A 57671-nucleotide genomic window follows, 5' to 3' on the forward strand; every position below is an offset into this window, starting at 1 on the left:
GAAGATAATCATATTGATATTCTAGACAGATATGCTGATGAAAATTTAGAAAAATCTTTAAGTGAGTATCGAAGCATTTTTGATGATTACCAAAGTAAAAAAGCTAGATTACGTGCAATTCAAAAGAATTCACAGAATCTAGCTCAAAGAATCGATATGTTAAAATTCCAAATCGAGGAAATTGATAGTGCCCAACTGAAAAAAGGTGAAGATGATGTACTTGAAGAAGAGAAAAATCATTTGTCTAATTTTGAAAAAATAAGTACAGCTTTGCAGGAAAGTTATCAAATATTATCAGAGAGTGGTATAGGTGTTGTAGACACATTAGGAAATGTGCGTGAGCAACTTGATGATATTAGTGAATACGACAAGGTTTATAAAGAACTTTATGATTCTATTAGTGGAGCCTACTATCAAGTTCAAGATGATATGTCGACTATTTCTGATCAACTTGATGGATTGGATTACGATGAGCAAAGGCTTGATGAAATTCAAAAAAGACTAGTCACGTTGGATAATTTAAAGAAGAAATATGGTCCATCACTGGATGAAGTTATTAAATTTGGGATTGACGCACATGATGAACTATCAAAGATAGATATAGATGATTCGACGGAAGATAAATTAGAACAAGATATCCAAAATGACTTAAGTAAATTAATGAGTCTAGGTAAGCAATTGTCTGAACAACGTCATCAAGTGGCCACAACATTGGAGAAATCTATTAATTCTCAACTTAAAGAATTGTATATGAAAAATGCGCGTTTTGATGTTGGTTTCAAGATATTGAGTGAAGATGCGATTACTAATAAGGGAATTGACCAAATTAGATTTAATTTAAAAACTAACGTTGGTGAAGATTTCAAACCATTGGCAAAAGTTGCATCTGGTGGTGAATTATCTCGTGTTATTTTAGCTTTTGAAGCAATAATAGCTGAGAAAATGAATGTGGAAACTATAATTTTTGATGAAATAGACACTGGGGTGAGTGGCCGCGTGGCTCAAGCCATTGGTGATAAGATATATAAAGTGGCTCAAGCGGTTCAAGTTTTGTGCATTACACATCTACCACAGGTAGCTGCGATGAGTGATCGACAATTTCAGATAGAAAAAAAGACCATCAGTAATAAAACTCAAACTTCAGTTTCATTACTTGATGATCATGAACGAATCGATGCTATTTCATTGATGTTAGCCGGTACAAAGGTCACGGATTTAACAAAGGAACATGCGCAAGAACTTCTTGAACTTGCTCAAGGAGAACAGAAGAGATTAGACTAAATTGATCGATCTAATTTGGTTTAATTCGACTATTTTATAGAAGGAAGAATTGATTTTAAGGACGTATTTATTTTCGTTAATGCATCTAATCAACTTGCCTTCAAACTGTTCATCGTTTACCATAGTAACAATAATAAAATATTGTTTTTGAAAACTTTGTTTAGCAAAAATATTAAGTTGCTTATGAGGCATTTGTTTTAAAGTATTGCTATAGACATTGTTGGTAATGTTACCTAGTTTGAAATCAAAGTTATTGTCGATAAAGGTTGCCGTGTTACTGATAATTGTTTGTGCCAGTGTGTTGTTGAGATGTGATTGTTTTACTTGCATTTTTAAGAGCCCCCGAACGCTTGTTTGTGTCTTCATTATACGAACCCCTGTTCGTTTTAGCAACCATATTTTAATTTTTCTTAACTATTTTTTTGTTGAACAAGCTCAAAGCCTTGAAAACACAATGAATTTATTGCATGATAGATAACATAATAATTAGATAAGTAGGGATAGTTAAATGTCAACTAGGGGAATGTTAATCGTATTATCAGGTCCATCCGGAGTGGGAAAAGGAACTGTTAGAAAAGCAATGCTAAAGAAATCATCAATTAGATTTGATTACTCGGTTTCGATGACCACTCGAAATATGCGACCTGGTGAAGAAGACGGGGTTGATTATTATTTCCGAACAAATGAAGAATTTGAGGATGAGATTGCTAATGGTGGTATGCTTGAGTATGCCAAATACGTTGACCATTATTATGGAACACCATTAAAGTATGTTAATGAAAAGTTAGACAAGGGTATTGATGTCTTACTTGAAATAGAAGTTAATGGAGCAATGCAAGTGCGTGATAAGATGCCTGATGGGGTGTTTATTTTCTTAACACCACCAGATCTTCCTAGTTTACGTCGTCGAATTACTCACCGCGGAACAGATGATGTTAAAACAATTGATAAACGTATGGAGCAGGCAAAAAAAGAAATAGAAATGATGTCAAACTATGACTACGCCGTAGTTAATGATAAAATACCTAATGCAGTCAAAAAAATTGAAGGTATAATTAGAAGTGAACACTTAAGAGTGCCACGTGTAATTGACAAATACAAAAAAATAATAGGAGAATGATAATATGATTATTTATCCATCAATCGATAAGTTATTAGACAGAGTAGATTCACGTTACTCACTTGCCGTTCTAGCAGCTAAAAGAGCTCATGAATTGGAAAATGGAGACATTGAATTATTGAGCAAGTATGAATCACCAAGAACCATCGGTAAAGCATTCGAAGAAATTGCTGATGATAAAATTGAAATCGATCCTAAATCAATCCTTCTTGAAAAAGAAGCTGAAAAGATTGAAGAAGAAAAAAAAGAAGAAGACTAGGTCAAATATTTCCTTCACTGATTGTCGAAAGATGATGGTGGAGGTTTTTTTATTATTAAAAGGTGGTGTGAGAAACTATGTCAGTTGCTGAAGTTGTGGTAGATGTACCAACAATGCAAACAAATCGACCGTTTGAATATGCAATTCCTAATAGCTTAGAAGATGTTGTTGTACCAGGTATGCGTGTAGAGGTCTTTTTTGGACGAGGTAAGAGAAAAGTTCAAGGATTTGTAATGAAAATTAATGAAACAAGTAGTTTTTCCGGTAAATTAAAACCAATTAATCGTGTAATTGATTTGCGTCCGGTTTTAACACCAGAAATGTTGAAGTTATCTTCTTGGTTGGCAGATGAGACATATTCATTTGAGATTTCTTGTTTACAAACTATGCTTCCTAGCGTGATGAGAGCTAAATATAAGCAATTTATCGAACCAGTTGAAGAATTTGTTGATGATCAAGAAGTTATATCGTTACTTGATGGGAATCCATCTTTGGAAATAACTCCACAAATGTCAGATGAAAAATTACAATTGATAAATCATCTTAGACGTCAAAATAAAATTAAGATTGAGTACGTAGTTGAGAATCAAGCTAGGCAGTTGAAACGTCAGGCTATTACAACTGAACTTAATACGATTCAATTACATGAACAAAAGAATAATCTTCGTAGTAATGCAAAAGCACAATTTAAACTTATTAACTTCTTAATTGATAACTTGGACAAGTTACCTATTGAAATGGGAGAAGTTGAAGGTATTTCTAGAGCTACAATCAAAACGGCTGAGAAAAATGGTCTTTTAAAGATTGTAGAGGTCACGAAGCGAAGAAAACCAATTGAAATCACGCCTGAACAAACGACCAAACTAAATTTAACTGAAGAACAAAAAAGTGCTGTTGATCAGATAAATGATTCAATTGATAATTCAAAATCAGATACATTTTTAATCGAGGGTGTAACTGGTAGTGGTAAAACCGAAGTTTATTTACAGTCAATTGAACGTGCTCTCAAGCAAGGGCACTCGGCATTGATGTTAGTTCCAGAAATATCATTAACTCCACAAATGGTTAATAGAGTTACAGGGAGATTTGGAGATAAGGTTGCGGTATTACATAGCGGATTATCAAATGGAGAGCGTTATGATGAATGGACCAGAATTGAAAATGGCGAGGCACAAGTAGTAGTCGGCGCCAGAAGTGCAGTGTTTGCTCCACTAAAGGATATTGGCTTGATTATCATAGATGAGGAACATGAAGCTAGTTATAAACAAGATGATAATCCACGCTATCATGCTAGAAACGTTGCTTTATGGAGAGCCAAACAACATAAATGCCCTGTAGTACTAGGTAGTGCTACGCCTAGTCTTGAGTCACGTGCGCGTGCACAAAAAGGTGTGTATCATCTTATTTATATGAAAAAAAGAGTTAACGAACATCCACTGCCACATGTACAGATCATTGATATGCGGGATGCAGAAAATTCTGCAGTAAAGGGTGATATATCACCTCTATTACAAGACAATTTGTATCGTGCAATTAAGCGTGGGGAACAGGCAATTGTTCTGCTCAATCGTAGAGGATACTCGTCTTTTATGATGTGTCGTGAATGTGGATTCACGTTGAAGTGTCCAAATTGTGATGTTTCGTTGACTTATCATAAAGATTTGGCGAAGATGAAATGTCATTATTGCGGACATGACGAACCAGTTCCTAGTATCTGTCCAAATTGTAAAAGTAAAAAAATTGGCTTTTATGGAACTGGTACACAAAATATTGAGCATCAATTAAATGAAATTTTGCCTCAAGCTAGAGTTTTAAGAATGGATGTAGATACAACACATAAAAAAGGAAGTCATGCTAAAATTATTAAAGCGTTTGGTGATCATAAAGCTGATATTTTGTTAGGTACTCAGATGATTGCTAAGGGTTTGGATTTTCCAAATGTTACACTAGTTGGTGTAATTAATGCAGATACGACATTGAGTATCGCCGACTATCGTGCAAGTGAGCGAACTTTTCAACTACTAACACAAGTAAGTGGGCGTGCAGGACGTGCGGATAAAGAGGGTCATGTTATTATTCAGACCTTTAATCCGGATCATTATGCAATTAAAGATGCTTCTAAACAAGATTATGAAAACTTTTATAAACAAGAAATGTATTTACGTCATCAATCCAATTACACACCATATTATTTCACCACTCTAATTAGTGTGGCACATAAGGATGAGGGGCAGGCTTTAAAACAAGGTTATTGGTTGAAACGTCAATTACAAGAGGCGTTATCTGATCATGCAATTCTTTTAGGACCAACTCCTACGATGATTTCTCGTAAACAAAACAAATATTATTACCAAGTTATTGTAAAATATAAACATGAGCCAAAACTTCACCAAAAATTATTGGATATTTTGAATGATACGCAGGCGGATACTAAAAAGGGATTTACTATTGCAATTGATAATGAACCACAACATATTGACTAAGTGAGGGAAAATAATAAATGACAAATGTTATATTTTTGGGGACACCCGAATTTGCAGCAACAGTTCTAAAAGGATTATTAAAAGAACAATACAACGTTGTTGCTGTTGTTACACAACCTGATAAACCAGTTGGAAGAAAGCAAAAGCTTCAAAAGAGCCCAGTAAAGTTAATTGCTGAAGATGAGAATATCAAGTTGTTTCAACCAGTGAAGCTTTCTGGCAGTGAAGAGTTAGAACAGTTGAAGAATATTCATGCTGATTTAATTATTACGGCAGCATATGGACAATTTTTGCCAACTGTATTTTTGAAGTCAGCAAAAGTAGCTGCAATCAATGTACATGGTTCATTATTGCCTAAGTACCGTGGTGGTGCTCCTATTCAATATTCACTATTAAATGGGGATAAAGAAACCGGTGTATCCATTATGTATATGGTCAAGGCAATGGACGCAGGGGATATTATCAGTCAAGAGAAATTACCTATTGAAGATAGTGATGATAATGGATCATTGTTTGAAAAACTTGCAATAGTCGGTAGAGAATTATTATTGGATACAATTCCAAATATTTTGTCTGGTGATATCAATCCAATTAAACAAGACGAAAGCAAAGTGGTTTTTTCACCAACTATTTCTAAAGAACAAGAAGAGTTGGATTTTAGTCAAAGTGCTAAACAAATTTTTGATCAGATTCGTGCTTTGAGTCCTGATCCAGGTGCCTTTGCAATTTTTAATGAACAAAGAACTAAGTTTTATGGTAGTGAGGTCGTTGATATTGTGACTGATCAAGCTGCTGGTACTGTTTTTGAAGTGGGTAAGAAGAAGTTAGTAATAGTAACTGGAGACAAAAAGGGTTTATCAATCAAAAAAATTCAACCAGCTGGTAAAAAAGTAATGGACATTGCCAGTTACATGAACGGACTCGGAAATAATTTAGAAAAAGGACAAAGAGTGGTTAAAATAAATGAATAATAATTTGCGTGCACTTGCAGTAGAGGCTTTAACTAGAGTTTTAAAAAATAAAGCTTATTCCAATATTGAGATAAATAATATTTTGAAGAATTCAGACTTATCAGATGCTGATTCTAGACTAATGACAAACATTGTTTATGGAGTTCTTCAACATAAACTTACTTTGGAATATCAATTACAGCCATATACTACAGGTAAGAACTTGGATTACTGGGTAAAAGCGTTATTAATGTCAGCTATATATCAGATGCAATATTTGGATAAGATACCTGATCATGCTGTTTTAAATGAATCTGTTGAAATTGCTAAGTATAATGGTAATCAAGGCTTGGGTAATTTGGTAACTGCTGTATTGAGAAATTATCAACGACACGGTGCCCGTCCAATACCTAAGGATGATTCTGTTAAATCATTAAGTATTAAATTTAGTACACCAGAATGGTTAGTAGATTTGTTAATTGAACAACAAGGTTTAAAGAAGACTAAAACAGTACTTGAAACAATAAATCAACCATCACATATTTCTATTCGTGTAAATACAAAAAAAATTACTCCTGAAGAATTAATTGAGAAATTATCCGACAAGGGATTTGAGATGAAGAACAGTCTGATCTCTCCAGTTGGTTTAACTTGTCACAGTGGTAATTTAGTTGATACTGAAGAATTTAGAGATGGATTGTTTACAATTCAAGATGAAAGTTCAATGCTAGTTGCTCCAGCAATGGATATAAAACCAGATAGTTCAGTGCTTGATACTTGTGCCGCACCTGGTGGTAAAACAACACATATTGCTAGTTATTTAACAACTGGTTCTGTTATGGCATTAGATATTCATAAGCCAAAGACAAGATTAATTCGTGAAAATGGGCAAAGATTGGGTTACGGAGATATAATACAAACAAGAGCTTTAGATGCTAGAAAAGCTCAAGATGAATTTGAATCTGAATTTGATCGTATTTTAGTTGATGCACCATGTTCTGGATTAGGATTGATGCGTCGTAAACCAGAATTAAAGTATTTCAGGGAACCAGAAGATTTGATGAATCTTCAAAGAATCCAACTCCAAATTTTGGATAGTATTACAGGTTTATTAAAGATTGGTGGACAACTTGTATTTAGTGCATGTACATTTGATGCAGAAGAAAATGAAGATGTTGTTATGAAATTTTTGAATGCACACGATAATTATGAGTTAGTTCCTGTTAAACATGAAAAATCTCTAGATAAAAACGTGAATGACGGTGTCTTGAAGTTGTTGCCAAGCGATTACTTTACAGATGGATTTTTTGTAGCCGCATTTAGACGAAAAAAATAATGAGGTAAGGTTTAGGAATATGGACTATGCGCTATTAACTGATGTAGGAAAATTACGAGAGAATAATCAAGATTATGTGAATGTTTTCAAGAATAAAAAAGGAATCGTTTTTGGTATTGTTGCTGATGGTATGGGTGGACATCGTGGTGGTGATGTCGCTTCTGATATGGCAGTTTCTCATTTAGGGCATAACTTTGAAGAATCAGAAATTGATGATTTGGATAGTTTGCGTGAATGGACGATCAAAGAAATCAGTAAAGAAAACGATAGAATTGTTTCTGTTTCAAATCAATTTGATGACTTAAATGGGATGGGAACAACCATGGTTGGTGTTTTCTTCGTTGAAGAAACAATGATGGTTGTCAACGTTGGTGATTCTAGATGTTATGTATTTCATGATGATGAGTTTGATCAACTTAGCGTTGACCACTCGCTGGTTCATGAATTACTCGAAACTGGACAGATCAGTCCTGAAGAGGCCAAAAATCATCCTCAGAAGAATATTATTACGCAAACACTAGGTGTCTCCCAGACTGTACAACCCAGAATAAAGAATTTTGATGTGATTGATGATTCTATTATTTTGTTATGTACGGATGGATTAACTAACATGGTTTCAGACGAAGAAATAAAAGAAGTTCTTTCTCAAAAAATTGGTCTTGAGTCTAAGTGTCGTGTTTTGATTGACAAGGCTAATAAGGCCGGTGGTAGAGATAATATCACGGCTCTACTTTTTGCCTCCAAGAATGGGGGTCAAAAGTAGATGGACAAAGGTTACCTAGTTGGTGGTCGATATGAGATTCTAGGTACTCTTGGTGAAGGTGGCATGGCTAATGTTTATTTAGCTAATGACACAAAACTGAATCGTAAAGTTGCAGTAAAAGCTTTAAGATATGATCTTCAAGATGATGAATCTGTCAAAAGGAGATTTGGACGTGAAGCCAAGGCTACTAGCGGTCTCTCTAATCCGAATATTGTTAACGTTTTAGACGTTGGCACTGATAATGGGATTCAATATATTGTAATTGAGTATGTTGATGGCCCTAACTTAAAAAAATATATTAAGACACATTTTCCGATTGCATATCATGAAGTAGTCGACATAATGGAACAGATTTGTTTGGCTGTGGCTGATGCACATGACCATGGAATAATTCACCGTGATTTGAAACCAGAGAATATTTTGGTTGATACTTCAAAACAGCCTATACAAGTCAAAGTTTCTGACTTTGGTATTGCGTTGGCGTTAAGTGATAGATCGATTACGAGAACTAATTCTTTATTGGGTTCTGTTCACTATATGTCACCAGAACAAATTAGAGGTAAATCTGCCACAGTTTTATCTGATATTTATGCACTTGGAATTATCTTGTTTGAATTATTGACTCAGCATGTACCCTTTACCGGAGATACGGCTGTGTCAGTCGCTTTAAAGCATTCTAAAGAAGATATACCAGACCTTAAGACAATTGACCCAAATATTCCACAGCCTCTTGAGAACGCTGTTTTGAGGGCCACAGCTAAGGATCCGGATCAGAGATATCAATCTGTTCGTGAAATGTGCGAAGACTTGGATACTTGTTTATTGCCAGAACGTGCTAATGAACCAAAGTTTATTCCTATACCACTAGATGATTTAGGAGAAACCAAAGTTATTGGTGAGGCTCCACTGGTTGATGATGAGGATAAGGAAGCACCAACGAAAAAGAGAAATAAGAAAAAAAGAAAAATCATTTTACTATCATTGATTCCAATAGCTTTAGTTTTGCTATTAATTTTTATGATTGTTAAGGGTAACGAAGAAACAAGTGTGCCAGATCTTCGAAATTTAACGATCAAACAAGCAGACGTCATGTTAAAGGGCTCAAACCTAAACGTTGGTAATATTTCTAAGGAAAATAATGACGATGTAGAAGCCGGTCATGTTATTAAATCAATTCCTGCTAAAAGTTTGAAACTCAAGAATGGTGCTAAGGTTAGCTTGGTCGTTAGTCTGGGTGCTACTTACTACAAGATGCCAAATGTTGTTGGTAAGGATTATGATGATGTTTCTGACAATTTAAGGAAGCGTGGTTTTAAGGTAAAAGTTAAATATAAATCAAGCAGTAAATATGAGTCTGGGGTCATTATTTCTCAAAGTATTAAAGCCGGTAAAAAAGTAGTAACCAAAAATAAATCTTTAACATTAACACTAGCGAAGACACCAACAGTCAAACAAAAAGTCGTTAAGGTTAGAGATTTATCAGGATATAATTTAAAGAGTATCCAAGATTATGCAAGTGAGATAGGTGCAACTTTGCGTGTTACATATGATTATTCTGATACTATTGAAGATGGAGTAATGATAAGTCAAAGTCCTGAACCAGACAGCGTAATCAATAAGGGGGATACTTTGTCGGTTGTTATTTCTAAGGGAAAAGAAACTGAAACTAGTGATGACGATACTGATAAATCAGATAGCGATAATGATTCAGATTCTTCGGCATCAACTGCCACTAAGACAGTGTCTAAAGACGTTACAATTCCCTTTGATTCTAGCGACAGTAGCAATACGATAACTATTTATCTTGGAGATGCTACACACAGTATAAACACCGTTTATAAGTCAATGAGCATTTCACAAGACACAGCACAAACTTTGGTATTTAATTTAAAGAGTGGGCAAAACGGAAGTTATAACATCGAACGTGATGGTAAAACAGTATTGTCTGGCTCAGTAAGTGGGTAAAATGGAAAGTAAAGGCAGAATCATAAAATCAATTAGTGGATTCTATGATGTATTAGATGAAAAGAGTCATGAATTAGTACGTACTAGGGCTCGTGGCAATTTTCGAAAACGCGGTATTAAACCGATCGTTGGTGACTTTGCTGAATATGATGCTAGTGGAGATTTAGGATATCTATTGGAGATATTACCTAGAGAAAATAGTTTGGTTCGTCCACCAATAGCCAATGTTGATCAGGCAATCGTCGTAACTTCCGCAGTTGAACCTAAATTTTCTAGTAATTTGTTAGATAAGATATTGGTCAACATTGAACATAATGGTATAAAGCCACTAATCTATTTAACAAAAACTGATTTACTTTCAGATGATAGTTATCGGGAATTAAAAAATACTTTGTCAGGATACAATGAAGCAGGATATGTAGTATTTGATGAAGTTGATAGTTATAGTACAAGCCAAATTGATAGATTAGAAAGTCACTTTGCTGATAAAGTTACAGTATTTACAGGTCAATCAGGTGCTGGTAAATCTACATTGTTAAACCATATTAATCCTGATCTAAAATTAGCCACGGCAGCCATTTCTCAAACTTTGAATCGTGGTAAACATACTACAAGACAAGTTTCACTGTTCGAGATCGCAGATGGATTAGTCGCTGATACACCTGGTTTTTCTTCTTTGGAATTAATTGATATCGATAAGGAAGAATTACCTACCTTATTTCCAGAATTTGTTAAATATAGTCCAGAATGCCAATTTCGAGGATGTCATCATGTAAATGAACCTGGTTGCAAGGTCAAAGAAATGCTTGCTTCTGGCAAAATAATGCAAAGTCGATACGATAATTACCTTTATTTTTTAAATGAAATTAATTCGTACAAAAAAAGATATTAGGAGAGTGGTTATATGACAACGAAAAAAATTGCACCATCAATTCTTTCAGCTGACATCATGAATTTGGAACGTGATGTAAAAATTGCAGAGCAAGGTGGAGCTGATTTATTCCATATTGATATTATGGATGGTCACTTTGTTCCCAATATGTCTTTTAGTCCAAGTGTTGTTGCAGGGATGAGACGTGTCACTGATAAGCCATTGGACATTCATTTGATGATGGATAATCCTGATGATTATATTAAGGCATTTGTTGAAGCTGGAGCTGACACGATTTTAGTCCATGCTGAAAGCACAAAGCATATTTATCGCTCAATAGACCTTGTTAAGAGTTTGGGTGCTAGAGCTGGTGTTGTTGTTAACCCTGGTACTCCTCTTGAAGAAGTTAAGGAATTATTCCCAGTTATTGATCAAATATTGGTTATGACTGTTAATCCAGGATTTGGTGGTCAAAAGTTTATTCCAGGAATGACAAAAAAGATCCAAAGATTGGATCAATTACGTCAAACATCTGCAGATGATGATTTTGAAATTGAAGTAGATGGTGGAATCAACGATGAAACTATCGTTCAATGTGCTAAGGCTGGTGCAGATATTTTTGTTGCCGGATCATACTTGTATAACGGACAAGATGGATTTAAGGATCGTGTCGATACACTTAAAAAGCTCGTGGAAGACTAAATATGAAGCGAGTGAATATTTTGTTAGGTGGGCCAAAGAGCGAATATCCTGATGAACTTTCAAAAAGTATTAAGGGTATTCCAGGACCTTGGATCGGTGCCGATCGTGGCAGTCTTTATTTAATTGCTCATGGTATATTGCCCGAACTTGCAATTGGTGATTTTGATTCAATTAACAAGAAAGAACAAAAACTTCTTAGAGACAACGTGCATGACTTCCAGAAATTTCCACCAGAAAAAGATGATACAGATTCTCAGCTTTGTATTTTGGCAGCAAAAGAAAAATTTGAAGCTGAGGAATATTATATTTATGGTGCAACTGGGGGAAGAATAGATCACTTCTTGGTCAATCTATTTTTGCCATATGATCAAAGGTTCCTGAGTTTTTACGATAAATTATATTTCAAGTCATCGACTAATACGATTAGATTTTTTAGGCCTGGTAGATATACTATTTACCATGAAGAAAGTATGAAATATGTTGGATTTGTTAATTTAGGACCTGTAACACATTTGAATATTTTGGATGCTAAGTATAAACTTAACGATTTCACAGCTATGCGACCTGTTAGTTTCGCTAGCAATGAATTTGTTAAGGATACAATTAATTTTGGATTTGAAAGTGGGATCGTTGCAGTTATTCAGTCTAAGGATTCAAAGTAGAGTTACCTTAAAAAACGGTATTTACATAAGTAAATATCGCTTTTTTAGATTTATAAAAAGAAAATTGTGCTTTGACACATTTTGCTAATACCGTGATGACTGAAACAGATAATTTTTAGAAAAGAGTGAAAATATGAAACCAATTGATAATACTATAACTGATCTGCTGTTTAAGCATGTCTCTGTACGTTCTTTTACAAATGAAGTATTGCCAGATGAAGTTGTAAAAAAGCTTGTGACGGTTGCACAGGCTGCTTCAACGGCTAGTTTTCAGCAATCATATTCCATAATTGATGTGGTTGATGAAAATTTACGAGAAAAAGTTACACAAGCTTCTAGGAATCAGCGCTTTATGAATCAAGGTGGCAGATTATTTATATTCTGTGCTGACCTAAATAGAAATAACCAAATGGCCAAAGATTTAGGATTAGATGTTACTCAAACTATTGAAGGACTAGATGCAACTTTGGCAGGTACAATTGATGCCACTTTAGCAGCTCAAAATATGGTTATTGCGGCAGAATCAATGGGATTAGGCGTTTGTTTTATTGGTGGAGTACGGGATAATATCGAAGAAGTATCAGAGCTTTTGAATATTCCTGATCATGTATTCCCAGTTTATGGTTTAGTTATCGGTCATCCAAAAGACAAATTAAATGATATCAAACCACGTTTACCATTCGAAGCTGTTTATCATAAGAACCAGTATGCAGATAAGATTGATATTGTTAGATCCTATAATATTAAGACAAATGAATATTATAATAAACGATACGGAAAAAAGACGGATCGAAACTGGGCAAGAACTGCAGTTAACAGTTTAATTAAATTACCTAGGTCATTTATGAAATCATATTTGAATAGTCACAATTTGAGTAAGCATTAAAACTTTTATAGACACAAAAAAACTAGCAAATTACTTTGCTAGTTTTTTTAGTTAATTATATGATAATTATACTCTAGTAACTTTTCCTGACTTCAAAGCTCTAGCTGAAACCCAAACGCGCTTAGGTTTACCATCAACCATAATACGAACTTTTTGCAAGTTTGGCTTCCAAGAACGTTTTGATTGATTAAGAGCGTGAGAACGTTTGTTACCAAACACTGTCTTACGGCCTGTAATAATATCTTTTGCCATGGGACCGACCTCCTTTGGCTACATGTTTTCTTTAAAATATCACCTGACTAATTTACCATAAACTAAAAATAAAAACAATAGTTGAATAATAATGTATCAAAAATCTTTAATTCAAAATCTTGCTATGATAGAATTTTAGTGTTTATGATAGTTAGATCCAAGATAGGAGGATCCCAAATGGCAGTTACAATAAAAACAAAACATGGTGAAATTGATGTGTCAACAAATACCGTTTCAACGATCGTTGGTGGGGCTGCGTTAGATATCTACGGAATAGTAGGTATGGCAAGCAAGAATCAACTTAGAGATGGAATGAACACAATTTTAAATCGTGAAGATTTCTCACGCGGAGTAGTTATTCATCAAGAAGATGAAAAAATTGCCGTTGATGTTTATATAATCGTAGGATATGGTATTAAAATATCTGAAGTTGCTAGAAATTTAAAAGAAAAAGTAAAATATAACCTAGAAACAATGCTTGGAACACCAGCTGGCACTGTTAATGTGTACGTCCAAGGAATAAAAGTTTTAGATGACATTAAATAGGTATTACGCTAGTTGGAGGGGAAACTTTTGAGCAAAGAACTTATTACTAAAAATGAATTTTCCGATATGATACGTGTGGCTTCACACCGTCTTGAGAAGAATGCAAAGTTTGTTAATTCACTAAACGTATTTCCAGTACCTGATGGTGATACAGGGACAAATATGAGTCTAACCGTTCAGAGCGGTTTTAAGGCAGTTAATGAGTCAGAAAGTAACAATGTAGGAATATTAGGTAAGGCACTTGCTAAGGGCCTTTTAATGGGTGCTCGTGGTAACTCAGGTGTTATTACATCACAATTATTCAGAGGATTCTCAAAGAGTATTGAAAGTAAAGATACTTTAACGTCAGATGATTTGGCCAAGGCTTTTGATGACGGTGTTAAAACGGCATATAAGGCAGTTATGAAACCTGTTGAAGGTACTATTCTTACTGTTGCACGTTTTGGATCTGAGGCCGGAGTTAAGAAGGCTAAGGAAACTAAAGATATTGTTGAAGTTATGAGAGCTGTCGTTAAAGGATCAAAAGAAGGACTAGAAAAAACTCCTTCGTTGTTGCCAGTTCTTAAAGAAGTCGGCGTGGTTGATTCTGGTGGTCAAGGTTTAGTATTTATTTATGAAGGATTCCTAGAAGGAATTTCTGGAGAAGCAAGTGATGAATCATACACTCCTGATGAAACTGAAATGGCTGAAATGGTCAATGCAACGCACCATCAATCAGCACTTGGACAGTTTAATACGGATGAAATTGTGAATGGTTATTGTACTGAAATGATGATTCAATTGGGTGAAGATCCTACTTCGGATGAGAAATTTGATTATGACAAATTCAGAAATTATTTGAGTGAGATTGGCGATTCATTGCTAGTTGTTTCTGATGATGAAGTCGTAAAGGTCCACGTTCACACTAATTTCCCAAGAAAAGTTTGGGCTGCTGGTAAAAAATTTGGTGCCTTAACAAAAATCAAAATTGATAATATGAAGATTCAACATGAAACAATCGTTGACGATGAAGCAACTGAAACAGTAAGCAATAAGCCAGTAGATTATGCTGTTATTACAGTTTCATCTGGCGATGGTTTGTCTAAATTGTTTAGAAGTTTGGGTGTTACTAACGTTATTAGTGGTGGACAAACAATGAATCCATCAACTAATGATATTGTCGATGCAATCAATAAAGCTAATGCAAAACGTGCACTTATTTTGCCAAATAATGGAAATATCATTATGGCAGCCAAACAAGCTGCGCAATTAGCTGATATTCCAGTTGAAATTGTGGCATCAAAAACTATTTCTCAGGGAATGACAGCTATGCTTTCATTTAATCCAGAGGCTGATTTAGATGAAAACAAAGAAAACATGGAAGACTCATTGGATACAGTTAAAAGTGGTCAAGTAACTCAAGCAATTAGAGATACAGAGATTGATGGGTTAAAGATTACTAAGGGTCATTATATGGGAATTGTTGATGGTAATATCTTAGTTGATAATTCAGACATCATTTCAGTAACTGAACAGATGTTAGATAAAATGATCGATGATGATAGTGAAGTTATCACAATTCTTGTAGGTGAAGATGGAAATACTAAAGATGCTCAAAAGTTTGCAGACTACTTAGATGATAAGTATGCAGACTTAGAGACAGAGATTCATCAAGGTGATCAACCGGTGTATCCATATTTAGTTGCTGTTGAATAAGTATTACTTTAAAGATCAAAATGAGACTGGATTATTTCTGGTCTTTTTTTTGTATAAGGAGTGAAAGATGAGTTTAAGAGATGTTTCAGTGGCACAGCTTCCAGGAGTAGGCCCAAAGCGTTTGGAAGCAGTTAAATCTCTTGGGATCAATAGTATCTATGATTTATTGTTTTATTTTCCTTTTCGGTATGAGGATATGGAGGTTAAATCATTAGATGATGCAATTGACCAAGAGAAGATTTTACTTAAAGGCGTGGTTGCTAGTGAACCAGTTGTAGTCAGATTTGGATATAAGAAAAATAGACTCAATGTCCGAGTTTTGGTTGAAAATGAGTCAATAATGATTACTTTTTTTAATCAACCATGGTTAAAGGATAAGTTTGAAACAGGTGAAGATGTTGCTGTTTATGGAAAATGGAATGAGTCTCGTCGTTCAATAACTGGGATGAAAGTTATTGGTAGTAACGAAGAGGGTTCAATTGATTCTGTATATTCCGTTAATAAAAGTATTCATCAAAAAACATTGGTCAATCTTATAAAACTCGCTTTTGACAAGTATCATGAACAAATTGATTCTGTTATTCCACAGTATATTGTTGAAAAATATCAATTGATGGATGATGAATCAATTGTTAAAGGGATGCATTTTCCTAGTAATGAAATTGAGAATGAATCTGCTCGTAGAAGTGCTAAATTCCGTGAATTCTTTTTATTTGAATGTGGGATTCAAAGTGTTAAAGCCAATGATGAGCAGCAAAATGTCGGATTAGTTGAAGCTTACGATGAAAAATATATTGCCAAATTTAATGAGTCTTTACCGTTTAAATTAACAAATTCACAGTCAAAAGTTGTTAATGAAATATTGGCCGATATGAAGTCAAGTCATCATATGAATAGATTATTGCAAGGTGACGTTGGTTCTGGTAAGACTATTGTTGCGGTCATTGCCATGTTGGCCTCTGTAACTGCTGGATTTCAAACTGCAATTATGGCGCCAACTGAAATATTGGCCCAACAACATTTTGAGAAAATAAGTAGTCTGTTAGAAAAGTTACAAATTAGAACTGCGATTCTGACTGGATCACAAACAAAAAGAGAACACGATACAATTGTTGAGAATATTCGTGAAGGAAAAACAAACGTTATTGTTGGGACACATGCCTTGATTCAAGATAGTGTTGATTTTAAAAATCTTGGGTTAATAGTTATTGACGAACAACATAGATTTGGGGTCAACCAGCGTAAGGCTTTACGAGAAAAAGGGAATAATCCAGATGTTCTTGCTATGACTGCTACTCCTATTCCTAGAACTTTAGCAATCACTGCTTATGGTGATATGGAGGTCTCAAGAATTGATGAGCTTCCGGCTGGGCGTAAAAAAATTGAGACGTATTGGATCAGAAGTCAAAAGGTTGAGCAAATGTACAAATTTGTTTCTAAGCAATTGGCAAATAAAGCTCAAGTTTATGTCGTTACACCGCTTATTTCCGAGTCAGAAAAAATAGATTTAAAAAACGCAGAACTTATTTATGATAAATTTAATGAACTTTATGCTCCGAAGTACAACATTGGAATATTGCATGGTAAAATGGCTAATGATGAAAAAGAGGACATAATGAATAAGTTCAGTCATCAAAAAATTGATGTCTTAGTTTCAACGACTGTGATCGAGGTCGGTGTTGATGTTCCAAATGCTACAGTGATGGTAATTTATGATGCAAACAGATTTGGGTTATCTCAACTTCATCAATTGCGTGGTCGTGTTGGTCGTGGTGAAAAGCAATCGTATTGTATCTTAATTGCAGATCCTAAAAACGATGTAGCACTTGAGAGAATGAAAATATTAACTTCGACAAATGATGGATTTGTTTTAGCTGAAGAAGATTTGAAGATGCGTGGTTCTGGTGATTTATTGGGTAGCAAACAGTCTGGCCTTCCAGATTTCAAAGTTGGTAATCCGATTGCTGATTTTAATATTTTACAAACAGCACAAATAGAAGCTGAACAAATTTTTAAGGATCCACAGGTTATGAATAAACCGGAAAATAAAGTGTTAAAATTATTTTTAAATGATGAATTTGAACAGCTAAATAATTTTGATTAAAAATAAGATTGATGAGGGAATTAGTTAATGAAAATTGCAGTTGATGCCATGGGTGGCGACAATGCGCCTCAAGTTGTTGTAGAGGGAATTGAAAAGGCACGTGATCAATGGACTGATTTAGAGTTTCTTCTTTATGGTGATGAAGATAAAATTAAGAAATATTTGAAGAATAATGATCGAATTAAAATTATTCACACTACTGAGGAAATTTTAGGTACAGATGAGCCTGTTAAGGCAATTAGAACTAAAAAGAATTCCTCGATGGTTCTTGCAGCTAAGGCAGTCAAAAATAAAGAGGCAGATGCTTTGTTTTCTTTAGGTAATACTGGAGCCTTATTAGCATCAGGAATTTTTGTTGTTGGACGTATTAAGCAAGTTGATAGACCGGCTTTAATGCCAACATTACCAGTTGTAAATTCGGCACTTGGTGTTAATATGCTTGATGTAGGTGCTAATGCTGAGGCAAAACCAGCATATTTACAACAGTGGGCTGTTATGGGATCGATTTATGCTCGTGATGTTAAAAAAATCAAGAATCCTCGTATTGCACTATTGAATAATGGTACAGAAGAAGACAAGGGGGATTCAACTCATAAGGAAGCTTATAAATTACTAGAAAATACTGAAGAGATTAATTTCATTGGTAATATCGAATCAAATAATATTTTGTCAGGTGATGCTGATGTTATTGTTACAGATGGATTTACAGGTAATGCAGCTTTAAAGGCTATTGAAGGAACTGCAACAACATTGTTGACGCAGATGAAGCATTCTTTAATGGATAATGGTATTTTTACTAAGATGGGCGCAGCAATCGTTGCACCTTCGTTACGTGGACTTAAAGATATGTTTGATACATCTAAATCTGGTGGAGCTGTGTTATTGGGATTGAAATCACCAGTCATTAAGGCTCATGGTGCAGCAAATAGTGAAACAGTTTTCTATACAGTTAAACAAATTTATGATATGTTGCTTAACGATACAGTTAACAAGGCAAATAAATATTTTGAACAAATGTCAAAGGATTAGGGAGAGAACTATTAATGTCAGAACAGGAAATCTATGATAAAATCGTCGCTTTGATTGTTGATAAATTTGAGGTCGAAGCAGATTCAATTAGTAAAGAAACGTCATTTACAGATGATTTAGATGCAGATTCAATCGATTTGGTTGAATTTGTCTTGGAACTTGAAGAAGAATTTGATGCTGAAATTCCAGATGAGGATGCAGAAAAAATCACAACTGTTGGTGAAGCAGTTGATTATATTAAAAACAATCAAAAATAAGACCAATCGGTCTTATTTTTTTAGCCATTTAATTATTTGATGCGAAAGTTTAGTATAATTAAAGTTATTAGAAAGGGGACGCGTTATGCTAGATCAGAAATTCTTAGATTATTTACAACAAAATTACGAAATTACTTTTAATAATAGAAAATTGGTTGAACGAGCTATGACTCATTCTTCTTTTGACAATGAACACAAGGAATTAGGAATAGGTAACTATGAAAGATTGGAGTTTCTTGGAGATGCTGTTTTGGAAATTAACATTTCAAGATACTTATTTGAAAAATATCCTCAATTACCAGAGGGTAAATTAACTCGTTTAAGATCAGATATAGTAAGAACTGATAGCTTTGCTAGATTTGCTAAGGAGATTCAAATTGACAAGTATTTGTTAATTGGTAAAGGCGAGGAGAAACAAGGTGCACGTCAGCGTCATACGTTACTTGAGGATATATTCGAGGCTTTTAATGGAGCTTTATACTTGGATCAAGGAAATACAAAGGTCGAAGAATTTCTTGAAAGTGTAGTATATCCACATATTGACTCAGGTGAGTTTTCTGAAGATACAGATTTCAAGACACATCTACAGGAACGTTTACAACAATCAGGTGAAGTTGAAATTGATTACAAGGTAATTGATGAAGAGGGTCCTGATCATGATAAGAAATTTGAAATTGAATTAATTGTTAATGATAAGATCTTGTCAAAAGGATTTGGTTTTAGTAAAAAGCATGCTGAACAAATGGCTGCTAAAGAAGCATTGGAACAATTGAAGTAGAAGAATTATAGGAGTTTTTATTTTATGCCATTAAAATCATTAACAATCAATGGGTTTAAATCTTTTGCTGATAAAACAAAGATTGATTTTACAAGCGGAATTACCGGTATTGTAGGACCCAATGGAAGTGGAAAATCAAATATCACCGAAGCAATTCGTTGGGTTATGGGAGAACAGTCAGCTAAGAGTCTCCGTGGTGACAAGATGGTAGATATTATTTTTGCCGGAAGTGCAACTAGACCACAAATGAATCACGCTGAAGTTATATTAGAGTTTGATAATTCTAATAAGGAACTTAAATCTGACCAAAATAATATCACCATCAAACGTAAGCTTTTTAGAAATGGTGATGCAGAATTTTCAATCAATAATAAATCTTGCCGTCTCAGGGATATCACAGAATTATTTATGGACTCAGGGATGGGTAAACAATCGTTTTCAATCATATCTCAAGGTCGTGTTGAGGAAATATTTAATAGCAAACCGATTGAGAGACGATCAATTATCGAAGAATCTGCAGGAATAGCTTTATTTAAGCAGAAAAAAACTCAGGCAGAAAGTAGGTTATCTGAAACAACTGATAACCTGCATAGAGTCTCTGATATTGTTTCTGAACTTTCAAAACAAGTGGAGCCATTAAAGGAACAGGCAAGTATTGCTAGAGATTATAAAGAACAAAAAAATAAGTATGATAATATTTATCAACAAATATTAACTATTGAAATTAAAGATTTATCAAAGGCAAAACGTGAAACAGAATCGAAATTACGTGAGGTTAAACTTAGTCTTCAAAATATTGAAAAACAAGTTAAGAATTCTAATGAACATGTAACTCGTAATCGTAATGAAACTAGTGAAATAGTTAAAAAAATTGATTTTAGTCAAGATGAATTAGTTAGGAAGACACAATCCTTAGAAATTTTGAATGGTAAGGTTGCTGTCTCTGACGAGCGTAATGGGTTTAATACGACTAATCAAACCTCTTTGAATGAACAGTTACAAAATATTACAAAAAGTAAAATTCAACATGAAAAGAAATTATCTGATTGTAATATTAAAATTGAACAATATAAAGAAGAAATTAGTAGTTATAGTAAAAGACTCAAAGAAATTGAGCAACTTCAAAAGAAAACGCCAGAAGAAATTCAAAATAATATTTCAAATTTACGTGATAGTTATGTTAATACGCTTCAAGAACAAGTTTCTACTGGTAATGAGCAAAAATTTACCCAAAGACAACTTGATCGAATTAAATTAAGCGATGAAGATATTAATAATCAGTTGGAAGATATCAAAAAGAACTTGAAAGAAACTAACATTTCTGCCAACGAAGTGAGTGAAAAGTTGCAACACTTTATTGATGATAATCAAGATTTAATTAAGAAAAATGATGAGCTTGATCGAGACATTAAAAATGTAACTGAGACTGGTCAGTCTGAAAATCAAGAATATTTGAAATCTTTGGAGAATCTTCAAGAAACTAAAGCAAGAAAAACTGTATTAGACAATATGCAGCAAGAACATGTGGGCTTTTTTGAAGGTGCTAAAAATGTTTTAAATAATCAGGATAAAATTGGTGGGATTATTGGCGCGGTTGCTGAATTAATTAAGGTGCCACAAGAATATCAATTAGCAATTGAAACAGTAGTAAGTAATCAATTACAGGCAATTGTAACTAAAGATGAACCCTCTGCAAAAGAAGCAATAAGCTTTTTACGTAAGAGAAATGGTGGTCGTGCAACGTTTTTGCCAATAAATATTATTCGCGGCAGATCAGTTAATAGTAGTGATCTAAATGCTTTAAGCCAAGTCCAAGGATATATTGGTGTAGCAAGTGAGTTGGTTAAGTTTGATTCTAAGGTTGAAAATATAGTTAAAAATATTTTGGGAAACCTTTTGATCGTTAAAGATATTAATGCAGCTACAAGAGCATCATCAGTCTCTGGTCGTAAGTATCGTGTTGTAACACTTGATGGAAACGTGGTTAATGCTGGTGGTTCAATGACTGGTGGCCAACAGCGTCGTGTAAATTCTAGTATTTTAACTAGAAAAGATGAACTTGTAAAATTGAATTCGCAATTGTCAAAACAAGAAATGGCACTTGATCAAAAACAACAAACAGTCGTAGATTTACGTGAGAAATTAGTAAATTTAAGAAATGAAAAGAAACAAATCGAAAGTAAGTTGTCTAATTTTAATCAAGAACGTAATCAATTGAGTAATCAGTTATCTAGTTATCAAAGTGAACTTAAGCATTTACAGGAACAAAAAAAAGCCGTTGAGTATAATGGCAATAAAAATGACGAAGAACGCAAACAGTTAAAAAAGAATTTGGATGGACAACTTCAAGGATCCAAAGAGCTTCAGAAAAAAGTTACTGATCTACAGTCTGATATTGAGGCCAACCAAAAGCTTTTAAAGGACTTTGATTCAGAATTAACTCAAATAACTAGCGAAATACAGCAAACACAAACTAAATTAGCAGTTGTTAAGAGCAACCAAGATAATGAACTTAAACAAAAGAAACAATTTGACCAAGAAATTTTGGATGATAATGATAAAATTAAAGAATTGAAAATACGCTTGGATCAACTTAATTCTGAACGTGATCAGTTAACTTTGAGTAATTCAGAAGTTAAAACCAAAATAACAGAACTGAATGGAACTATTAAATCTTTAAAACTTACTTTGAGCGATCTACAAAAACAAAGAAGTGAAAAAGAACAAGTGGCTGTGAAGCTAAACGATGAAGCACAGCGTAGTTTTGATTTACAAAAATCTGCTTCTGATGAACAAGAGAATTTAGCTATTTCTGTTACTAAAATAACCAATAAGATAGATACTCGTTTGGATGTATTGTCTGAAGAATATCAACTAACTTATGAAGCAGCAATGAAAAATCTAAAAGCTCAAGACTTAGACCCAGATGATTTAAAACGTGAAGCAAAGTTACTCAAAATGGGGATTGATGAATTAGGTACAGTTAATTTGTCTTCTATTGATGAATATGACAAAGTGAAAGATAGATATGAATTCTTGACCACGCAACAAAATGACTTGCTTAAAGCCAGACAACAATTACTTGATACAATGTCTGAGATGGATCATGAAGTTTCCACTAGATTTAAAAAGACCTTTGACAATGTTTCTGCTGCCTTTGAAATGATTTTCCCTGAAATGTTTGCTGGTGGTCGAGCCAAGCTTGTGTTGACTGATCCAACCAATCTACTAGAAACAGGAATTGAGATCATTGCTCAGCCACCTGGGAAAAAATTTCAGAGATTAAGCTTATTATCAGGTGGAGAAAAGGCCTTGACTGCAATAACATTGCTGTTTGCCATTATCAAGGTTCACCCGGTTCCGTTTTGTATTTTGGATGAAGTTGAGGCTTCACTAGATGATGCCAATGTAGATCGTTTTGCAAGTTATCTAAATCGTTATGATGATAATACTGAATTTATTGTTATTACTCACCGTAAGGGTACAATGATGAATGTAAATCGTTTATATGGTGTAACTATGGAAGAATCAGGTGTTTCCCGAATGCTATCAGTTGAAGTTCAAAATCTACATAATAACTTAGCTTCGTTTAACAATTAAAAAGGAGATTAAAGTATGGGACTTTTTGATCGAATTAAGAAGGCTTTCACCGGTAAAGATGATGATGAAGAAAAGAAATCTACCGAGGAAAGTATAGAGAAACAAGAATCAACTGAAGATACAAAAGAAGATGATACTCAAACCCTTGAGAACGTCGATAATAATGAAGTAGAAAAACCAGTGGAACCTACTGAGAAATCTACAGATGAACCTGGCGAAAAATCTATTGAAACCACAGATTCTGAAGATGTTTCCAAAAAATTGGATACTACTAATACGGATGAAGTTACAAAAGTTAAAGAAGAGGTTAAACCGCATACCTCTGAGCCAGTCAAAGAAGTAGAGTCTAATACTAGTGTTCAAGAAGAACCTGAGGATATAGAATCCGAAAGTGACTCTTCAGAAACAATTACGGATACTACAACTACATCAGAGAGTCCAGCGGAATCAGATGAATCTACAGATGAAGACGAAAAGGAAAAATCTGAAGAAAAAGATGTAAAAGAATATGATGAGGGCTTAAAGAAGAGCCGGAATTCATTTAGTACTAGATTTAATCATTTTTTGGCTAACTTTAGAAGTGTCGATGAGGATTTCTTTGATGATCTAGAGGAGCTTCTTATCGAATCAGATGTTGGATATGAAACAGCTATGCGTATATCTGATGAGTTACGTGAAGAAGTTAAGTTGGAGAATGTTAAAAAAAGATCAGATGTTTCGGACGTTATTGTACGTAAATTGGTTGATATGTACGATGAAGAGGGAAAAGAAGAAGATAACTCTTTAAAATTTAGTACAGATAAAGTTCCAACAGTATTTTTGTTTGTTGGAGTTAATGGTGCTGGCAAGACTACGACAATTGGTAAGTTAGCCCACAGATATCAACAAGAAGGTAAGAAAGTTCTTTTGGCTGCTGGAGATACATTTAGAGCCGGAGCAATTGAACAACTTCAAGAATGGGGTCGTCGTGTTGATGTACCTGTTGAAGCAAGCAAACCTCAAACTGATCCAGCATCAGTAGTTTTTGATGCTGTTAAGCGTGCAATTAATGAAAACTTTGATATATTATTGGTAGATACTGCAGGTAGATTACAGAACAAAGAGGGCTTGATGCGTGAACTTGAAAAAATCAAGCGTGTGATCACTCGTGAATTACCTGAGGCGCCTCAAGAAGTATTGTTAGTTCTAGACGGTTCAACTGGCCAAAATGCCTTAAGTCAAGCCAAACAATTTAATGAGACCACTGAAGTTTCAGGAATTGTTTTAACAAAGATTGACGGAAGTTCACAAGGTGGTATTGTATTAGCAATCAGAAATGAATTGCATATTCCAGTTAAGCTAGTTGGACTTGGAGAACAGATGGATGATTTACGTGATTTTGATCCAGAGAAGTTCATCTATGGATTATTTAAGGAACTCATTGTTGGTTCTGGTAAATAATTATGGATATTGATGAGAATACTAAAATTAATTTGTTATATAATTTTTATCATGCATTACTTACAAAGAAACAAGATCAATATGTAGATTTGTATTATGTTGAGGATTTTTCTCTAGGTGAAATTGCAGAGCAACTTAAGGTTTCTCGTCAGGCAGTTATGGATAACTTGCATAGATCAGTTAGTCTATTAGAATCATTTGAAGTTGAGCTTGGACTAATTAAGAAGACGCAGGAAATAGATGATATTTCTGGAAAACTTGAAAAAGTCGTTTTGGCAAGATATCCAAACGATAAAGAATTGTCCAAATTAGTTAAACGTATTTCAAAAATAAATGAAAAATAATGGGAGCAAAAAATGGCTTTTGAAGGATTAAGTGAACGACTACAAAAAGTTTTTTCTTCACTAAAGGGTAAAGGAAAACTTTCTGAAGACGATGTTCGTACTGTAATGCGTGAGGTTCGTATGGCTTTACTTGAAGCCGATGTTAACTTTGACGTTGTAAAGAGTTTTGTTAAACAAGTTAGAGAACGTGCTTTAGGTTCTGAAGTTATGGATAGTTTGACACCTTCTCAACAAGTTATCAAAATTGTTGACGATGAGTTGACCAAATTAATGGGGGACGAAGCAGTTCCTTTAAATAAGTCTCCACACATACCTACGATTATTATGATGGTTGGTCTGCAAGGTGCCGGAAAAACTACAACAGCTGGTAAATTGGCTAAGTACTTAATGGCCAATGATAATGCCAGACCGATGTTTATTGCTGGGGATGTTTACCGTCCTGCTGCTATTGAGCAATTGAAAGTGGTTGGAGAGCAAGTCGGAGCACCAGTCTATGATGAAGGTACTGATAAGGACCCTGTTGACATTGTTCGTAATGGATTAAAGCAGGCTGATGAAAATAAAAATGATTATGTAATTATCGATACTGCAGGACGTTTGGAAATTGATGATAAATTGATGGATGAACTATTGCACATAAAAGAATTGGCACATCCAGATGAGATCCTTTTCGTTGCTGATTCAATGACTGGTCAAGTGGCAGCTAAGGTTGCACATGGTTTTGATGAACAATTAGATATCACTGGTGTAGTATTAACTAAATTAGATGGTGATACTCGTGGTGGTGCTGCACTTTCAATTCGTTCCGTGACTGGAAAGCCAATTAAGTTTATTGGACAAGGTGAAAAATTAGATCAATTGGATGTATTCCATCCTGATCGTATGGCTGATCGTATCTTGGGTATGGGTGACATGCTTACTTTGATCGAAAAGGCTCAGACAGATTATGACGCTAAACAAGCAGAAGATATGGCTGAGAAGATCAGAGAAAATAGTTTTGATTTCAATGATTTTATTGATCAAATGGATCAAGTCCAAAAGATGGGTCCTCTTGATGAAATAATGAAGATGATTCCAGGTATGGCTAATAATCCACAACTTGCTAATGTTAATATTGGTGAAAAGGATATTGATCACTTAAAAGCAATTGTTTATTCAATGACACCAAAGGAACGTGAAAATCCAGATTTATTGAATCCGTCGAGAAGACGTAGAATAGCCAGTGGTTCTGGTCGAAATATTCAAGAAGTCAATCGTATGATCAAGCAATTTAAACAATCCCGTGACATGATGAAACAAATGAGTAAGGGAAATATGTCAGGTATGGATCAGATGATGGGCGGTGGAATGCAAGGTAAATTAGGTAAGATGGCAATGCATTCTATGGTTAAAAAACAAAAGAAGAATAAGAAGAAGCGTTTGAAGAAAATCAAGCGTTTTAAATCAAAATAAAAAAACACAGGGTGTAAAGAAAAAAACTTTACACCCTGTGTTTTTTTGTGTATACTAACAAAGTTAAGTATTTAGGAGGAAATCAAATGTCAGTTAAAATCAGAATGAAACGTATGGGTAGTAAGTTAAGACCATTTTATAGAATCGTTGTTGCAGATTCACGTGCACCACGTGATGGCCGCTTTATCGAACAAGTTGGTTACTACAACCCAATTTCACAACCAGAAGAAATTAAATTAGATGATGATAAGATTATGGACTGGTTACAAAAAGGTGCACAACCTTCAGATACAGTTCGTAACTTACTTAAGACACATGGTATTATGCAAAAGTATCATGAAAGTAAATATTCAAAATAATGAATAAGTAAATTGGGATCAGATAAAACTTTGTTTTATCAGGTCCTATTTATTTATCATGGAGGATTCAATGACTGAAGAACTTTACAGAGTGGGTACAATTGTTAATACTCACGGTATTAAAGGTGAATTAAGAATTATTCCGATTACAGATTTTCCAGAGGAAAGATTCAAAAAAGGTGCTAATCTTTTTTTGCGTCAATCTGGTAAAAAAGATAAAAAACTTATTGTTGAATCATCTAGGAAACATAAGAATTTTATTTTAATTAAGTTTGAAGGCTATGATAATATCAATGACGTCGAACAATATGTTAAATCGGAATTATTCTCTGGTAATGAAACAAAACCTAAACTTAATGATGGCGAATTTTTCTACAGTCAAATAATTGGATTAACCGTTGTTGATCCTAATTTGGGTGAAATTGGTAAAATAAAAGAGATAATTGAACTTGGTCCTAATGATGTTTGGGTTGTTAAAGGTCCAAAATACAAGGAAGTTTTAATACCTTATATTGCAGATGTTGTTAAAAAAGTGGATCTCGATGCCAAAAAGGTGGATGTCGAAATTCCGGATGGATTGATAGATTAATGGATATTACAATTTTAAGTATCTTCCCTAGAATGTTTCAATCTTTGGATGAATCATTGATAGGTAAGGCTCAAGAAAAAGAATTAGTTAACATTGATGTTGTAGACTTTAGGGATTTTACGACTAACAAACAAAATCACGTTGATGATGCTCCATATGGTGGTGGAGCAGGGATGTTACTTCAAGCTCAGCCGATTTATGATGCTATGGATTATGTTGAAACTAAGAAACCCGGTAAAAAAAGAGTTATTTTGCTAGATCCAGCAGGTAAAACATTTAATACCAATATGGCTAGAGATTTTGCTAAAGAAGATCAGTTGGTATTTATCTGTGGCCATTATGAAGGTTTTGATGAGCGTGTAAAGGATTTGGTTACTGATGAGGTGTCAATCGGTGATTATATTTTGACCGGTGGTGAGTTACCAACGATGAGTATGATTGATGCTACATTACGTTTTGTACCAGGTGTTTTGGGCAATTCTGTTTCTGCAGAGGATGAATCATTTTCAAATGGTTTATTAGAGTATCCTCAATATTCTCGACCTGCTGATTTCAGAGGCAAGAAAGTACCTGAAGTATTAACAAGTGGTAATCATGAGAAAATTCGTTTATGGCGTTTGGAGCAATCTTTGAAGAAAACTTTGAATAGACGTCCAGATTTATTGGAAGATGTTGAATTCAGTAAAGAAGAACGAAAAATATTAAATGATATAAAATCAAAATAATAGTTTACAGTTAAAATCAAATAATGTATTATTGTAAGAGTGTTTGAACACATATTAACGATATTCCGCTGTATATTCTTTAAGATATATAAGAGTGTCGAATGAGGAGAAGCTTTAAATGAAGAAATTAATTCAAGATATTACATCAGAACAATTACGTTCAGATATTCCTGACTTCCGTCCTGGAGACACAGTTCGTGTCCATGCTAAGGTTGTTGAAGGTTCACGTGAACGTATCCAATTATTCGAAGGTGTTGTAATTAAGAGACATGGTTCTGGCGTTAGTGCTACATATACTGTTCGTAAGATCAGTAGTGGTGTTGGTGTTGAAAGAACATTCCCATTAAACACACCACGTGTTGAAAAGATTGATGTTGTAAGACATGGTCGTGTACGTCGCGCTAAACTTTACTATCTACGTGATCGTAAAGGTAAGGCAGCTCGTATCAAAGAACGTCGTCGCGATATCTAATGACTTTAAAAAAGATGCCTTAGGTATCTTTTTTTTTGTAAATAAAAAAGAATGCCAAAGGCATTCTCAAATTAAAATATTTCTGGACGATATAGTCCAACAACTTTTCCTAAAATTTCGATATTATCCAAAATGATTGGATCCATCGTATCGTTTTCAGGTTGTAGTCTGAAGTGTCCATCTTCACTGTAAAATCTTTTACAAGTGGCTTCAATGTCTTCAGTCATTGCGATTACTATTTCGCCATTATTAGCAGTATGTTGTTCATGAACGATTACTTGGTCACCATCCAAAATACCGATATTTATCATACTTTCACCGTGAATTTCTAGCATATATAATTCACCGGAATCGCGGTTTAAGTCAGGTGGTAAAGGGAAGTAGCCCTCTGGGTTACGTTCTGCTGTAATAGGTTGGCCTGCAGCAACTGCACCTAGAATTGGAATTTGTTTTGATTTTATACCAATTGAATTAAGACCAGCAACTGTTAATTCGATAGCTCTAGGTTTTGTTGGATCACGCTGGAGATATCCCTTTTTCTCTAGTCTTGATAAGTGACCGTGAACCGTTGATGTTGATGAAAGGTCAACTGCTTCACATATTTCTCTAACTGTTGGCGGATATCCATGTTCGTCTAAATAATCATGGATACATTGTAAAATTTGGGATTGTTTAGATCCTTCTGCTTTTGACATTAGAACACCTCATTGTTAATATCTTAGTTAGATTGTATCAGAATAATGATATAAATTCAAACAAGTGTTCGGTATAATAAAGAGAGATCAAAAAAATATTAATTTGATTCTCTAGTATTGTTTTAGGAGATAATGTTTATGAAAGAACAAGAAAAGCTTATTGCTGAAATTAATGAATTGGCACATAAGGCAAAAGCTGGAACAATTACGCACGAAGAAGAGCATCAGCAAGAAGTTCTAAGGAAAAAATATTTAGCAAATTTCCGAGCTGGTTTCAGACAACAAATCGAGACTATGCGCGTGTTTGATAAAGAAGGAAAAGAAGTTACACCAAATAAAGTTAAAGAAATTCAACGTAAAAAAGGATTACGTGACGATTAGTCCTTTTAATTACATTAAATTTTTTGTATCATTATAAGATGTATGGAAAGGGTGAACAATAGATATGGGAATAACAATCGCAGTTGGTATTATAGCTTTATTAGTTGGTGCAGTCGGTGGTTTCTTTGCAGCAAGATATTACATGAAGAAATACTTCGAAGATAATCCACCAATTAATTCTGATATGATTAAGCAAATGATGGCTCAAATGGGACAAAAGCCTTCACAAAAGAAATTAAATCAATTGATGAGTTCAATGAAAACTCAACAAAAGAAAAGCAATAAAAAATAGTTTATAGATTATAGGTCACACGAGATTATTAAATTAATCTTGTGTGACCTATTTTTTTATATAAGGAAAACAAATTACAGCTAAATACGAACTAATATAATTATTTACTATTAAAATTTTCTTTTTTAAAGCGTATCCACGAATAATAATTAACTGTATCAATATAAATGTACGTATTTTGGTTGAAAGATCAAAAAAAAACTGATATTATTTGTTTACTAATAAAGAAAGGGTAAACAAATAATGAAAGACGTTGCAATAATTATGGGATCTATCTCTGATTTAAAGACAATGAATAAGACTGTCGAGACGCTAGAGAAATTAGAAGTTAGTTATGAACTTAAAGTGATATCTGCGCATAGAATGCCACAAGAAATGCTTTATTTTGCCTCTCAAGCTTCTCAAAGACATTTTAAAGTAATTATCGCCGGTGCGGGTGGAGCAGCACACCTACCCGGTATGGTGGCTTCCTCGACGATACTTCCAGTTATAGGTGTACCCGTTCAAACTAAAGCACTTAATGGTATGGATTCATTATTATCGATTGTACAAATGCCTAGTGGTGTTCCTGTGGCTACTGTAGCAATTGGAGAGTCAGGAGCTATAAATGCTGCAATTTTAGCAACTAAAATTTGTGCTCTTGAAAATAAAGAATACGAATCAAATCTTATTAAGTATCAAAAGCAAATGCATGATAATTCTGTTGAAAGTGGGAAGAATCTTGAATAATCAAATTTTATCTGGTTCGACTATCGGAATTATTGGTGGTGGTCAATTAGGACAAATGATGTCTTTATCTGCCAAAGAGAAAGGGTACAAAGTAATTATCTTAGATCCTCAACCTAATTGTTCAGCAGCACAGGTTTCGGATGAACAAATAATCGCTGAATATAGCGATTTAAATGCATTGATTGAATTAGCTAAAAAAGTGGATGTTTTAACATATGAATTTGAAAATGTTGATGCAACGACAATAAAAGAAGTTTCCAAATATACTTATATCCCACAAGGCACTAAGGCCTTGGAAGTAACTCAAAATAGAATTTTTGAAAAAGATTTTTTAGAGAAAAACGATTTTCCAGTAGTTCCACATGAAGTCGTCAGTAGTATTGAAGATTTTACAAAGGCTATCGATGAAATAGGCGCACCTTCAATAATTAAAACCATTCGTGGTGGATATGATGGAAAAGGACAAATTAGAATTAGTTCTACCAATATAAGCGGTATTGAAGATCTCATTTCTTCTGGGGAGTGCATTCTAGAAAAAACAATTATTTTAGAAAAAGAAGTATCGGTTGTTGTTTCTAGAAATGTTGATGGGCAGACTTCTCTTTTTCCTGTGATCGAAAATATCCATCGTGAGAATATACTTCATTTGAGTATATGCCCAGCACGAATTAGCAGTGTTATGGCTGAAAAAATTCAGTTTATTGCTGAAGATATTGCAAATAAGTTAGAACTTGTAGGTACTATGTGTGTTGAATTTTTTATTTCGAATACGGATGAATTGTTTGTTAACGAAATTGCACCTAGGCCACATAACTCAGGACATTTAACGATTGAAGCATGTAATATTTCACAGTTTGATGCACATATTTTGGGTATTTGCAATTTACCTATGCCTAAAATCAAGCAATTTAGTCCAGCCATAATGGTTAATGTATTAGGTCAACATCTTGAAGAATCTAGAAAAAGTGTTTTTAACCATGTTGAGTGGAATTTACATGATTATGGAAAATCTGAAATAAAACACAATAGAAAAATGGGACATATTACGATTTTGACAAAGAATTTAGATGAATCTATAAATAAAATTGAAAAAAATTCAATTTGGGATAAATAGGGAGAAATTATGAATAACGATTTGATTTATTCAGGCAAAGCTAAGGACTTGTTTAAAACCAATAATGAAAATGAATTGTTAGTGGTATATAAAGATCAGGCTACAGCATTAAATGGTAAACGTAAGGAAATAATTCCTGGTAAGGGTGTTTTAAACTGCAAGATTTCCACATTGGTATTTAATTATTTGATTAAAAATGGAATTGAAACACACGTGATTAAGAATATTTCTGATCATGAGCAATTAATAAAGAAGACTGAAGTAATTCCACTCGAAGTTGTTTTGAGGAATCGAGTTTCTGGAAGTTTGGCTAAAAAGTTCGATTTAATGGACGGAGAAATGCTTGAAGAGCCAATTATTGAATTTTATTTCAAGAGTGATGAATTAGGAGATCCATTTATCAATGATTCACAAGTATTATCACTACATATTGCGAAGCAAAAAGAGATTGATTTTGTTAAAGATCAGATATTGAAGATCAACCAATTATTAATTCCATTTTTCAGTAAAGCAAATTTAGATTTAATTGATTTTAAATTAGAATTTGGACGTATCGATGGAAAAATTATTTTGGTTGATGAATTCTCACCTGATAATTGTCGTTTATGGGATCAAACAAGTCATAATTCTTTGGATAAGGATATTTTTAGACAAAAAAAAGGTGACTTGGCTGTCACTTATAAAAAAGTTCTAGATAGAATAATTGCTGAATAGGAGAGAATCATGATACTTGTAAAGGTGTATGTTACTTTGAAAGATTCTGTTGTTGATGTACAAGGCGAGGCTGTTAAGGATGCTATTCACAGTATGAATTATAAGGATGTTCTCGATGTTAGAATTGGAAAATATTTCGAAATCAAATTTGATGATAGAAGTAATAATTTAAAAAGTGAAATCGATTCAATCTGTGACGATCTGTTAGCCAATCCAAATATTGAAAGTTATCGTTATGAAATTGTGGAGGCTAACTGATGAAATTTGCTGTAATAGTCTTTCCTGGTTCTAATTGTGATATGGATTTATATTATGCAATTAAAGATGGTATTAAAGAACAAGTTGAACTAGTCAGTTATAAGGAGACTTCTCTAGATGGATACGACGGTATTTTAATTCCTGGTGGATTTTCATACGGAGATTACTTACGTAGTGGAGCTATTGCAAGTCATGCGCCAATTATTGAAGAAGTAAAGCGTTTTGCAGATCTTGGTAAACCAATCCTAGGCATTTGTAATGGATTTCAAATATTGACTGAAATTGGGTTACTTCCAGGAACATTGATTAATAATCGTCAAAATAGGTTCATTTGTGAGGACGTTGAATTGATAGTTAAAAACGAAGCCACTACATTTACTAATAAGTATAAAAAGAATGAATCAATTACCCTTCCCGTTGCACACGGTGAAGGTAGATATTATTGTGATAATAAAACTTTACAAGAACTAAAAGAGAATAATCAGATTATTTTTGAATATACGTCTGATATAAATGGAAGTGTCGGAAGAATTGCTGGTATAACCAATAAAAAGAAAAATGTATTAGGAATGATGCCTCATCCTGAGCGTGCAATCGAATTAATACTAGGTTCCAAAGATGGATTGAAACTTTTCCAATCAATGATTGAGAACATGAAAATAGAGGTGCAATCATAAATGAATGAACCAACTCCGAAACAAGTTCAAGAAGAGAAAATATATAGTTCATGGGGATTAAGTGATTCTGAGTATAAATTAATCAGTGAAAAGATTCTTGGTCGCCTTCCAAATTATACCGAGACTGGTTTATTTTCAGTTATGTGGAGTGAACATTGTTCTTATAAAAATTCAAAAAAGGTTTTGAGAAAGCTACCTAACAAAGGCCCAAGGGTATTAGCGGGACCAGGTGAAGATGCTGGGATCATTGATATTGGTGATAATCAGGCTGTTGTATTTAAAGCTGAAAGTCATAACCATCCCTCTGCAGTTGAACCTTATCAAGGAGCTGCAACCGGTGTTGGTGGGATTATTAGGGATATTTTTTCAATGGGTGCAACTCCAATTGCACTTTTAAATAGTTTGAAGTTTGGACCAATTAATAATAATCAAACTAAACATTTGGTTAAAGAAGTCGTTGCTGGAATTGGTGGATACGGGAATTGTATCGGTATTCCTACAATTGGTGGAGAAATAGCTTTTGAAAACTGTTACGAAAAAAATCCACTCGTAAATGCTATGTGTATAGGTTTGTTAGATAATACTCAATTCAAACATGGACAAGCTAGTGGAAGTAACAATCTAATTGTCTACGTTGGTGCAAAGACAGGTAGAGATGGTATCCATGGGGCTACTTTTGCCTCTGATGAATTTTCAAACAAAAAAAAGAAACAGCGTTCTGCTGTTCAAGTTGGGAATCCATTTATGGAAAAGCTATTGATGGATGCGTGTGTTGAAATTATTCATGAGCACTCAGAATGGATTTTGGGGATTCAAGATATGGGTGCAGCAGGATTGGTTTCTTCTACAGCGGAAATGGCATCAAAAGCTAAAAGTGGCCTAATTCTTAATTTGGATAATGTACCTCAACGTGAGTCTGATATGACTGCATATGAAATGATGCTTTCAGAGTCGCAGGAACGTATGGTTCTTTGTATTAAACCAGAATTTGAAAAAAGAGTACTGGAATTCTTTTCGAACTTTAATCTTGATGCGGTTGTTATTGGAAAAGTTATCGCTGAAAAACAATATAAGATATATCACGAAGACAAGCTTGTGGTCGACATACCAGTAGATAGTTTGGTTAAGGATGTACCAGAATATGATCATAAAGGTATAAAGCCAAAACGAATAATTGAAAGTAAGAAACAGTTTATTCCAACGATAGATTCATTTAAAGATACATGGCTAAAAGTATTATCGAGTCCAACGATTGCATCCAAAGAATATCTATATAAAACATATGACGCACAAGTTAAGAGCAATACAGTAGTTAAACCCGGATCTGACGCAGGTGTTATACGAATTAGAGGAACAAAAAAAGCAATTGCTTCAACCAACGACAGTAATTCACGATATGTTTATGTTGATCCGTATATTGGTGGTCAAATTACAGTACTAGAAGCCGCCAGAAATATTGTTTCTTCAGGTGGGGTTCCAGTCGGAATCACTGACTGTTTAAATTATGGGAATCCAGAGGACCCTGAGATATTTTGGGAACTAGATCAAAGTGTTCAGGGAATTGCAGATGCTTGTGAGTTTTTAAATGTTCCAGTTATTTCAGGAAATGTATCTTTATACAATGAATTCAATAAAGAAGCAATTTATCCAAGTCCAATGGTTGGTATGGTCGGATTAATTGAAAATATTGATAATATTACAACATCATATTTTAGGAATTCTGGAGATCTGATTTATTTACTTGGTGCTACAAATGACGATTTCAATGGTTCCGAAATTCAAAATATTCAATTAGGAAAAATTGAAGGTTCATTAAATAACGTTGATTTAAAAATTGAAAAGAAAAATCAAGACTTGATCATAGAAGCCATTAAATTAGGATTATTGGAAAGTTGTCATGATTTATCTGAGGGTGGATTAATAACCGCTCTATCAGAATCAGCGTTTAAAAATAGATTAGGCTTTAATATTCAAACAGACATTTCGACAAGAAACATGTTCTCTGAGACACAATCTAGATTTCTTGTAACTGTAAATAGTAAAAATAAAACTAATATTGAATCATTATTCAAGAGTAATTATGAGTGTCTAGGATTCGTAAGTAGTGAACCGATTTTCACCGTTAAGACTCATGATGATGAATTGGACTTAGAGTTAAACGATGTATTTAGTAAGTGGGAAGAGGCCATACCATGTTTAATGAAATAAGTAGTTTACATGAAGAATGCGGAGTTTTTGGTGTTTGGGGTGCTGATAATGCAAATTATCTGACATACTTAGGACTTCATAGTTTGCAACATCGTGGTCAAGAGGGTGCAGGGATAGTCACCAATGAAAATGGTAAACTGCACAGTTATCGAAATCTTGGTTTATTGTCGCAAGTATTTGCCAACAAACAAAGATTGTATGATCTTGTCGGTAATGCAGCCATTGGACATGTCAGATATTCAACCGCTGGTGAGAACAAAATTGAGAATGTTCAACCTCTACTCTTTGACTTTACTGATGAGCAATTTGCACTAGCACATAATGGAAATCTTACTAATTCGATTACTTTAAAAAAAGAATTGGAAAGTAAAGGACATATTTTTAAATCTAGTTCAGATTCTGAAGTACTGATGCATTTAATAAAAATTTCAACTGAAGAAAAGCAGATTGATAAGATCAAAGATGCTCTAAATAAGATCCAAGGCGGTTTTGCCTATTTATTACTGACAAAGGATTCATTGATCGTTGCTTTAGACAGTCATGGATTTAGACCACTTTCAATTGGTAAATTGAACAATGGTTCATATGTTGTGGCAAGTGAAACTTGTGCACTAGATGCAGTTAATGCTGAATTTGTCAGAGATGTGTTACCAGGTGAATTGATTACAATTTCTGACAAAGGGATGGAAATCGATCATTGGACAAATGATACTAAGTTAGCATTTTGTTCAATGGAATTTGTTTATTTTGCCAGGGCTGATTCAGATCTATTGGGTATAAATGTTCATACTGCAAGAAAACGTATGGGTAAAAGATTAGCTAAGGAACAACCTGTTGATGGGGATATTGTAGTGGGGGTTCCTAATTCGTCATTGTCGGCTGCTAGTGGATTTGCGGAAGAGAGTGGTCTTCCATATGAAATGGGATTAATTAAGAACCAATATATGGGTCGAGAATTCATACAGCCTACACAAGAATTACGAGAGAAATCTGTTAGACAGAAACTAGCGGCAGTTAAGGGTGTTGTTAGAGATAAGAAAGTCATTTTAGTTGATGATTCAATTGTACGTGGCACTACTTGTGCATATATTGTAAGAATGCTTAGAGAAGCTGGAGCAAAAGAGGTTCATTTGAGAATTGCTTCACCACAGTTTAAGTTTCCATGTTTCTTTGGAATAGATATACAAAAGAAAAGTGAATTATTAGCATCACACAAATCCATTGAAGAAATGCGCAAAATGTTTGATGCCGACTCATTAGAGTTTCTCAGTGAAGATGGTTTGGTAGATGCTATTGGCTTAAAAACAGATGGTCCGGATACAGGATTAGATTTGTCATATTTTGATGGTAATTATCCCGCATATCTTTATGATTATGCAGAGACTGACGCTTAAGGAGAATGAAATGTCGAATCCATATAAAGACGCCGGTGTAAATGTTGAATCAGGCTACAGAATATCCAAATTTGTCAAAAAGAATATCGATGGCAATGGCTCTAATAATATAGGCAACTTTGGTGGTATGTATGAAATACCACAGGGTTATAGGAATCCAGTTTTAATATCCAGTAATGATGGGGTTGGAACTAAATTATTGTTGACTATTCAAAACTGTAAATTGGATACAATTGGGATTGATTGTGTTGCAATGTGCGTTAACGATATTATTGCGCAAGGTGCAAGACCACTGTATTTTCTTGATTATATTTCTACGGGTAAAGTTGATGGTAAAGTCGAAGAGATTTTAAAGGGCGTTATAGCGGGATGTGATTTGGCAGGTATTGATTTGATTGGTGGAGAAACTGCCGAAATGCCAGATGTTTATTCTGAAACCAGTTATGATATTGCAGGATTTTCTGTTGGAATTGCTGAAAAAAGTGCAGTTTTGAATCAGGAAAATGTTGAAGAAGGCGACGTATTAATTGGTATTTCATCAAGTGGGTTACATTCAAACGGTTATTCATTGGTGAGAAAAATTCTTTTTAAAGACAATAAATTTGATATGGATACTAAATTGCCTGAGTTAAAACATGGTAGTCTGGGTGATTACTTGTTGGAACCAACTAGAATTTATGCAAAAGATATTTTGCCATTACTTGATAAAAAACTAGTGCACGGAATATCTCACATTACAGGTGGAGGATTTTTTGAAAACATTCCACGTATGTTACCCGACAAATTGACTGCCAGAATTGATACAAGAAAATGGAAGCAACCAGAAATATTTGATGCACTTTGTAAATATGGAAAACTTGCCCCATTAGATATGTATCACATATTTAATATGGGATTGGGTATGGTTATAGCCGTATCTCCTGATCAGGAGCAAGAAGTATTGTCCATTTTAAATCGAGACAAAAGTCAAGCTTATAGAATTGGAGACGTTATTAACCGAATCAAAAATCCAATTGAGTTATTGGGGGTTAATAAATGAAAGCTGCAATTTTTGCTTCAGGAAATGGAACCAACTTTGAAGCAATAGCAAAATCTAAAAAATTATTTGATGATGGATTAGAAATTAAATTATTAGTTTGTGATAAGCCAAATGCTCCAGTTATTTTTAAGGCAAAGAAATTAGGTATTCCGGTTTTTATCAATAATTTAGATGATTTTGACACACGGGCTGATTATGAAAGAGAAATTGTAAATGTATTGAGCCCTTTAGACATTGATTATATTTTTTTAGCGGGATATATGCGAGTGGTGACAAATGTCTTATTGGATCATTATCCTAATAAGATAATCAATATTCATCCTTCACTTTTGCCTAAGTTTTCAGGCTTAAATGCAATTGAACGAGCATTTGATTCTGGTGAGAAGCAAACAGGTGTAACAATTCATTATATTGATGAAGGCGTCGATACAGGGCCAATTATTTTACAAAAGATTGTTCCAATCTCTAATAATGACACCGTTGAAACTCTAGAGAAAAGAATTCATGAAAATGAACATATTATGTATATTGAGGTAATTTCTGAATTAATAAAAAACGAGGGAGAAAATAGAAATCATGAAAAAGGCATTGATTAGTGTTTCCGATAAAACTGGAGTAGTAGAATTTGCGCAAGGATTAATCAAAAATGGTTTTGAGATTATTTCAACTGGTGGTACATATAAAAAATTAAAAGATAATGATGTTCCTGTTATTGAGATTGACCAGGTTACAGGATTTCCTGAAATTTTAGATGGCAGAGTTAAAACATTACACCCAAAGGTACATGCTGGATTGCTTGCGAAGCGTGATAATCCCGAACATATGGCAACTTTAAAAAAGTTAAAAATCGATACAATTGATTTGGTTTGTGTAAATTTGTACCCATTTAAAGAAACTATAACTAAAAAAGATGTAACAGTTCCTGAAGCCATTGAACAGATTGATATTGGTGGACCATCAATGATACGTTCAGCTTCAAAGAACTATCAAAGTGTGTATGTAGTCGTTGATAAGAATGACTATGAAAATGTCTTGGAACATATTGTGGATTCAAAAGATATTAACTTTAGACAAAAGTTAGCAGCTAAAGCTTTCAGACATACAGCGCAATATGACAGTATTATTGCGGGTTATCTATCTAATTTGGGTAATGAGGAATTCCCCGATGTTGAAAATTTATCGTATGACTTTAAACAATCATTGAGATATGGTGAAAATTCGCATCAAAAGGCAGCATTTTACAGTAGTTCTCTACCTTCAAAGTATTCTATTTCTTCAGCAAAACAATTACATGGTAAAGAGTTATCATTTAATAATATAAAGGATGCTGATGCAGCACTTAGAATCGTATCTGACTTCAATCAGCCTTGTGTCGTTGCCTTAAAACATATGAACCCATGTGGTGTTGGCATTGATGAAGAAAGCATCCACAAGGCTTGGCAAAAAGCCTTTAGCGCTGATAAAATCTCGATTTTTGGTGGAATAATTGCCTTTAATAGGGAAGTTACTGCGGAAGTAGCCGAAGAATTACATAAGATATTCCTTGAAATTGTTATTGCACCTAGTTTTACTGATGAAGCACTAGAAATCCTAGAAGCAAAGAAAAATATTCGTTTATTGACTTTAGATTTCTCTGAAGCTAAGAATGCAGACAAATATGAATATACTTCAGTTATGGGTGGTCTTTTGGTTCAAGAAAGAGATATCGTTGTTGATAGTACAAATGATTTTAAAGTTGTAACTAAAAAACAACCAACTGAAGATGAAATACAGGCATTATTATTTGGTCAAAGAATAGTTAAACACGTGAAGAGTAATGCGATTGTCATCTCCACTGGAGACCAAACATTAGGTATAGGCGCAGGACAAATGAACCGAATCGGATCAGTTAAAATAGCCATTGAACAAGAAGAATCAGGGGATAAACATTCACCACTTATAATGGCATCTGACGCATTTTTCCCAATGGATGATTGTGTCAAATATGCTGCAGAACATGGTATTACTGCAATTATTCAACCTGGTGGATCAATTCATGATCAAGATTCGATTGATATGGCAAATAAATATGGTATTACGATGATCTGTACAGGCAGACGTCATTTTAGACACTAGTGAGGTGCTGTATGAAGATTTTAGTAGTTGGTTCTGGCGCTAGAGAACATGCAATATGTGATGCATTGACTTCAGAAAAGAATAAGATTTTTTGTGCACCGGGTAATGACGGGATGCAACTTATGGGAATCAATACAGTTCATATAAAAGAAACTGATTTTAGTGAATTGGTAAATTTCGCAATTTCAGAGAATATTGCTTATACAATTGTTGGGCCTGAGGCACCATTGGTGGATGGCATAGTAGATTTCTTTGAGGCTCGAGGATTAAGAATCTTCGGTCCAAATAAGTATGCGGCGCAAATAGAAGGTTCTAAGTCGTTTACTAAGAATTTGTTAAAGATGGCAAGTATACCAACAGCTGAATATCAAGAATTCTTTGATTTTAATGAAGCAATGAGATTCTTGAATAATAAGAAAACTGATTTTCCAATTGTTATAAAAGCAGATGGGCTCGCTAGTGGAAAAGGGGTCTATATAGCTAATAATGTAGATGATAGTAGGAAAATAGTTTCAGAATTATTACGAGAACATAAATTTGAAACAAATAAAATTGTTGTCGAAGAATTTTTGGATGGTGAGGAATTCTCATTGATGGCGTTTGTGAATAATGGGAAGTACTATCCTATGCCAATCGCACAAGATTATAAAAAACTTCATGACAATGATGAGGGACCTAATACTGGGGGGATGGGTGCTGTATGTCCAGTACAAAATATTTCTAATTCCACGTATGAAACAGCAGTTAATAAGGTTATCAGACCATTTGTTGAAATATTGGCAGAAGAGAATATTAAATACACTGGTATTTTGTACGCAGGATTAATCAAAACTAAGAATGGAATAAAGGTTATTGAATTTAACGTTAGATTTGGTGATCCAGAAACTGAGGTTGTTTTGCCACGCCTCAAGAACAATTTTTCTGAAGTAATCTTATCTATCTTAAATGATGATGATCCAGAAATTGAATGGGATGATCAGGGTATTAATCTTGGAGTATTCGTTTCAAGTAGTGGATATCCTGAAAACCCACAAATCAATGAAAATTTAGGATCAGTTGATTCATTTGAAGATGCTAAGTGCAAATTGAACTTTGCTGGAGTAGTGAGGAAAAATGGCTCAATGTATAGTAATGGTGGGAGATTATATCTCATGTCTAGTCATGCTAATGACTTAGTAGATGCTCGTCAGAAAATATATAATGAGCTCGAAAAATTGGATACAAAAAATGTCTTCTATCGTAAAGATATAGGAAAAAATTCAATATAAATTAAAAGCCAGCAGTGAACAATAGTTCACAACTGGCTTTTTTCGTGCAATAATTTAGAAGCTGTTATTTTTTAACTGGTGGAACATATTTGAAGTCTGGGTTAATTTTTTTATCAATCTTATTCCAGGAATCCTCCATATCATCGTTAACTTGTTTAGTTTGTTGTTCATCAAGCTTTGCTTTGAAGTCAAAGTCTATCTCAGGCCCAATACCAATAGTTATTTTTTGATGTTTAAGTAGACCACTGAATTTCAAGGGTCCTTGATAAACAAACGGAACTAAGGGAGCCTTTGATAATTTAGCAATCAATGAGGCTCCACCTTTGAGATCATCTGAGTATCTAGTTCCAGAAGGAAACATAATTAGAATTTGCTTTTTCTTTTTTAAGGCCTTGACTGGAGTTTTTATAACAGAGGGTCCGGGATGTTTTCTATCAACTGGAAAGGCGTGTGCATGAACCAAAATGTATCTTAGAATTGGATTTTTAAATAATTCGATTTTTGCCATAAAGGTTGCTTCTCGAGGCGCAATTACTAATGCAAAAAATATTGGTTCCCACCAAGTTCTATGTGGTGCAACTATAATGAAGGGCTTGTCAGGTAAGTTTTCTTTACCGTTAATTTCATATTTACCATTTAACAGCCAAACAATACCCTTTGCAATAACACGTATAAATTTATAAAACATTAATTATCATTCTCCCCAAAATAATTTTTACTTAATTAAAATACCACAAAGCAGGTGTTACATGTCTAATATTTCTAAAGATATAATTTCTAACAGTGGAATTACTATCAATCAAAACAAAGAACTGTATTCATTTAACCTAGATACTATTTTACTTTATAACTTTGCAAGACCAATAAAAAAGGGAAAGATTGTCGATCTTTGTTCAGGAAATGGTGCATTAGGTCTTAGTCTAGCCTCCAAAACTAGCGCTCACATTTATTTAGTAGAGTTACAAAAAGAACTTTCTAAGCTAGCAGAAAAAAGCTTAGTTGATAACGACTTGATGAGTCAAGTTACTAGTATTAATGATGACATAAAAAACGTACAGAAATATCTTCATCATGATTCAATAGATATGATAGTTTGTAATCCACCTTATTTTACTTCAAAAGACTCTACTATCATAAAAGATAATCCTATTTTGGCAATAGCCCGTCATGAATTGAAGACTGATTTAAACGAAGTATTATATACCATCAAAGTTTTACTTAAAGAAAATTCTCATGTCTATATTGTTTACAGACCTGATAGGTTGAGCGAATTATTCAGTAAAATGTCTGATAATAAAATTCAACCCAAAAGAATTCGTTTTGTTAGATCACACATTAATGATGATGCTAATTTGGTATTAGTTGATGCAATAAAAACGGTAAAGGAATCTTCATTAAAAGTTGAGCCGGATTTGATCATGTATGAAAATGATAAGCTAAGTTTGGAGGCAAAAAAGCAGATTGAAGGTATATAGTGACTATTACGTCTACATTTTGCTTTGTGCGGACCAAACATTTTATATAGGGACCAGTAACAATGTATTAAAAAGAGTTGAAACACATAATGCCGGTAGAGGTGCAAAGTACACAAAAGCTCGTCGTCCTGTTAAATTGTTATATTATGAAAATTTACATGATAAATCTGAAGCACTTAAGCGGGAAATTAAATTAAAAAAACTTAATCGTGTCAAAAAAGAATCTTTTTTACAAGAAAATGGAATTAATTGGCGTGATTTCTTGATTTAATAGAGAAATTACCCTATAATATTTTCTTGTATTGAATACACACACTTAACGATTTGGTTGTTGGTGCGCTAATGCGTCTCAACCGAACAAGACTTAAGTGGAGGTAAAAACCAGGAGGAATTTTTTATGTCAGTTATTTCTATGAAACAACTACTTGAAGCCGGTGTACATTTTGGACACCAAACAAGACGTTGGAACCCAAAGATGAAGCCATTTATTTTTACACAAAGAAATGGTATTTACATCATTGATCTACAAAAAACAGTTCGCATGATCGACGATGCTTACAATTACATGAAGGCCGTTGCTGGTGATGATGGTATCTTCTTGTTTGTTGGTACTAAGAAACAAGCACAAGATGCTATTGAAGAAGAAGCAACACGTGCCGGTCAATATTACGTTAACCACCGTTGGTTAGGTGGTACATTGACAAACTGGAACACAATCCAAAAACGTATCAAGAGATTAAAGGATATCAAAGCAATGGCTGAAGATGGTACTTTCGAACGTCTTCCTAAAAAAGAAGTTGCTTTGCTTACAAAACAACAAGCTAAGTTAGAGAAGTTCCTTGGTGGTATCGAAGATATGCCAAGAATTCCTGATGTTATGTTCATTGTTGACCCTCATAAGGAAAACATTGCTGTTAATGAAGCTAAGAAGCTTAACATTCCTATCGTAGCTATGGTTGATACAAATACTGATCCAGATGACATCGATGTTATCATCCCATCAAACGATGATGCTATTCGTGCCGTTCGCCTAATTGTTTCTAAGATGGCTGATGCTATCGTTGAAGGCAAACAAGGTGAAGAATCAGTTTCTGCTGATGATTTTGCTAAAGATGATAAAACATCTGACGACAAATCAATCGAAGATGTTGCTGAATCAACTAATAATGGTAACGAAAACTAAAATTATAAATAGTTATGAATAGAGTCATCTGAGTAAGATGGCTTTATTTATACGACTGGAGGATATTCATGGCTAAAATTACTGCTGCTCAAGTTAAAGAATTACGTGATAAGACAAGTGTTGGTATGATGGATGCTAAAAAAGCATTGGTTTCTGCTGATGGTGATATGCAAAAAGCTATCGACGAACTTCGTGAAAAGGGTATTGCTAAAGCTGCCAAGAAGAATAGCCGTATTGCTGCTGAAGGTTTAGCAGAAATCGTTATTGCTGGTAACAAAGCTGCTATCTATGAAGTAAATTCAGAAACAGACTTTGTATCATCAAATGATAAGTTCAAGGATCTTGTAAGTAAGATTGGTAAGGCTCTTGTTGAAGGCGAACCCAAAACAATGGATGAAGCTTTGGCACTTAAAGCTGGAGACGAAACAATCAACGATGCAATCACTGGTTTAACAGCCGTTATCGGTGAAAAAATCACTTTAAGACGTTTCCAAGTTGTTGAAAAGAGTGATGCACAAGTGTTTGGATCATACCTACATAATGGTGGTTTGATTGCTGCACTTACAGTTCTTAATGGTTCTGATGAAGAAGCAGCTAAGGATGTTGCAATGCATGTTGCTGCTATTAATCCTACTTACCTTAATCGTGATGCTGTACCTGCTGATGTTTTGGAACATGAAAAGAAAGTGTTCACTGAAGAAACAAAGGCCGAAGGTAAACCTGAAAAGATTATTCCAAGAATCGTTGAAGGTCGTTTAAATAAATACTTATCAGAGATTAGTTTAGCTGATCAAGAGTTTGTTAAAGACTCAGATATGACAGTTCAACAATATGTTGAATCAAAGAAGAGCTCACTTGTATCTTACGTTCGTTTTGAAGTTGGAGAAGGTATTGAAAAAGCTCAAGACAATTTTGTTGATGAAGTTATGAACCAAATCAAATAATAATTAATTTTTATTGGAGGATCGCTTAATTCATTTGAATTAAACGATCTTTTCTTATATATAGGATAATTTGAATCAAAATTTATGTAAAATTAACTATTATTACAATCTATGGTATACGATTATGTTAAAATATTTAGTAGCAAAATTAAAGGAGAGTACTTATGCCTGATATCAAGTATAAAAGAATTATATTAAAAGTTTCTGGTGAAGCATTGGCTGGAGAAAAAGGATTTGGAATTAATCCTCCAGTTATTAAAAAAATTGCTGAACAAATTAAAAGTGTTCATGACCTTGGCGTACAAATAGCTATCGTTTGTGGTGGTGGAAATATTTGGCGTGGTGAAACTGGTGCAGAAATGGGAATGGACCGTGCACAAGCTGATTACATGGGTATGATGGCAACTGTAATGAACGGTCTAGCATTACAAGATGGTTTGGAACAATTGGACGTTCCTACGCGTGTACAGACATCTATTGAGATGAGACAGGTTGCAGAGCCATATATCAGAAGAAAGGCTGTAAGACATCTTGAAAAGGGTCGTGTGGTCATTTTTGCTGGTGGTACTGGTAATCCATACTTCTCTACAGATACAACTTCAGTATTACGTGCAGCTGAAATTGAAGCCGATGTAATTTTGATGGCTAAAAACAATGTTGATGGTGTTTATTCAGCAGATCCAAAGAAAGATCCTAAGGCTAAAAAGTATGATGAATTGACACAACTTGATATTATTAATAAGAATCTCGGTGTAATGGACTCAACTGCTTCGTCATTATCAATGGATAACAATATTCCATTAATTGTTTTCAATTTAAATGAACCAGAAAATATTAAAAAGGTTGTTCAAGGCGAGAATATTGGAACAATCATAAAGGGTGGTAGCAATGACTAATAGTGCAATATCTAAAGCTCAAGAGAACATGAAAAAATCAATTGATGTTTTGAGAAAAGAATTGGCTAATATTCGTGCAGGTAAGGCTAATGCTTCAATTCTTAGCAACGTCCAAGTTGAGTATTACGGATCAAACGTACCATTGAATCAAGTGGCTTCAATCAATATTCCAGAAGCTAGAGTTTTGTTAATTACTCCCTACGACAAATCTTCATTGGATGCTATTGAACATTCAATAAATTCATCTGATTTGGGATTGAATCCAGCTAATGATGGAAATGTTATTAGATTGGTCATTCCACAATTAACTGGTGAACGTAGACAAGAAATTGCTAAACAAGTTGGTAAAGAAGCTGAGGAAACACGTATCGCTGTTCGTAATGTAAGACGTGATGCAATGGACGATATAAAGAAACAACAAAAAAACAGTGACATTACAGAAGATGACTTGCATAATTTAGAAAAGCAAGTTCAAAAGGTTACTGATAAAGCTGTTGCTGATATTAATGATATTGCAGCTGCAAAAGAAAAGGAAATTACTGAAGGTTAACCTTCAGAGTGCTGGTTTATGACAGAAATTAAAAAAACTGACTTAAGTTCTGATTTGAGAGTTCCAAAACATATTGCGATTATTATGGACGGCAATGGTAGATGGGCCAAACGTAGCGGTCAACCACGCATTGCTGGACATAAAGAAGGAATGAATAATGTTAAGCGCATAGCCACTTCTGCGAGTCACATGGGTGTTAAAGTTTTAAGCCTTTATGCCTTTTCTACAGAGAATTGGAGTAGACCAAGCAAAGAGGTCAATTTTCTTATGCGTTTACCAGTAGATTTCTTTGGAACTTTTATGCCAGATTTAATTAAAGAAAATATAAAAGTTTTAATTACAGGTTTTACTGATCACTTACCTGACAAAACAAAGAAAGTCGTCTTTAAGGCTATGGACGATACAAAGGATAATACCGGTATGGTATTGAACTTTGCGTTTAACTATGGTGGACGTGCCGAAATTGTTAATGCAGCAAAAAAGTTGGCAAAACAAGCTGTTGATGGATCAATTAATCCTGATGATATTGACGATACAATGTTTGCTGACCAGCTGTTAACGAGTCCTTTGGGTGAATTGGCTGATCCTGATCTATTGATCAGAACTAGTGGTGAAGAGAGAATCTCCAATTTCTTATTGTGGCAATTGGCTTATTCAGAGATGGTATTTGATAAAACTTATTGGCCAGATTTTACAGCTAGTAATTTAGCTGAAGATATAAAAATATATAATGACCGCGATCGTCGTTTTGGTTCGATTTAATTTGGGGGAAGAGTATGAGACAACGTGTAATCACAGCTGTCATTGCTTTAGCAATATTCATTCCAATTTTACTTGCGGGTGGAATTTGGCTAGAAATTGCAGCAGCAGTGTTGGCATCAATTGGTATATTTGAAATATACATCATGCGAAAAAGAATTATTGTTTCAATGGACTTTGTAATTACGATATTGGGAACATTGGCTATTGCCGTCCCACTTAATTTTTATAAAAGTTGGTTACCAGAAAGTTTCACACGTTTGGACGTATTTTACGTTTTTGCAGTGTTATTATTACTGATAACAGTATTTTCTAAGAACAAATTTAACTTTGAAGATGTTGGTGTTTCAGTAGTATCAATGATATATATAGGAACAGGTTTCCATTATCTTGCTTCTGTTAGGAATTCTGCTGGTGGTTTTGGTTTACTTATGTATGCCTTGATAGTTGTCTGGTCAACTGATATTTTTGCATATCAATTTGGTCGTAAAATTGGTAAGCATAAGTTATGGCCAGCAATTAGTCCCAATAAAACATGGGAAGGTACAATTGGCGGAGTTGTTTCTGCTTTAGTATTGTCAGGTATTTATGTATACTTTGTTCCACAAGCATATTCATTAACTACAATGCTTATGATTTCCTTTGTCCTATCTGCATTTGGACAATTAGGTGATCTAGTAGAATCAGCATATAAGAGATTTTATAAAGTAAAGGATTCTGGAAATATTTTGCCGGGTCATGGTGGAATTTTGGACAGATTTGACAGTATGTTAATTGTCTTACCTTTGTTACATATTTTTGGCCTAGTTTAGGCATTCGTGGAGGTTGAAATGACCGCGATAATAACGTTTATTATTGTTTTTGGAATATTGGTAATTGTTCATGAATTTGGACATTATTATGCAGCAAAAAAATCTGGGATTCTGGTTCGTGAGTTTTCCGTCGGAATGGGTCCTAAGATTTTTGCTTATCGTAAAAATAGTACAACTTATACACTGAGGCTATTGCCACTAGGTGGATATGTCAGAATGGCTGGTGCTCAAGAAGACGATTCTGAAATAAAACCTGGTACTATGGCTTCTTTAGTTTTGGATGATTCAAATAATGTTATTAAGATTATTACATCTAGTAAGGTATATGACGAAAATGGTGTTCCAGTTCAGATATCTAAAGCTGATTTGGTAGATTCATTAATCATTGAAGGTTATGAAAATGGTGATGAATCAGAAATTAAGTCATATTCTGTAGATCATGATGCGACAATTGTAGAAGAGGATGGCACCGAGGTACAAATCGCACCTCGTGATGTTCAATTGCAATCGGTTTCTGTATGGAAACGTATGATAACTAATTTTGCTGGTCCGTTTAACAATTTCATTTTGGCTATTGTTTGTGCTATTATAGCCGCATTTATGATGAATGGTGTTGTACAAAATACGAATCAGCTTGGACAAATCCAAAGTGGTAGTGTTGCTGCTAAAGCGGGTTTAAAGGCAAACGATAAGATCTTAATGGTTAATAATCATAAGACAGATTCTTGGACAACATTATCTGAGAATATTCAAAAGTATCCAGGTAAAAAAACAACCTTTAAAGTGAAATCTGGAAATAAAGTTTCAACTATTACATTAACTCCAAAGACTGTTAAATCATCCGGTCAAAAGTATGGTCAAATTGGTATTATGCCAAAAAGAGATCATAGTTTTGTCGCTAAGATTAAATATGGTTTTACGTATAGTTGGCAAACAACCGTACAGATTCTTCATGTATTAGGTAAAATGGTAACTGGCGGATTTAGTATTAATCAACTATCCGGACCAGTTGGTATTTATTCAATGACATCTCAAGTATCCTCACAAGGATTACTAAGTATCATCTTATTTATGTCAATGCTGTCGATGAATCTAGGAATTGTTAACTTGATTCCTATTCCAGCACTTGATGGTGGTAAGATTTTGTTGAATATCGTTGAAGCAATAAGAAGAAAGCCACTTCCAGAAGAATATGAAAATGTCATAACGTTAATCGGGGTCGGCATTTTGGTTCTTTTGATGGTAGCTGTTACGTGGAATGATATTCAACGTTTCTTCATAAAATAGGGGGATAAAAATTTGAAACAATCAAAACTATATATTCCAACATTAAAGCAGACTCCTTCAGATGCTGAGGCTATTAGCCATCAGTTGATGTTGAGAGCGGGGTATGTTAGACAAGTTTCTGCTGGTATTTATAGTTACTTACCATTAGCTTGGTCAGTAATTCGTAAAATAGAGGACATAATCCGTAAGGAAAATGATAAAATGGATGCCGCTGAAATGCGTATGCCTGCTATCATTCCTGCCGATTTGTGGAAAGCAAGTGGCCGTTACGAAACATATGGAGACAACCTATTTAAGGTTAATGACAGACATGATAGAGAATTTATCCTCGGTCCAACACATGAAGAAACATTTACAAGTATTGTTAAAGAAAGTTTAAATAGTTACAAAAAGCTTCCTATAATTTTATATCAAATGCAAATGAAGTATCGTGATGAAGATCGTCCACGTTATGGACTTTTACGTGGTAGAGAATTTGATATGTATGACGCTTATTCATTTACAGCTGATAAGGATCAATTAGATGTGATATTCAACCAAATGGAACAAGCATATCGTAATATTTTTGATATTTGTGGCTTGAATTATCGTTCAATTATCGGTGATGCAGGTGCCATGGGCGGAACTGACTCTAAAGAATTTTCTGCAATTGCTGCTATCGGAGAAGATACCATCGCATATTCTGACGATAGTGACTATTCAGCTAATTTGGAAATGGCAGCAAGTAAATTACCTGATAATCCTAGATTGGAACATAAATCAGCTGAATTGGTTGATACTCCAGATGTTCATACAATTGATGCATTAGCTACTTTGTTAAAAGTTGAATCATCTACAATCATGAAGGCCGTTGCGTATATGGCCGATGGAAAACCAGTTTTGGTCATGATTCGTGGAGACTACGAAGTAAATGATGTTAAAGTTAAGAACTATTTAGGTGCTGACTTTTTAAACGAAGCTACGACTGAAGAAGTTCAAAATGTATTCAAGAGTACTCCAGGATTCATTGGACCAAAAGGAATCGCTGAGGATGTTTCGGTATTATTTGATAGTTCACTTGAAGGACTAAGCAACTTTGTTGTTGGACCTAACCAAGCTGACAAGCATCTTATCAATGCTAATTTTGAGGACATCACTAGTGATGAACCATCATTTAAGGATTTCCGTGTTGTAAAAGAAGGCGAAATGTCTCCTGACGGTCACGGTAATATTAAATTTACTCGTGGAATTGAAATTGGTCATATATTCAAACTTGGTACTAAGTTCTCTAAAGCACTAGGGGCTAACTTCTTGGATGAAAATGGTAAATCTAATCCATTGATCATGGGTTGTTACGGAATCGGTGTTTCACGACTATTGTCAGCAATTATTGAACAACATAACGATGAAAATGGAATCATTTGGCCAGTAGCTTTGGCACCATATCAAGTACATGTTGTTCCTATCAAGTACAATAATGATGTTCAGGGCAAGTTGAGTGATGAAATTGTTGAACTACTTCAAGATGAAGGATACGATGTTTTACTTGATGATCGTAAAGAACGTCCCGGAGTTAAATTCGCAGATTCAGACTTAATGGGTATGCCAATTAGAATAACAGTTGGTAAAAAGGCTGCTGATGGTATCGTAGAATTGAAGATTAGAAGTACTGGCGAGACAATTGAAGTAAGTAAAGATGAATTAGTAAATTCAGTAAAAATATTGCTTAAGAATCAGTAATGAGGCTTAAGCCTTTTTTTATTTGTTGAAAGGTAAGTTATGTCTGATAAAAATCAACTTTTTAAAATATTAATTAAACAAATCAAATTAGATAATTTGTTGGATTCCGATGATCTATTTAAAAATGCAAAGTTGGATAAGTTGGAGGTTCATAAGAAGTCACGTCGTTGGACATTCTTCTTTGATTTTGACGATGTAATTCCGTTTAATGAATTTCAAGTTTTCGTGGAATCATTAAAGAGTGGATTCGAGGGTATTGCAACTGTTGATTTTGATATTCATGTGAATAATCCTCGTTTAAGTGAGAAAAATATTCGTGAGTATTGGAATTATGTATTAGAAAACTGTGAGCAACGTTCACCAGTTGTTTCGCAATTAATGAGTCAACATCCACCCAAGGTTGAAAATGACCAAGTCTTCTTGACGGTTTCAAACGGATTTATTGCTGATTTTATGGACGGTAAGTTAACTGCCAGTCTGCAGGATGCATATACATCACTAGGGTTTGCACCATTTAAGATTCGCGTAGATGTGGATGAGGCTAAAGGTCAAGAAAATATCCAAGCACTGGAACTTGCAAAAAAGGAAGAAACGAAGCATTTTCAGGAAAAGGCCCAAGAGGTCAGTCAAAAACGTGCTAAAAAACCGGCCGGTAATATTGTGAAAATTGGTCGAAAGATACCAGACGATGCTGAGATCACTCAAATGGTAGACATTATTGAAGAGGACCGTAACAAAGTTGTGGAAGGTCATATTTTCAATAAGGATGTAAAAAAGTTGAAATCAGGCCGTTCACTATTATTATTGAAGGTTACTGATTATACTTCTTCATTCAGCATAAAGAAGTTTTCAAATGGTGAAGATGACGAAGACTTTTTCGATAATTTGGATGACGGGGCATGGATTCGTGTTCGTGGTAGTGTTCAAGAAGATAATTTTTCACGTGAGCTATCAATTATGGCGAACGATATTATGGTTATAAAACATGCTGGACGTATAGATAATGCTGATAAAGATAATAAAAGAATCGAGTTACATGCACATACTAATATGAGTCAGATGGATGCAATCCCTAGTGCCACTGATTTAGTTAAGCGTGCCAGTGAATGGGGACAGCCAGCCATTGCTATTACTGATCATAGAGCTTTACAAGCTTTCCCTGAAGCATATAGTGCCGGTCAAAAATATGGAGTAAAAATAGGTTATGGTGTAGAAATCGACTTAGTTGATGAAGGTAATCCAATCGCTTATAACTTACGCGATGAAGAACTTAATCCAGCTGAATACGTTATATTTGACGTTGAAACAACTGGTTTATCAGCAGTTTATGATAATATAATTGAACTAGCTGCCACTAAGATGAAGGATGGCGAGGTAGTTGATTCGTTTGATGAATTTATTAACCCGGGACATCCACTGTCAGAATTCACCACTAGTTTGACGAGTATAACTGATAGTATGGTTAGCAACGCTCCTGATGAGAAGACAATTATTCAAAAATTCATGGATTTTGTTGGAAATGACATTTTGGTAGGTCACAACGTTACTTTTGATATTGGTTTTTTGAATTCCGCTTTAATGCGCATGGGGAGTGAACGTGTTTCAGTCCCAGTTATTGATACTCTGGAAATGTCACGTACATTACATTCAGAATATCGTAATCATAAATTAGACTCACTTGCAAAACGATACAATATTGTACTTGAACATCATCACCGTGCTAATGCCGATGCTGAGACAACTGGATATTTGATGTATAAATTGTTTGATGAAATGGAAGATAAATTTCAGATTACAAACGTTTCACAACTAAATGATCATATAGGTGGAGTTGAAGCATACAAACAAGCTCGTCCTAGTCATGCAATTCTAATTGCAAAGACTCAGGCTGGATTGAAGAATATGTTCAAAATCGTCTCATATGGAATGACTGAATATTATTACCGAACGGCACGAGTACCGAGAAGATTATTGAATAAATATCGTGAAGGAATTCTGGTCGGATCGGCATGTAAAGATGGTGAAGTATTTAATACGATGATGCAAAAAGGATATGAAGATACCCGTGAACTTGCACAATATTATGACTATCTTGAAGTTATGCCCAAACCTGTATATCGTCATTTGCTTGATGCAAAGCTAATTAAAGATGAAGCAGGACTAGAGGAAATAATAAAAAATATTATTAAATTGGGTAAAGAATTGAATAAGCCTGTTGTTGCAACTGGTGATGTTCATTACTTGGATCCACATGATAAAATTTATCGAGAAATTGTAATAAAAGCTGTCAAAAGTAATCCATTGGCTAGACAAACATTGCCAGATGTACAATTTAGAACAACTGATGAAATGTTTGATGAGTTTGACTTTCTTGATAAAGAAACAGCACAAGAAATAATTGTTGATAATCCTAAAAAGGTTATGGATGAAATTGATGAAATTGCTCCGGTTAAAGATAAGCTATATACCCCTAAAATGGAGGGTGCAGAGGATGAAATTCGTAGTTTGACTATGAATAAAGTTCATGAGCTGTATGGTGAAAAACTTCCAGAGATTGTTCAAGAACGAATGGACAAAGAACTCAAGAGTATTATAGGTAATGGATTCTCAGTTATTTATTTGATTTCTCAGCGTCTAGTTTATAAATCTAATAAAGATGGATATTTGGTTGGATCCAGAGGTTCAGTTGGTTCAAGTTTCGTCGCCACTATGACCGGGATTACTGAAGTCAACCCACTACCTCCGCATTATCGTTGTCCGAAATGTAAATTTTCAGAATTCTTTACTAAAGGTGAAGTTGGTTCTGGATTTGATCTACCGGATAAGAAATGTCCAAAATGTGGAACTGAATTAAAGAAAGATGGACAAGATATTCCCTTTGAGACATTCTTAGGTTTTAAAGGTGACAAAGTTCCAGATATTGATTTGAATTTCTCTGGTGACTATCAGCCAGTGGCACATAACTATACAAAGGTTCTTTTCGGTGAGGATCATGTTTTCCGAGCAGGTACGATTGGTACGATTGCAGATAGAACGGCGTTTGGTTATGTTAAGAATTATGAGGAATTAACTGAAAAACAGATTCGTAATGCTGAAGAAGAACGTTTGGCTATGGGTTCTACTGGTGTTAAACGTACAACAGGACAACATCCCGCTGGAATCATCGTTGTTCCAGATTATATGGATATTTTTGATTTTACGCCGATTCAATATCCGGCTGATGATCAAAACGCAGCCTGGAAAACGACGCATTTTGACTTCCACTCAATTCATGATAATATTTTGAAACTTGATATTTTGGGACATGATGATCCAACAATGATTCGTACGTTACAAGATTTGTCTGGAATTGATCCATTAACAATTCCAGTTGATGATCCTGAGGTCATGGAATTGTTCCGTAGTACTAAGTCACTAGGGGTTACGCCTGAACAGATTTTTTCAAAAACAGGTACACTTGGAGTTCCGGAATTTGGTACTAGATTTGTTCGTGGAATGTTAGAGAAGACCCACCCAACGACCTTTGCTGAATTGTTACAGATTTCTGGATTATCGCATGGTACAGATGTTTGGTTAGGTAATGCAGAAGAACTTATTGATCAAGGTGTTGTTACATTAAAGGAAGTTATTGGTTGTCGTGATAATATCATGATGGATTTGATTCATTGGGGTATGAAATCACAAACAGCATTCCAAATCATGGAGCATGTTCGTAAGGGACGTGGTATTCCCGATGAATGGAAACAGGAAATGAAAGATGCAAATGTTCCGGATTGGTATATTAAATCTTGTTTAAAGATTAAGTATATGTTCCCTAAGGCTCATGCGACTGCCTATATTTTAATGGCATTGCGTATTGCGTATTTCAAAGTTCATTATCCACTGTATTATTACAGTGCATATTTCTCCGTTCGTGCTGATGATTTTGATTTGGTTTCCATGACTACAGGTAAAGATGCCGTTAAGAATGCTATGAAAGCAATTAATGACAAAGGTATGGAAGCTTCAACAAAAGAGAAGAATTTGTTGACAGTATTAGAGTTAGCAAATGAATGTTTGGAACGTGATTTCAAGATAAATATGGTTGATCTGGAGAAATCAGATGCTTTTGAATTCAAGATCATTGATGATAAGACATTGCTAGCACCATTCAATGCTATTCCTGGATTAGGGGATAATGTTGCTAAGCAGATTGTTGCCGCACGTGAAGAACAGCCTTTTCTATCTAAGGAAGACCTATCAACACGTGGTAAGGTTTCGAAAACTATCATTGAATATATGACTGAAAATCATGTTTTAGATGGAATGCCTGACGAAAATCAACTCTCTTTGTTTTAGCTTCAGACGTTAGAGGTTGCTTTAAATGTAAATATATGTTAAATTAACTACTAGTTAATTATTGATTAATGAGTGAGCAGAGATGCTCACTCTTTTTATTGCCGATTACTTTGGAGGAGAATTTTTGAATACAAAAATTGATGAATTAAAAGCCATCTTACAACCCGTTTTAGATAAACATGAGTTTTTTCTAGTCGACCTAGAATTTGTTCATGAAGGCGGAGATTGGTATTTACGCGTTTATGCTGATAAAAAAGGCGGAATTAGTATTGATGATTGCGCAATTATTAGTGAGGAGTATGGCGAAAGATTAGATGAACTTGATCCGATTGATCCAGCATACTATTTGGAAGTATCATCACCAGGTGCTGAAAGAGTACTTGATAATGATGATAGCCTTTTAAATTATCTAGATGCATATGTAAATGTTTCTTTATACCAAAAGCAAGATGGTGACAAAGTTTTCGAAGGAAAAATGACTGAAATAACTGATACACAAATAACCTTAAATATAAAAGTTAAGAATCTTAAAAAGACAATCATTATTGATAGAGATAAAATTGCTAAGATTCGTTTAGCCATAGAATTCTAGAGAATTCGTCGAAGGAGAATAACATGAGTAAAGAAATGGTTGACGCACTTGATGCGCTAGAAACTGAAAAAGGTATCAAAAAAGAGTATGTTATTGAATCACTAGAGGCAGCTCTTGTTGCAGCTTATAAGCGTAACTATAATCAAGCTCAAAACGTTGAGGTTGAATTTGACGCAAAAAAGGGTAATATACATGTTTATGCGGTTAAAGAAGTCGTTGAAGAGGTTGCTGATGAACGATTAGAGATAAGTCTTGCTGCAGCTTTAAAGAAGAGCAAGGGTTATGAACTTGGAGATCACGTTCGTGAAGAAGTAACACCTAAAGATTTTGGTAGAATTGCTGCACAAACTGCAAAACAAGTGATTATGCAACGTGTTCGTGAAGCTGAACGTGATATCATTTATAATGAATATAGTCAATATGAACATGAAATCATTCAAGGTATTGTAGAACGTAGTGATAGTAGGTTTGTATATATTAATTTTGGTAAGATTGAAGCAGTAATGGCAAAATCTGACCAAATGCCAGGTGAAGTTTACAATTCTCGTGATAGAATTCGTGTATATGTAACAAAAGTTGAAAATGCTACTAAAGGACCTCAAGTCTTTGTATCAAGAACAGATCCCGGTTTAGTAAAAAGATTATTTGAACAAGAGGTCCCAGAAATATATGATGGAACTGTAGAAATCGTCTCTATTGCTCGTGAAGCGGGTGATAGAACTAAGATGGCAGTGAAATCTGATAACGCTGATATTGACCCAGTTGGTACATGTGTTGGACCTAAGGGTTCACGTGTTCAAGCTGTTGTTGATGAACTTAACGGTGAAAATATTGATGTTGTGCCATATGTTGATGACCCAATCGACTTTATTGCGAATGCACTTAATCCAGCAGAAGTAATTGCTGTACAATTTGATGGTAACGACAAAAAACAATGTATTGTTATAGTACCTGATTATCATTTGTCATTGGCAATTGGTAAAAAAGGTCAAAATGCACGTTTAGCCGCTAAATTGACTGGATATAAAATTGACATTAAACCTGAATCACAAGTTGAATTTGTTGATGATAACGATCAAGATGTAGATATAGATGATATTGATAAGAAATTGGATACAGATAAAGAACAAAGTGTTGATACGGATAAGTCTGTGAAGAAAGATACAGATGTAGATAAGACTGTAGATACAGATACTGATTCACAAGATTAAGGGGGTGATGGGTTTGGCAACACGTAAGATACCCATGAGAAAAGATGTTCTAACCAATGAAATGTACCCTAAAAGAGAAATGGTTAGAATTGTAAAAGATA

General features: G+C 34.4%; 57 protein-coding genes (2 of these 57 only partly in view). 53 read left to right on the plus strand and 4 right to left on the minus strand.

What is annotated here, in order from left to right; all coding sequences use genetic code 11:
- On the plus strand, positions 1–1281 hold the 3' portion of the coding sequence (gene recN / locus BTM29_RS08465) for a DNA repair protein RecN (protein ID WP_076616094.1). The gene continues 417 nt to the left of window position 1, outside the view; 1281 of the gene's 1698 nt are visible here — the last part of the coding sequence; its start codon lies beyond the left edge, outside the window; its stop codon occupies positions 1279–1281.
- Here the strand turns inward: recN and BTM29_RS08470 are convergent.
- Positions 1273–1611, minus strand: a complete 339-nt coding sequence (locus BTM29_RS08470) for a hypothetical protein (protein WP_125673039.1) — start codon at positions 1609–1611, stop codon at positions 1273–1275. The two genes, recN and BTM29_RS08470, sit on opposite strands and share 9 nt — an antisense overlap.
- Before the next feature lie 178 nt (positions 1612–1789).
- Here BTM29_RS08470 and gmk point away from each other — a divergent pair, with 178 nt between their 5' ends.
- The 11 genes from gmk to BTM29_RS08525 all read left to right on the plus strand — a co-directional run bounded on the left by gmk (position 1790) and on the right by BTM29_RS08525 (position 13278).
- Complete coding sequence (gene gmk, locus BTM29_RS08475) at positions 1790–2401, plus strand: guanylate kinase (RefSeq protein ID WP_076616099.1); 612 nt, start codon at positions 1790–1792, stop codon at positions 2399–2401.
- Positions 2402–2405: 4 nt separating this feature from the next.
- A complete protein-coding gene (gene rpoZ, locus BTM29_RS08480) occupies positions 2406–2660 on the plus strand; it encodes a DNA-directed RNA polymerase subunit omega (protein WP_076616101.1) in 255 nt (84 codons plus the stop codon).
- 77 nt (positions 2661–2737) lie between these two features.
- Positions 2738–5143, plus strand: a complete 2406-nt coding sequence (gene priA, locus BTM29_RS08485) for a primosomal protein N' (protein WP_076616103.1) — start codon at positions 2738–2740, stop codon at positions 5141–5143.
- Between the two features lie 17 nt (positions 5144–5160).
- Complete coding sequence (gene fmt, locus BTM29_RS08490) at positions 5161–6114, plus strand: methionyl-tRNA formyltransferase (RefSeq protein ID WP_076616106.1); 954 nt, start codon at positions 5161–5163, stop codon at positions 6112–6114.
- Positions 6107–7429, plus strand: coding sequence for a 16S rRNA (cytosine(967)-C(5))-methyltransferase RsmB (gene rsmB / locus BTM29_RS08495; protein ID WP_076616109.1), 1323 nt, complete (start codon positions 6107–6109; stop codon positions 7427–7429). Before fmt ends, rsmB begins: the two co-directional genes overlap by 8 nt.
- Before the next feature lie 19 nt (positions 7430–7448).
- A complete protein-coding gene (locus tag BTM29_RS08500; protein WP_076616112.1) occupies positions 7449–8192 on the plus strand; it encodes a Stp1/IreP family PP2C-type Ser/Thr phosphatase in 744 nt (247 codons plus the stop codon).
- Entirely contained in the window at positions 8193–10157 is a 1965-nt protein-coding gene (gene pknB / locus BTM29_RS08505) for a Stk1 family PASTA domain-containing Ser/Thr kinase (protein WP_076616114.1), read from the plus strand. It abuts the gene before it with no gap.
- Position 10158: 1 nt separating this feature from the next.
- Positions 10159–11049, plus strand: coding sequence for a ribosome small subunit-dependent GTPase A (rsgA, locus tag BTM29_RS08510; RefSeq protein ID WP_076616117.1), 891 nt, complete (start codon positions 10159–10161; stop codon positions 11047–11049).
- Between the two features lie 12 nt (positions 11050–11061).
- Positions 11062–11730: a ribulose-phosphate 3-epimerase gene (gene rpe, locus BTM29_RS08515; protein ID WP_076616120.1), complete on the plus strand. Its 669-nt coding sequence runs from the start codon at positions 11062–11064 to the stop codon at positions 11728–11730.
- A 2-nt stretch (positions 11731–11732) separates the two neighbouring features.
- A complete protein-coding gene (locus BTM29_RS08520) occupies positions 11733–12392 on the plus strand; it encodes a thiamine diphosphokinase (protein WP_076616123.1) in 660 nt (219 codons plus the stop codon).
- Positions 12393–12525: 133 nt separating this feature from the next.
- A complete protein-coding gene (locus tag BTM29_RS08525) occupies positions 12526–13278 on the plus strand; it encodes an NADPH-dependent oxidoreductase (protein WP_225972193.1) in 753 nt (250 codons plus the stop codon).
- A 66-nt stretch (positions 13279–13344) separates the two neighbouring features.
- Here BTM29_RS08525 and rpmB read toward each other — a convergent pair whose 3' ends face one another.
- Complete coding sequence (gene rpmB, locus BTM29_RS08530; protein ID WP_010019437.1) at positions 13345–13530, minus strand: 50S ribosomal protein L28; 186 nt, start codon at positions 13528–13530, stop codon at positions 13345–13347.
- A 177-nt stretch (positions 13531–13707) separates the two neighbouring features.
- Between rpmB and BTM29_RS08535 the strand changes: the two genes are divergently transcribed.
- From BTM29_RS08535 to rplS, 14 genes are all read left to right on the plus strand, one after another.
- Positions 13708–14076, plus strand: coding sequence for an Asp23/Gls24 family envelope stress response protein (locus BTM29_RS08535; protein WP_076616125.1), 369 nt, complete (start codon positions 13708–13710; stop codon positions 14074–14076).
- A gap of 66 nt (positions 14077–14142) precedes the next feature.
- Entirely contained in the window at positions 14143–15771 is a 1629-nt protein-coding gene (locus BTM29_RS08540) for a DAK2 domain-containing protein (protein ID WP_076618849.1), read from the plus strand.
- Between the two features lie 67 nt (positions 15772–15838).
- Complete coding sequence (gene recG / locus BTM29_RS08545; protein WP_076616127.1) at positions 15839–17875, plus strand: ATP-dependent DNA helicase RecG; 2037 nt, start codon at positions 15839–15841, stop codon at positions 17873–17875.
- Between the two features lie 27 nt (positions 17876–17902).
- A complete protein-coding gene (plsX, locus tag BTM29_RS08550; RefSeq protein ID WP_076616129.1) occupies positions 17903–18904 on the plus strand; it encodes a phosphate acyltransferase PlsX in 1002 nt (333 codons plus the stop codon).
- A gap of 14 nt (positions 18905–18918) precedes the next feature.
- Positions 18919–19161, plus strand: coding sequence for an acyl carrier protein (gene acpP / locus BTM29_RS08555; RefSeq protein ID WP_076616132.1), 243 nt, complete (start codon positions 18919–18921; stop codon positions 19159–19161).
- Positions 19162–19246: 85 nt separating this feature from the next.
- Positions 19247–19939, plus strand: a complete 693-nt coding sequence (gene rnc, locus BTM29_RS08560) for a ribonuclease III (RefSeq protein WP_076616134.1) — start codon at positions 19247–19249, stop codon at positions 19937–19939.
- A gap of 24 nt (positions 19940–19963) precedes the next feature.
- On the plus strand, positions 19964–23539 hold the full coding sequence (gene smc / locus BTM29_RS08565) for a chromosome segregation protein SMC (protein ID WP_076616137.1): 3576 nt from the start codon (positions 19964–19966) through the stop codon (positions 23537–23539).
- A gap of 15 nt (positions 23540–23554) precedes the next feature.
- Positions 23555–24979: a signal recognition particle-docking protein FtsY gene (ftsY, locus tag BTM29_RS08570; protein WP_076616140.1), complete on the plus strand. Its 1425-nt coding sequence runs from the start codon at positions 23555–23557 to the stop codon at positions 24977–24979.
- A 2-nt stretch (positions 24980–24981) separates the two neighbouring features.
- Positions 24982–25323 carry a YlxM family DNA-binding protein gene (gene ylxM, locus BTM29_RS08575; protein ID WP_076616143.1) on the plus strand — a complete coding sequence of 114 codons (342 nt, stop codon included), beginning with the start codon at positions 24982–24984 and terminating at the stop codon, positions 25321–25323.
- Positions 25324–25335: 12 nt separating this feature from the next.
- Complete coding sequence (ffh, locus tag BTM29_RS08580) at positions 25336–26775, plus strand: signal recognition particle protein (protein WP_076616146.1); 1440 nt, start codon at positions 25336–25338, stop codon at positions 26773–26775.
- Positions 26776–26861: 86 nt separating this feature from the next.
- Complete coding sequence (gene rpsP, locus BTM29_RS08585) at positions 26862–27134, plus strand: 30S ribosomal protein S16 (RefSeq protein WP_076616149.1); 273 nt, start codon at positions 26862–26864, stop codon at positions 27132–27134.
- Positions 27135–27204: 70 nt separating this feature from the next.
- On the plus strand, positions 27205–27723 hold the full coding sequence (gene rimM / locus BTM29_RS08590; RefSeq protein ID WP_076616153.1) for a ribosome maturation factor RimM: 519 nt from the start codon (positions 27205–27207) through the stop codon (positions 27721–27723).
- Entirely contained in the window at positions 27723–28448 is a 726-nt protein-coding gene (trmD, locus tag BTM29_RS08595; protein WP_076616156.1) for a tRNA (guanosine(37)-N1)-methyltransferase TrmD, read from the plus strand. The genes rimM and trmD overlap by 1 nt, the downstream gene beginning before the upstream one ends.
- Positions 28449–28566: 118 nt before the next feature.
- Complete coding sequence (gene rplS, locus BTM29_RS08600) at positions 28567–28920, plus strand: 50S ribosomal protein L19 (RefSeq protein WP_076616160.1); 354 nt, start codon at positions 28567–28569, stop codon at positions 28918–28920.
- Positions 28921–28991: 71 nt separating this feature from the next.
- Here the strand turns inward: rplS and lexA are convergent, their stop codons facing one another.
- A complete protein-coding gene (gene lexA / locus BTM29_RS08605) occupies positions 28992–29615 on the minus strand; it encodes a transcriptional repressor LexA (protein WP_076616164.1) in 624 nt (207 codons plus the stop codon).
- A gap of 138 nt (positions 29616–29753) precedes the next feature.
- Between lexA and BTM29_RS08610 the strand changes: the two genes are divergently transcribed.
- The 13 genes from BTM29_RS08610 (at position 29754) to purD (ending at position 41804) form a co-directional block, all read left to right on the plus strand.
- A complete protein-coding gene (locus BTM29_RS08610; protein WP_120270382.1) occupies positions 29754–29996 on the plus strand; it encodes a DUF896 domain-containing protein in 243 nt (80 codons plus the stop codon).
- 64 nt (positions 29997–30060) lie between these two features.
- A complete protein-coding gene (locus BTM29_RS08615) occupies positions 30061–30288 on the plus strand; it encodes a YneF family protein (RefSeq protein ID WP_076616170.1) in 228 nt (75 codons plus the stop codon).
- A 243-nt stretch (positions 30289–30531) separates the two neighbouring features.
- Positions 30532–31017: a 5-(carboxyamino)imidazole ribonucleotide mutase gene (purE, locus tag BTM29_RS08620; RefSeq protein ID WP_076616174.1), complete on the plus strand. Its 486-nt coding sequence runs from the start codon at positions 30532–30534 to the stop codon at positions 31015–31017.
- Positions 31010–32131, plus strand: a complete 1122-nt coding sequence (gene purK / locus BTM29_RS08625) for a 5-(carboxyamino)imidazole ribonucleotide synthase (protein WP_076616179.1) — start codon at positions 31010–31012, stop codon at positions 32129–32131. The genes purE and purK overlap by 8 nt, the downstream gene beginning before the upstream one ends.
- Before the next feature lie 9 nt (positions 32132–32140).
- Positions 32141–32845 (plus strand): phosphoribosylaminoimidazolesuccinocarboxamide synthase, encoded by a 705-nt coding sequence (purC, locus tag BTM29_RS08630; RefSeq protein WP_076616182.1) that lies wholly within the window; start codon positions 32141–32143, stop codon positions 32843–32845.
- Positions 32846–32854: 9 nt separating this feature from the next.
- Entirely contained in the window at positions 32855–33103 is a 249-nt protein-coding gene (gene purS / locus BTM29_RS08635; RefSeq protein WP_076616184.1) for a phosphoribosylformylglycinamidine synthase subunit PurS, read from the plus strand.
- Positions 33103–33780: a phosphoribosylformylglycinamidine synthase subunit PurQ gene (gene purQ / locus BTM29_RS08640; RefSeq protein WP_076616187.1), complete on the plus strand. Its 678-nt coding sequence runs from the start codon at positions 33103–33105 to the stop codon at positions 33778–33780. Before purS ends, purQ begins: the two co-directional genes overlap by 1 nt.
- A complete protein-coding gene (gene purL / locus BTM29_RS08645) occupies positions 33781–35988 on the plus strand; it encodes a phosphoribosylformylglycinamidine synthase subunit PurL (protein ID WP_076616190.1) in 2208 nt (735 codons plus the stop codon).
- Entirely contained in the window at positions 35973–37382 is a 1410-nt protein-coding gene (gene purF, locus BTM29_RS08650; protein ID WP_076616192.1) for an amidophosphoribosyltransferase, read from the plus strand. Before purL ends, purF begins: the two co-directional genes overlap by 16 nt.
- Before the next feature lie 10 nt (positions 37383–37392).
- Entirely contained in the window at positions 37393–38421 is a 1029-nt protein-coding gene (purM, locus tag BTM29_RS08655) for a phosphoribosylformylglycinamidine cyclo-ligase (protein ID WP_076616195.1), read from the plus strand.
- Positions 38418–39017 carry a phosphoribosylglycinamide formyltransferase gene (gene purN, locus BTM29_RS08660; RefSeq protein WP_076616198.1) on the plus strand — a complete coding sequence of 200 codons (600 nt, stop codon included), beginning with the start codon at positions 38418–38420 and terminating at the stop codon, positions 39015–39017. The genes purM and purN overlap by 4 nt, the downstream gene beginning before the upstream one ends.
- Positions 38998–40536: a bifunctional phosphoribosylaminoimidazolecarboxamide formyltransferase/IMP cyclohydrolase gene (purH, locus tag BTM29_RS08665; RefSeq protein WP_076616201.1), complete on the plus strand. Its 1539-nt coding sequence runs from the start codon at positions 38998–39000 to the stop codon at positions 40534–40536. The genes purN and purH overlap by 20 nt, the downstream gene beginning before the upstream one ends.
- Positions 40537–40547: 11 nt before the next feature.
- Positions 40548–41804, plus strand: coding sequence for a phosphoribosylamine--glycine ligase (gene purD, locus BTM29_RS08670; RefSeq protein ID WP_076616203.1), 1257 nt, complete (start codon positions 40548–40550; stop codon positions 41802–41804).
- Positions 41805–41868: 64 nt separating this feature from the next.
- Here the strand turns inward: purD and BTM29_RS08675 are convergent, their stop codons facing one another.
- Positions 41869–42492 (minus strand): lysophospholipid acyltransferase family protein, encoded by a 624-nt coding sequence (locus tag BTM29_RS08675; RefSeq protein ID WP_076616206.1) that lies wholly within the window; start codon positions 42490–42492, stop codon positions 41869–41871.
- Between the two features lie 61 nt (positions 42493–42553).
- Between BTM29_RS08675 and BTM29_RS08680 the strand changes: the two genes are divergently transcribed.
- From BTM29_RS08680 to rnpM, 14 genes are all read left to right on the plus strand, one after another.
- Positions 42554–43279: a tRNA1(Val) (adenine(37)-N6)-methyltransferase gene (locus BTM29_RS08680; RefSeq protein ID WP_076616208.1), complete on the plus strand. Its 726-nt coding sequence runs from the start codon at positions 42554–42556 to the stop codon at positions 43277–43279.
- Entirely contained in the window at positions 43266–43550 is a 285-nt protein-coding gene (locus BTM29_RS08685; protein ID WP_076616211.1) for a GIY-YIG nuclease family protein, read from the plus strand. Before BTM29_RS08680 ends, BTM29_RS08685 begins: the two co-directional genes overlap by 14 nt.
- Positions 43551–43676: 126 nt before the next feature.
- Entirely contained in the window at positions 43677–44462 is a 786-nt protein-coding gene (gene rpsB / locus BTM29_RS08690; RefSeq protein WP_076616214.1) for a 30S ribosomal protein S2, read from the plus strand.
- Between the two features lie 68 nt (positions 44463–44530).
- Positions 44531–45406, plus strand: a complete 876-nt coding sequence (gene tsf, locus BTM29_RS08695; protein WP_076616216.1) for a translation elongation factor Ts — start codon at positions 44531–44533, stop codon at positions 45404–45406.
- Positions 45407–45570: 164 nt separating this feature from the next.
- Positions 45571–46302 (plus strand): UMP kinase, encoded by a 732-nt coding sequence (gene pyrH, locus BTM29_RS08700; RefSeq protein WP_076616219.1) that lies wholly within the window; start codon positions 45571–45573, stop codon positions 46300–46302.
- Positions 46295–46852 carry a ribosome recycling factor gene (gene frr, locus BTM29_RS08705; RefSeq protein ID WP_076616222.1) on the plus strand — a complete coding sequence of 186 codons (558 nt, stop codon included), beginning with the start codon at positions 46295–46297 and terminating at the stop codon, positions 46850–46852. The genes pyrH and frr overlap by 8 nt, the downstream gene beginning before the upstream one ends.
- Positions 46853–46870: 18 nt before the next feature.
- On the plus strand, positions 46871–47614 hold the full coding sequence (locus tag BTM29_RS08710) for an isoprenyl transferase (RefSeq protein ID WP_076616224.1): 744 nt from the start codon (positions 46871–46873) through the stop codon (positions 47612–47614).
- Positions 47615–47628: 14 nt separating this feature from the next.
- Complete coding sequence (locus BTM29_RS08715; RefSeq protein WP_076616227.1) at positions 47629–48423, plus strand: phosphatidate cytidylyltransferase; 795 nt, start codon at positions 47629–47631, stop codon at positions 48421–48423.
- Between the two features lie 18 nt (positions 48424–48441).
- Entirely contained in the window at positions 48442–49710 is a 1269-nt protein-coding gene (rseP, locus tag BTM29_RS08720; RefSeq protein WP_076616230.1) for an RIP metalloprotease RseP, read from the plus strand.
- Between the two features lie 12 nt (positions 49711–49722).
- Complete coding sequence (locus BTM29_RS08725) at positions 49723–51429, plus strand: proline--tRNA ligase (protein WP_076616232.1); 1707 nt, start codon at positions 49723–49725, stop codon at positions 51427–51429.
- Positions 51430–51468: 39 nt separating this feature from the next.
- Positions 51469–55767, plus strand: a complete 4299-nt coding sequence (locus BTM29_RS08730; RefSeq protein ID WP_076616235.1) for a PolC-type DNA polymerase III — start codon at positions 51469–51471, stop codon at positions 55765–55767.
- Between the two features lie 82 nt (positions 55768–55849).
- Positions 55850–56359, plus strand: coding sequence for a ribosome maturation factor RimP (gene rimP, locus BTM29_RS08735; protein ID WP_083685964.1), 510 nt, complete (start codon positions 55850–55852; stop codon positions 56357–56359).
- 23 nt (positions 56360–56382) lie between these two features.
- Positions 56383–57570, plus strand: a complete 1188-nt coding sequence (gene nusA, locus BTM29_RS08740; RefSeq protein WP_076616241.1) for a transcription termination factor NusA — start codon at positions 56383–56385, stop codon at positions 57568–57570.
- Between the two features lie 13 nt (positions 57571–57583).
- On the plus strand, positions 57584–57671 hold the 5' portion of the coding sequence (rnpM, locus tag BTM29_RS08745; RefSeq protein ID WP_164510770.1) for an RNase P modulator RnpM. The gene runs 221 nt beyond the window's last position; 88 of the gene's 309 nt are visible here — the first part of the coding sequence; it begins with the start codon at positions 57584–57586; the stop codon falls past the right edge of the window.

The organism is Companilactobacillus allii, assembly GCF_001971585.1.
In the GTDB taxonomy this organism is placed as follows: domain Bacteria; phylum Bacillota; class Bacilli; order Lactobacillales; family Lactobacillaceae; genus Companilactobacillus; species Companilactobacillus allii.

Coding starts and splice junctions, on each gene's coding strand:
- BTM29_RS08470 (WP_125673039.1), bottom strand. CDS start 1,611: ATGCAAGTAAAACAATCACATCTCAACAACACACTGGCACAAACAATT.
- gmk (WP_076616099.1), top strand. CDS start 1,790: ATGTCAACTAGGGGAATGTTAATCGTATTATCAGGTCCATCCGGAGTG.
- rpoZ (WP_076616101.1), top strand. CDS start 2,406: ATGATTATTTATCCATCAATCGATAAGTTATTAGACAGAGTAGATTCA.
- priA (WP_076616103.1), top strand. CDS start 2,738: ATGTCAGTTGCTGAAGTTGTGGTAGATGTACCAACAATGCAAACAAAT.
- fmt (WP_076616106.1), top strand. CDS start 5,161: ATGACAAATGTTATATTTTTGGGGACACCCGAATTTGCAGCAACAGTT.
- rsmB (WP_076616109.1), top strand. CDS start 6,107: ATGAATAATAATTTGCGTGCACTTGCAGTAGAGGCTTTAACTAGAGTT.
- BTM29_RS08500 (WP_076616112.1), top strand. CDS start 7,449: ATGGACTATGCGCTATTAACTGATGTAGGAAAATTACGAGAGAATAAT.
- pknB (WP_076616114.1), top strand. CDS start 8,193: ATGGACAAAGGTTACCTAGTTGGTGGTCGATATGAGATTCTAGGTACT.
- rsgA (WP_076616117.1), top strand. CDS start 10,159: ATGGAAAGTAAAGGCAGAATCATAAAATCAATTAGTGGATTCTATGAT.
- rpe (WP_076616120.1), top strand. CDS start 11,062: ATGACAACGAAAAAAATTGCACCATCAATTCTTTCAGCTGACATCATG.
- BTM29_RS08520 (WP_076616123.1), top strand. CDS start 11,733: ATGAAGCGAGTGAATATTTTGTTAGGTGGGCCAAAGAGCGAATATCCT.
- BTM29_RS08525 (WP_225972193.1), top strand. CDS start 12,526: ATGAAACCAATTGATAATACTATAACTGATCTGCTGTTTAAGCATGTC.
- rpmB (WP_010019437.1), bottom strand. CDS start 13,530: ATGGCAAAAGATATTATTACAGGCCGTAAGACAGTGTTTGGTAACAAA.
- BTM29_RS08535 (WP_076616125.1), top strand. CDS start 13,708: ATGGCAGTTACAATAAAAACAAAACATGGTGAAATTGATGTGTCAACA.
- BTM29_RS08540 (WP_076618849.1), top strand. CDS start 14,143: ATGATACGTGTGGCTTCACACCGTCTTGAGAAGAATGCAAAGTTTGTT.
- recG (WP_076616127.1), top strand. CDS start 15,839: ATGAGTTTAAGAGATGTTTCAGTGGCACAGCTTCCAGGAGTAGGCCCA.
- plsX (WP_076616129.1), top strand. CDS start 17,903: ATGAAAATTGCAGTTGATGCCATGGGTGGCGACAATGCGCCTCAAGTT.
- acpP (WP_076616132.1), top strand. CDS start 18,919: ATGTCAGAACAGGAAATCTATGATAAAATCGTCGCTTTGATTGTTGAT.
- rnc (WP_076616134.1), top strand. CDS start 19,247: ATGCTAGATCAGAAATTCTTAGATTATTTACAACAAAATTACGAAATT.
- smc (WP_076616137.1), top strand. CDS start 19,964: ATGCCATTAAAATCATTAACAATCAATGGGTTTAAATCTTTTGCTGAT.
- ftsY (WP_076616140.1), top strand. CDS start 23,555: ATGGGACTTTTTGATCGAATTAAGAAGGCTTTCACCGGTAAAGATGAT.
- ylxM (WP_076616143.1), top strand. CDS start 24,982: ATGGATATTGATGAGAATACTAAAATTAATTTGTTATATAATTTTTAT.
- ffh (WP_076616146.1), top strand. CDS start 25,336: ATGGCTTTTGAAGGATTAAGTGAACGACTACAAAAAGTTTTTTCTTCA.
- rpsP (WP_076616149.1), top strand. CDS start 26,862: ATGTCAGTTAAAATCAGAATGAAACGTATGGGTAGTAAGTTAAGACCA.
- rimM (WP_076616153.1), top strand. CDS start 27,205: ATGACTGAAGAACTTTACAGAGTGGGTACAATTGTTAATACTCACGGT.
- trmD (WP_076616156.1), top strand. CDS start 27,723: ATGGATATTACAATTTTAAGTATCTTCCCTAGAATGTTTCAATCTTTG.
- rplS (WP_076616160.1), top strand. CDS start 28,567: ATGAAGAAATTAATTCAAGATATTACATCAGAACAATTACGTTCAGAT.
- lexA (WP_076616164.1), bottom strand. CDS start 29,615: ATGTCAAAAGCAGAAGGATCTAAACAATCCCAAATTTTACAATGTATC.
- BTM29_RS08610 (WP_120270382.1), top strand. CDS start 29,754: ATGAAAGAACAAGAAAAGCTTATTGCTGAAATTAATGAATTGGCACAT.
- BTM29_RS08615 (WP_076616170.1), top strand. CDS start 30,061: ATGGGAATAACAATCGCAGTTGGTATTATAGCTTTATTAGTTGGTGCA.
- purE (WP_076616174.1), top strand. CDS start 30,532: ATGAAAGACGTTGCAATAATTATGGGATCTATCTCTGATTTAAAGACA.
- purC (WP_076616182.1), top strand. CDS start 32,141: ATGAATAACGATTTGATTTATTCAGGCAAAGCTAAGGACTTGTTTAAA.
- purS (WP_076616184.1), top strand. CDS start 32,855: ATGATACTTGTAAAGGTGTATGTTACTTTGAAAGATTCTGTTGTTGAT.
- purQ (WP_076616187.1), top strand. CDS start 33,103: ATGAAATTTGCTGTAATAGTCTTTCCTGGTTCTAATTGTGATATGGAT.
- purL (WP_076616190.1), top strand. CDS start 33,781: ATGAATGAACCAACTCCGAAACAAGTTCAAGAAGAGAAAATATATAGT.
- purF (WP_076616192.1), top strand. CDS start 35,973: ATGTTTAATGAAATAAGTAGTTTACATGAAGAATGCGGAGTTTTTGGT.
- purM (WP_076616195.1), top strand. CDS start 37,393: ATGTCGAATCCATATAAAGACGCCGGTGTAAATGTTGAATCAGGCTAC.
- purN (WP_076616198.1), top strand. CDS start 38,418: ATGAAAGCTGCAATTTTTGCTTCAGGAAATGGAACCAACTTTGAAGCA.
- purH (WP_076616201.1), top strand. CDS start 38,998: ATGAAAAAGGCATTGATTAGTGTTTCCGATAAAACTGGAGTAGTAGAA.
- purD (WP_076616203.1), top strand. CDS start 40,548: ATGAAGATTTTAGTAGTTGGTTCTGGCGCTAGAGAACATGCAATATGT.
- BTM29_RS08675 (WP_076616206.1), bottom strand. CDS start 42,492: ATGTTTTATAAATTTATACGTGTTATTGCAAAGGGTATTGTTTGGCTG.
- BTM29_RS08680 (WP_076616208.1), top strand. CDS start 42,554: ATGTCTAATATTTCTAAAGATATAATTTCTAACAGTGGAATTACTATC.
- rpsB (WP_076616214.1), top strand. CDS start 43,677: ATGTCAGTTATTTCTATGAAACAACTACTTGAAGCCGGTGTACATTTT.
- tsf (WP_076616216.1), top strand. CDS start 44,531: ATGGCTAAAATTACTGCTGCTCAAGTTAAAGAATTACGTGATAAGACA.
- pyrH (WP_076616219.1), top strand. CDS start 45,571: ATGCCTGATATCAAGTATAAAAGAATTATATTAAAAGTTTCTGGTGAA.
- frr (WP_076616222.1), top strand. CDS start 46,295: ATGACTAATAGTGCAATATCTAAAGCTCAAGAGAACATGAAAAAATCA.
- BTM29_RS08710 (WP_076616224.1), top strand. CDS start 46,871: ATGACAGAAATTAAAAAAACTGACTTAAGTTCTGATTTGAGAGTTCCA.
- BTM29_RS08715 (WP_076616227.1), top strand. CDS start 47,629: ATGAGACAACGTGTAATCACAGCTGTCATTGCTTTAGCAATATTCATT.
- rseP (WP_076616230.1), top strand. CDS start 48,442: ATGACCGCGATAATAACGTTTATTATTGTTTTTGGAATATTGGTAATT.
- BTM29_RS08730 (WP_076616235.1), top strand. CDS start 51,469: ATGTCTGATAAAAATCAACTTTTTAAAATATTAATTAAACAAATCAAA.
- rimP (WP_083685964.1), top strand. CDS start 55,850: ATGCTCACTCTTTTTATTGCCGATTACTTTGGAGGAGAATTTTTGAAT.
- nusA (WP_076616241.1), top strand. CDS start 56,383: ATGAGTAAAGAAATGGTTGACGCACTTGATGCGCTAGAAACTGAAAAA.